Raw genomic sequence first — 56,578 nt, forward strand, 5'->3', positions numbered from 1 at the left:
TCGCGGAGAAGGAAGGGCTCAAGCTCGACGTGCGGAAGTTCAACGACTACGTCGTGCCGAACACCGCCACCGAGAGCGGCGAGGTCGACGCCAACTTCTTCCAGCACAAGCCGTACCTGGACGACTTCAACGAGAAGAAGGACACGCACATCGTCCCCGTCGTCAACGTCGAGGTCGAACCGCTGGGGCTCTACTCGAAGAAGATCAAGAGCCTCAAGGGCCTGACCTCCGGCAAGACCGTCGCGGTGCCCAACGACAGCACCAACGAGGGCCGCGCGCTCCACCTCCTCGCCGACCACGACGTGATCGAGCTGAAGTCCGGCGCGGGCCCCGAGGCGACCCTCGGGGACATCACGGACACCAAGGGCCTGAAGTTCAAGGAGCTGGAGGCCGCCTCGGTCCCGCGCGCCTTCGACGACGTGGACGCCGCCGTCATCAACGGCAACTACGCGGTGGACACCGGGCTCAACCCCTCCAAGGACGCGCTGGCCGCCGAGAAGGTCAAGGGCAACCCCTACGCCAACTTCCTCGCGGTCAAGGACGGCAACCAGGACGACCCGAGGATCAAGAAGCTCGCCAGGCTGCTCAACTCCGACGAGGTCGAGAGGTTCATCGAGGACAAGTACAAGGGGGGCATCGCTCCGCTCTTCGGGGCTGTGCGAGGCTGAACACTCGCTGACCCCGGGGCAAGTCCCCGTATCGACAAGTCTCTTCTCAGCGCCGGATCCCCGTTCGCACGGGGGTCCGGCGCTGCACATCACGGTGCCGATGCTGCATGCTGTGCACCCCGACCTGTATGGAGCGGCGCATGACTTCGACCTTCCCGGACATCTCGATCAGCACGGACCGCCTCGTGCTGCGCCCGTTCGAGGAAGCGGACATCCCGGCGCTCGTCGAGATGGTGACCGACGACCAGGTCATCGCCTGGACCACGTACCCCGTCCCGTACACCGAGGCGGAGGCGCGCGCGTACGTCTCCCGCGAGGCACCCGCCGTACGGACCGGGGGCGACGGCATCGTCTTCGCCGTCACCGAGTTCCTCACCCAGCGCCTCGTCGGCGTCGTCGAACTGCGCCGCACCGACTGGCGCGTCCTCTCGGCCCAGGTCTCCTACATCACCGCGTCCTGGGCCCGGGGCGAGGGATACGCCTCCGAGTCGGTGCTCGCCCTGGCCCAGTGGCTCTTCCAGGACCAGAAGTTCGAGCGCCTCGAACTGCGTACGGGCGCCGACAACACCGCGGCCCAGCAGGTCGCGCAGAAGCTCGGCTGCATCAGCGAGGGCGTGCTGCGCAACGCGTGGATAGCGCGCAGCCGCACCGAGGACGGCGGCTGGACCGACATCAGGACCGACCTCATCGTGTGGAGCCTCCTCCCCGAGGACCTCGACGGCGCCTTCGAGGAGCAGGCCGACACCAGCGGCCTGGCGCCGTACCCGTACGCTCCGTGACCGTCCCGCTTCCACGGGTGCGGTAGGGCCGCGACCGCCGAACGGGGGTACTCTCAGTGGGCCCTCGGCCTGCGATCAGCACGGACGGGCAGCACAGACGAGCCCACAGCCCAGGAGAAACGCACCCATGGCCGACCGCGTCACCGTGATCGGATGGGACGGTTCGCCGTTGACCGACGCCGCGCGCTCGGCCCTCGGCGCGGCCACCCTCGTCGCCGGAGCCGGCCACCACCTGGCCCTGTCCGAGGTCCCGCCGCACGCCGAACGCATCCGGCTCGGCAGCGCGTCCCTCGCGGCGCGGCGCATCGCGCGGCACCGGGGCTCCGCCGTGGTCCTCGCCGACGGCGACCCCGGGTTCTTCGGCGTCGTGCGCACCCTGCGCGCCCCCGAACACGGCCTGGAGGTCGAGGTCGTCCCCGCGGTCTCCTCCGTCGCCACCGCCTTCGCACGCGCCGGGATGCCCTGGGACGACGCCCGTATCGTCGTCGCGCACACCCGCACCCTGCGCCGCGCGGTCAACGTCTGCCGGGCCCACCCCAAGGTCGCCGTCTTCACCTCGCCGGGCGCGGGCCCGGCCGAACTCGCGCTGCTCCTGGCCGGGGTGCACCGCACCTTCGTGATCTGCGAGGCGCTGGGCACCGAGCGCGAGGAGGTCTCGGTCCTGACCTCCGACAAGGTCGCCGACCACACCTGGCGCGACCCCAACGTGGTCATCGTCGTCGGCGGCCCGCAGACCGAGAGCTCCGGCGACGGCTGGCTCGCGGGCCAGCACACCGGCTACCCCCCGGCCGTACGCGGCTGGGCGCTGCCCGTCACCGAGTACGCGGGCGAGACCGCGGTCGCCAGGGACAGCGAGACCACGCAGCTCCGCGCCGCCCAACTGGCCCGGCTGGGCCCGCGCGTGGGCGACCTCGTCTGGGACATCGGCGCGGGCAGCGGCGCGTTCGCCGTCGAGGCCGCCCGGTTCGGCGCCGCCGTCCTCGCCGTCGACGCGGACGCCGACGCCTGCGCCCGTACGCACGCCGCGGCCCGGCGCTTCGGCGTCCAGGTCGAGACGGTGCACGGCACGGCCCCGCACATCCTGGAGGACCTGCCCGAACCCGACGTCGTACGGGTCGGGGGCGGGGGAGTGCCCACGCTCGCCGCGGTCGCCGAACGGCGCCCGGCGCGCGTCGTCACGCACGCGGCGACCCGGGACGAGGCGGAGGCGCGGGGACGGGCGCTGGCCGAGGGCGGATACGCCGTGGAGTGCGCGCTGCTCCAGTCGGTCGACCTGGACACGGGGGAGTGGGCGGAAAGTGAACGCGCGGTTGTGTTCCTGCTGTCCGGTGTCCGTATCTGAATTTCTGCGATCCGGTGCGTGACGAACCCCGACGAAGTGCTGTTTCTCTCCCACCTATGGCCAGCGGGGCACTCAGTGCCGGGTAGGCTGATGGATCGTTGTGCCACTGTTCGGGGTTGACGCTTCGTCCGTCATTGTCCGAATGGTGTAGGCGAAGACACGTGCCGCACCGCGTGCGGGCTCGTTCTTTCTCTACGGGGCGTGGCGGTCATCCGCCGGGTTGGAAGGAGCACTAGCGATGGGCGAGGGGAACGCATGACTGACACCGGCCAGGTCCCAGGAGAGGGGCTGCCGGAGAACGCAGGCGGGCAGCCGGAAGGACAGCCGGGCAACCCGGCCCCCGGCACCTACACCTTCGCGGACCCGGCCGACGGCCTCGGTACCCCCGTGGCCGAGGAGGAGGACCTGCTGCTCATGCCGCCGGCCCCCGGCGCGTGGAGCGAGGCCCCCGGCAGCCACGGCCAGGTGCCGCACCAGGTGAACAGCCAGACGCACGGGCAGGTGAACGGACAGGCGAACGGGCAGCAGCCCGCGCAGCCGCAGCAGGGCTCTCAGATGCCGCAGCCGGGCCAGCCGCAGGCCGCCGCCGCCCAGCCCCAGGCGGCCCCGCAGCAGCCGCAGCCCCAGCAGCCGCACGCCCAGCAGGGCATGCCCCAGCAGGGGTTGCCGCAGCAGTCCCAGCCCCAGAACCAGGCTCCGGCCCCGGCCTCGCCCCAGGCCCAGCAGCCGTCCCAGGGGGGCCAGGCGCTCACGCCGGAGCAGCAGTCGCAGCAGGCCGCCGCCTCCGCGGCGACGCACGTCTCCCAGGCCCAGGCCCAGGCCCAAGCCCAGGCCCAGGCCCAGGTCCCCGGTCAGACGCAGGGCCAGCAGCCGCCGCACTCCGCGCAGCCCGTCCAGCCGGTGCAGGCGGTCCAGCCCGTCCAGGCCGTACACCCGGTCCAGCCCGGCGAACAGCCGTCCGGGGACCCGGCGTCCGCGGCACAGGCCGAAGCGGACGCGCAGGCCCAGGCGCAGGCCGCTGTCCAGGGGCAGGCCCCGGCCCCGGTTCCCGGCCAGGTCCAGCCGCAGCCCGTGGAACAGGGCCAGGCCCAGGCTCAGCCTCAGCAGACCCAGCAGCCCGAGCACGACGGGCAGTTCCCGCAGGACCAGAACCAGGGCCAGAGCCAGGAGCTGCCGGACGCCGTCCCGGTATCCGCGCCCGGCCCGCACGAGGCCGACGGCCGTGACTCCGGTTCCATCGACCTCGGCGCGGTCCGCGAGCAGCAGGCCTCCGCCGCGTCCGCGTCCGCCCCCGCCGCGCCCTCCTCCGGCGCCAACGGCCGTCGTCCGCTCCACCTCGGCCCGCCCGTGCCCGAGCAGTCCGGCGCCGTGCGCCCGCTCTCCGACCGGGGCGCCGCCCCGGCGCCCGGCCAGCAGGGGCCCGTTCCGACTCCGGCCCAGGGCGCCCCCGTTGCCCCCGGCACCCCCGCGCACGGCACGCCGGTCCAGCCCTCCGTACCGGCGCAGGCCACGCAGGAGCCGCAGCCCGTCGCCCAGGACGGCGCGGACGAGCAGCAGGCGCAGGCGCAGGCCGCCGCGCAGGCGCAGGTGCCCGCGCCGCCCGTGCAGCACGGGACGCCGCCGCACGCGACGCCCGTACGGGAGCAGGGCCCGCCGACCATCGGCCCCGAGTACCTCGACGTCGCGCACCAGGAGGGCGAGGCCCTGCCCGGTCCGCAGCTCGGCGAGTTCCCGGCCCAGCTCGACGCGTGGGCCGCGGGGAACACGCAGTCCGCCGCCACGCCCGCCCCTGCCCCCGCCGAAGCCGCCTCCGCAGAAACGGTCGGCCGCGAAGCGGAGGCGACAGATTCCGGCCAAGTTCCGGACGCGCCCGAGCAGCAGCAGGCGGAGCAGGCGAGCACCCCCGCCGAGGGCACACCGGCGGCGGAGTCGCCGGAGCAGGCGGAGTCCGCCGAGGCGGCGGGCCTGGCCGAGTCCGCGGAATCCCCCGAGCAGGCCCCGGCCGCCGAAGAGCCCGCGCAGAACGGGCCGATCGCGGTGTCGTCCTCCGGCGAGGCCGTACCGCAGGGCGTCCCCGCCGAGGGCGGCGAGCCCGAGGACCCCGCCGCGGCCTCGATAAACCAGGACGGCCCGGCGGCCGAAGCCGCGCCGTCCTCCGACGGCGAAGACGGCACGCCCGCCGCCGAGGCGACCGGGGCGGAGACGCCCGCCGCCGGAGCCGCGGCCCCCGAGGCCGTTCCCGAAGCCGAGCCCGCCTCCGACGCCGCCCCCGAAGCGGAGGCCGACGCCGCCGCCGAGGCCGAACCGGCCACCGCCGAAGGCCCCGAGACCGCCGCGACCGCCGAGACGACCGAAGCCACCGAGACCACCGAGGCCCCTGAAGCCGCCGACAGCGCGGAGGCGGCGGAAGCCCCGGAGGACGCGCAGGCCATGCAGGCCGCAGAGGACACGCAGCCCGCAGAGGCCACAGAAGCCACCGAGCCCACCGAGGGCACGGACGACGCGGAGGACGCGAGTGACGCCCCCGTGGGCGAGCCCGCGCCCGGTTTCGCCGAGGCCGAGCGCGAGGCCGTGCACCGGCTGATGCGCGAGCGCCGCGACATCCGCAACGGCTTCCGTTCCGACCCCATCCCGCACGAGGTGCTGCTCCGCGTCCTCGAAGCGGCCCACACGGCTCCCAGCGTCGGGCACTCGCAGCCCTGGGACTTCGTGGTGATCCGCTCCGAGGAGACCCGGCGGACCATGCACGAGATGGCGCAGCGCCAGCGCGACGCGTACGCCAAGTCGCTCCCCAAGGCGCGCGCGAAGCAGTTCAAGGAACTGAAGATCGAGGCCATCCTCGACACCCCGGTGAACATCGTCGTCACCGCCGACCCGACGCGCGGCGGGCGCCACACCCTCGGCCGTCACACGCAGCCGCAGATGGCGCCGTACTCCTCCGCGCTCGCCGTCGAGAACCTCTGGCTCGCCGCGCGCGCCGAGGGCCTCGGCGTCGGCTGGGTCAGCTTCTTCGACGAGCGCGAGATGGTCCGCGCCCTCGAACTCCCGGAGCACCTGGAGGTCGTGGCGTACCTGTGCGTGGGGTACGTCGACGAGTTCCCGGACGAGCCCGAGCTGGCCCAGGCGGGCTGGTCCAAGCGCCGCCCGCTCTCCTGGGTCGTCCACGAGGAGTCGTACGGCCGCCGGGCGCTGCCCGGTGCCGAGCCGCACGATCTGCTCGCCGAGACGCTCGACGCGATCCGCCCGCTCGACGCCAAGGCGCTCGGTGAGGCGTGGGAGCGGCAGAAGCGGATGACGAAGCCCTCGGGCGCGCTCGGCATGCTGGAGATCATCTCCGCGCAGCTCTGCGGGCTGTCCCGGAAGTGCCCGCCCCCGATCCCGGAGCCCGCCGCCGTCGCGGTCTTCGCGGGCGACCACGGGGTGCACGCCCAGGGCGTGACCCCCTGGCCGCAGGAGGTCACCGGCCAGATGGTGGCCAACTTCCTGGGCGGCGGCGCGGTCTGCAACGCCTTCGCGAACCAGGTCGGCGCCGAGGTCTGCGTCGTCGACGTGGGCGTGGCCGGTGAACTGCCCGCCACCCCCGGCCTGCTGCCCCGCAAGGTGCGCTACGGCACCTCGGACATGACGACCGGCCCGGCCCTCACCCGCGACGAGGTCGCACGGGCGATCGAGGTCGGCATCGAGACCGCCCGCGACCTGGTGGCCGCGGGCAACAAGGCGCTGCTCACCGGCGAGATGGGCATCGCCAACACCACGGCCTCCGCCGCGCTGATCTCCGTGTGCACGGGCACCGACCCCGCCGAGGTCACCGGGCGCGGTACGGGCATCAACGACGAGACGCACGCCCGCAAGGTCGAGGTCGTCCGCCGCGCCCTGGACCTGCACAAGCCCGACCCGGCCGACCCGATCGGCCTGCTCTCCGCCGTCGGCGGCCTGGAGCATGCCGCGATGGTCGGCCTGATCCTCGGCGGCGCCTCGCTGCGTACGCCCGTGATCCTGGACGGCGTCAGCGCGGGCGCGTCGGCGCTCGTCGCGCGCGCCCTCGCGCCGGAGGCGCTGGCCGCCTGCATCGCGGGCCACCGCAGCGCCGAGCCCGGCCATGTCGCGGCCCTCACCAAGCTGAGCCTGCGCCCGCTGGTCGATCTCGACCTGCGGCTGGGCGAGGGCACGGGCGCGCTGCTGGCCCTCCCGATGGTCCAGAGCGCGGCCCGCACCATGCACGAGGTCGCGACCTTCGACTCGGCGGGAGTCACCGAGAAGAGCTGACCCCGTCGGCCGTCCCTCCCCGACCGGCCCTGTCCCACGCGTACGAGCGCGGGGCGGGGCCGGTCGGACGCCATACGGCGCCGCTCGTTCCGCCCGTTACGCCCGTCCGGAGTCACGCGCCGTGACCTGCGGTACAGCCCCGTCCCCGCGCCCGGCATAGGCTTGCCGCACACCCGCCGCTCCGACGCCGCAGCGGCCGCGCCCGTCCCACGCCGCACGTCCCACGTCGCCCGTCTCGGCCGCCCCCGGCCGTACAGCCGCGCCGTCCCGCCGCCCCGCCGTCCCCGAGGAGCCCGTCCCATGCCCGCCACGCCCGAGCCCACCCCCGCCACCCCCGCGTACCCGGTCGGCCTCCGTCTCGCCGGCCGCCGTGTCCTCGTGGTCGGCGGCGGCACCGTCGTCCAGCGGCGGCTGCCCGGCCTCCTCGCGGCGGGCGCCGACGTCGTGCTCGTCTCCCCGGAGGTCACGCCCTCCGTCGAGGCCATGGCGCAGGCGGGCGAGCTGACCTGGCACCGCCGCCCGTACGAGGACGGCGACATGGACGGCGCCTGGTACGCACTCGTGTCCACCGACGACCCCGAGGTCAACACGGCCGCGGCGGCCGAGGCCGAGTCCCGCCGCGTGTGGTGCGTACGGACGGACGACGCGGACGCGGCGACCGCGTGGACCCCGGCGACCGGGCGCGCGGCGGGCGTCACCGTCGCCGTCCTCACCAGCGGCACCGGCGACGCGCCCCGCGACCCGCGCCGCACGGCCGCCATCCGCGACGCGGTCGTCGCCGGACTCGGCGACGGCAGCCTCGCTGTGCCGGGGCACCGGGCGCGGACCTCCGGCGTCGCCCTCGTCGGCGGCGGGCCCGGCGACCCCGACCTGATCACGGTGCGCGGCCGCCGCCTGCTCGCCGAGGCCGACGTCGTCGTCGCCGACCGGCTCGGCCCCCGCGACCTGCTCGACGAACTCCCGCCGCACGTCGAGGTGATCGACGCCGCGAAGATCCCGTACGGCCGCGCCATGGCCCAGGACGCCATCAACCAGGCGCTCGTGGACCACGCCAAGGCGGGCCGCTCCGTCGTCCGCCTCAAGGGCGGCGACCCGTACGTCTTCGGCCGCGGCATGGAGGAGGTCGAGCGGCTCACCGCCGAGGGCATCCCCGTCACCGTCGTCCCCGGCATCTCCAGCTCGATCAGCGTGCCGGGCGCCGCCGGGATCCCGGTCACGCACCGGGGCGTGGCGCACGAGTTCACGGTCGTCAGCGGGCACGTCGCGCCCGACGACCCGCGCTCGCTCGTCGACTGGCCCGCGCTCGCCCGGCTGCGCGGCACCCTCGTGCTGATGATGGCCGTCGAGAACATCGGCGCCATCGCCGCCGCGCTCGTCGCCCACGGCCGCGACCCGGAGACGCCCGTCGCCCTGGTCCAGGAGGGCACGATGGCGACCGAGCGCCGCGTCGACGCCACCCTCGCGACGGTGGGGGAGCGGGCGAGGGCCGAGGGCGTACGGCCGCCCGCGGTCATCGTGATCGGAGAGGTCGTCGCCGTCGGTACGCGGCAGTAGCATCGACGCGTGTCCGAACTCATCACCGTCGAGGACCCCGACGACCCCCGGCTGGGCGACTACACCGGGCTGACGGACGTCGAGCTGCGCCGCCGACGCGAGCCCGCCGAGGGACTCTTCATCGCCGAGGGCGAGAAGGTCATCCGCCGCGCCCGCCACGCCGGTTACGAGATGCGCTCGATGCTGCTCTCCGCGAAGTGGCTCGACGTCATGCGGGACGTCATCGACGAGGTCCCCGCGCCCGTCTACGCCGTCAGCCCCGAGCTGGCCGAGCGCGTCACCGGCTACCACGTGCACCGTGGCGCGCTCGCCTCCATGCAGCGCAAGCCGCTGCCCACGCCGGAGGACGTGCTCGCCACGGCCCGCCGGGTCGTCGTCATGGAGTCCGTCAACGACCACACCAACATCGGCGCGATCTTCCGCAGCGCCGCCGCGCTCGGCATCGACGCCGTCCTGCTCTCCCCGGACTGCGCCGACCCGCTCTACCGGCGCTCCGTGAAGGTCTCCATGGGCGCCGTCTTCGCCGTGCCGTACGCGCGACTGGAATCCTGGCCGCACAGCCTGGAGGCCGTGCGCGACGCGGGCTTCCCGCTGCTCGCCCTCACTCCGGACGCGAAGGCCGTGCCGATCGACTCGCTCGGCCCCGACCGGATGGAGAGGGTCGCGCTGATGCTCGGCGCGGAGGGCGACGGACTCTCGGCCCGCGCCCTGCGCGCCGCCGACGAATGGGTGCGCATCCCGATGTCCCACGGCGTCGACTCCCTCAACGTCGGCGCGGCGGCGGCCGTCGCGTTCTACGCCGTCACGCGCTGACCGGCGCCCCGTCGCCCCGCGGGTCCCCGAACGCCCGCGCCGCGGCGGCGGCCTGGACGGTGACGCCGGGCACGCTCGCCGTCAGGAACGGCCCGCCGCCCGTCAGGTCCCCGACCACCTGGACGCGCGGGTCGGCGGGGAGCAGTCCGCCGGACGGGTGCACGGTGGCGAGCCCGGCGACCGCCAGCGCCCTGACCAGCTCCCGGGCGGCGGCCGGGACCGTCTGCGGCGGCGGGTTCACGGCGTTGACGACGCTCCCCGCCGCCCGCGTACCCCCACCGTGCCGTATCCGGAACCGGCCGCTCACCGGCTCGATCCCCCGCACCCCGGGAACGACCGTGAGCTGACCGGAGTCCAGCAGCCGCAGCAGCACGGCCGCGTTGCCCGGCACCATGGGCGAGGCCACGCTGACGGCCGTACGGGCATGGCGGCGCAGCCGCGCGCGGTCCGCCCCGGGCAGCAGCCGCCAGGCGACGGGCCCGACGGTGTGCGCGGCGGCCTGCACCACGCGGCGCCCGATCCGCGGATCATCCACGGCCGCGAGCTGGGCGCGCAGCCGCCGTACGGGATCCTCGTGCCCCGTGGCCAGCAGCCCGGCCGCGAGCGCGTCGAAGTCCTCGCCCTCCTCGGCGAGTTCCGCGCGGAGCAGCCCGACGAGGTCGTCCAGCGCGAGCCCGCCCCGTGCCGCGTGCAGCTCCGCGACCCGCTCGGGCGTCAGATGCCGGGGGCGCCGCCCGTCGGGGCGCTGCCAGACATGGGGGAGCACCCCGCTGCGCGAGAGCAGCGCGACCGGCCCGGTGTGGCCGCGCGCGGCGAGCGCCACGACGACGTCCACGGCGGTCAGCCCGCTCCCGATGACGGCGACCTCGTCCCCGTACGGCACCTCGCGCAGCCCGCGGGCCAGCGGGTACGGGTCGGCGACGAACCCCGGGGCCCCGGCGAGGCCGTACGGGTCCGGGGGCGTGCCGCCGCCCACGCACAGCGCGAGCCGGTCGGCCTCGAACTCCCGCCCGCCGCCCGTATGGAGCGTGAGCCGTCCCCGGGGCCCCGCGCCCGCGACTCCGGTCACCCGTTCCGGCACCACGTGGACCGTCCGGCCCTGTTCGGCGAGCGCCGCCATGGCCTTCTCCGCGGTGTGCTCCAGATACGTGCCGTAGAGCGCGCGGGGGACCAGGGGCTGGCCGAACAGCGGATCGACGTGACGCGCGGCCAGGCCGTCGCCGAGCCAGTCCGCGTAGTGCCCGAAGTCGCCGTGCCTGACCGACATGAGGGCGGGCGGCGCGTTCACCCGCACCGCGTCCAGGTCCGGGCCGTAGGGCCGCCCGCGCCACAGCCGCGGCGAGGGCTCGAAGACGGTGACCGTCCCGCCCGCGGCTCCCCCGTCCCGCGCGGTGGCGAGCGCGTCCAGCAGCGCGACGGCCGCCGCGCCCCCTCCGATGATGGCGATGTCCATGAACCCTCCCAGGTCGTGTGCCCCGACCCTCGCCCCCGCCGCCAGGCCCGCCCCATCCCGCACGCGGGGGCCGCCCACGGGAACACCCCCCTCAATCGGGGGGTTGGTGCGGTACGAAGAGCCGGGCAGGGTGGGCGGTGGGAGGTACGGGGATGACGGAGGCACGCCGGGCGGTGCTGTCGGCCGCCGAACGGGCGCCCGACGCGTACGAGTTGTTCAGCCGGGCCTCCGCCCGGCTGCGGCGGCATGTGCCGTTCCAGGCGGCCGTATGGACGGCGGCCGACCCGGAGACGGGACTGATCACGGCGCCGATGCTGGTGGAGAACCTCGGCTCGGGCGAGGGCTGCGCCGCCTACTGGGAGAGCGAGATCCTGGAGGAGAACGTCGTGCCCTTCCGTGAACTCGCCCGCGCGTCCGTACCGGCGGCCGGGCTGCGGGAGGCCACCGGCGGCCTGCCCTGCCGCAGCGCGCGCTTCCGGCGCCTGCTGCGCGGCCAGGGCGTGCACGACGAACTGCGCGCCGTGCTCCGCGTCGGCGACCGGCCCTGGGGCCTGGTCAGCCTGTTCCGCGCCGACGACGCGTTCCGCGCGGAGGAGATCGCGCTGCTCGCCGGGGTGTCCGGCCCGCTCGCCGCGCGCCTGCGCGGCTTCGCCCGGCCGTCCGGAGCCGTGCCGTCCGGGGCGCTGCCGTCCGGGGCCGCGCACGCCGCCCGTACCGACCCGCCCGCGCCGGGCCTGATCCTCTTCGACGGTACGGGCGAGGCCATGTCGGTCAACGACGAGGCGCGCCACCACCTCGCCCTGCTGCCCGACGGGCCGTCCTTCCTCTCACCGCTGGGGCTCCGGCTCCCGATCTGGGTGATCGGAACGGCCCTCCAGGCCCGCGCCGTCGCCGACGGGCGGGAGCACGGCAACGCCCGGGTGCGCCTCCGTACCACCGAGGGCCACTGGCTGGTCTGCCACGCCTCCTGCCTCACCGGACCCGGCGGCAGCCCCGGGCCCGTGGCCCTCGTCATCGAGCCCGCGGCCCCCGCAGACCTCGCGGTCCTGGTCGCCGAGGCGTACGGACTGACCGCGCGGGAGCTGGAGATCACCCAGCTCGTCGCCCGCGGGATCGCCACCGCCGGGATCGCCAAGACGCTGGTCATCTCCCCGCACACGGTCCGCGACCATCTCAAGGCGCTCTTCGCCAAGATGGGAGTCTCCAGCCGCGGCGAACTGGTCGCCCGGCTCTTCACCGAGCACTACTGGCCCGCGATGCCCGAACCGGTCCGCGTCCGGCGCCCCGACGGCACCACGGCCCGGGCCCGGCGGAGCTGAGCGCGGCGCTCAGCGCCCGCCGTCGCCCTGCTGCTGCCCCGACGAGGAGGACGAGGGGGAGGACAAGGACGAGGGCGACACCGAGGTCGGGGAGGAGGACGGCACCTTCTCGCGCGGACCGCCCAGACCCCGGTCCGGCCCCTGGCAGCCCTGGGCCGCCGCGATGCCGAGCGCCACGAGCAGCGTCACGGTGACGAAGACGATGAGCCGCTGCCGCATCATCCGCCGACGGGGCCCCAGGCCCGGCCGGCGCCCGGCGCCCGTGCCGGGCCGCGAGCCGTTCGGCCGGCTGGTCCCGTTGCGCCCGGTGCCGCTGCCCGTACGCGGTGCGCCCGTACGCCCGCCCGCGATGCGCCCGCCCGCGCGCTGCGGGGCCGGGGTGCGGCGCGTGGTGCGCCCGGCGTCGGAGCGGGGGCCGCTCCCGTCGCGCGGGGTGCGGGGCGTCGAGGCGCGCGGTGCGCTCGCCGGGCCCTCGCGGTCCCGCTCGGTGCGCTGCTGCGCGTACTCCCGCGCCCGCCGTCCGGCCGACGCGGGGCCGCCGTGCCCGGCGCCCGCGCCGCTGCCGCCGGACGCGGCCTCCCCGCCGTCGGACAGCCCGCGCGCCTCGCGGGTGGCGATCTCCTTGAGCCGCAGCGAGAGTTGCAGTGTGCTGGGGCGCTCCTCGGGCGACTTCACCAGGCACGCCTGGACGAGCGGCGCCAGCGCCGCGTGCACGCCCCGCAGGTGCGGCTCCTCGTGCACCACGCGGTACAGCATCACTTCCGAACTGCCCTGCCCGAAGGGCGAGTCGCCCGTCGCCGCGTACGCCAGCGTGGCGCCCAGCGCGAACACGTCCGTCGCGGGCGTCACGGCGGCGCCCCGGACCTGCTCGGGCGCCAGGAAGCCGGGGGAGCCGACCGCCGTGCCCACGTGCGTGAGGGTGCTCGCGCCGGTCGCCCAGGCGATGCCGAAGTCGATGATGCGGGGGCCCTTGGGCGACAGCAGGATGTTCGACGGCTTCAGGTCGCGGTGGACGACGCCCGCCTCGTGCACGGCGACCAGGCCCTCGGCCAACGCGGCGCCGATCGAGGCCACCTGCGCGGCGGGCAGCGGCCCGCCCTCGTTCACCTTGTCGTGCAGGGAGGGGCCCGGGACGTACTGCGTCGCGAACCAGGGGCGGTCCGCGTCCAGATCGGCCGCCACGAGCCGCGCCGTGCAGCCGCCGCGGATGCGCCGGGCCGCCGACACCTCGCGCGCGAAGCGCGAGCGGAACTCCTGGTCCTCGGCGAGGTCCGGCCGGATCACCTTCAGCGCGACGCGCTGCCCGCGCCGGTCCGAGCCGAGATAGACGACGCCCATCCCGCCGGCCCCCAGGCGCCGGTGGAGCCTGAACGAGCCGACGACTCGCGGGTCCTCGCGTCGGAGCCGCATCATCGCCATGTCCGTTCCCCTACCTCCGGTGTCCGATGGGAGATCCCACCCCGCTGACCGGTCCGTCCGACGAGCACAGCTTACGGACTGCCGCCGCGTGGCGCCGAGAGGCCGCGCACGCGGCGCCGGACGGATTGTCAGAGCCGGGTGGGAGCCTGGAAACAGGGACGCCAGGGCGGCGACGGCGGCCCCCGGTCCGCCGGCGCGGATCCAAGGTGCCGTCGAGGAAGGGGGATTGACGGAGTGAAGGGTGACTGGGTGGAAGTGGTGATAGACGCCGGTGACTCCACGAGGACGTACGAGATGACGGCTTCCCGCGCGGGCCGCAGGGTGGAGACCCAGGTCCGCAGGGGAGTGGTCGAAGTGAGCGAAGTCACCAGGAGCGGAAGCGTGGTGCGGACGGCGCGCTTCATGGCCAACCGGGTGCTGGCGCTCGTCGAGCACCCCGTTCCCCGGCAGGACGCGACGGAAGATCCCCGCCCCGTCTGAGCCCCGGAGGCGCCCCCGCTGACCTGCGGGGAAGGCCAACCCCCGGGGTACCCCTGGGGGATTCCCCCGGGAAAGAGGAGCCCGCCTCCACCCAGGGGAGTATCCGAAGGCCCGTCTCCTCATCCTGCGGGAGGCCCCGGAGTCGATACGCGCGCATGACGCCGCCGACCTCCCGCTTGCCTAATGTTGTCGTCAAGCGGCGGACGCAGCACTCGTCCCCCGAGGTCAGACGTCCGCCGCCCCAGACCACGACAGGAGTGGACCATGGCGCACACGGCAGGGCGGACCACGCCCCGAGGACAGGGAAGGCTGGCAGCGGTCGCGGCCCTCGGCACCCGTCCGGGAGGCCGTCGCCATCCACTGGTGGCGGCAGCGATCGTGCTGCCCGCCGCCCTCCTGCTCGGCCTCGTGTCCGGGTGGGTGCAGGTGGTCATGACACAGGCGTCGTCCGTGGCCGGAATGCTGGGGTCCTGAGCGACCCCGGGCCTGGTGGAGCGGACCAGGTCGGGGACTTCCGGCCTTCAGCCCCGTGGGGACGGGGGTGCGGCGGACGGCAGGAGTGCCCGGGTAGCTGGGGAGCTGCCCGGGCACTCGCGCGTCCGGGACCGGGTGGAGACACCCGGTCCCGGACGTACGCGCGCCGCCGCCCGTAGGATCGCCCGGAACCGAACCGCAGGCCGGAGGTCCCGTGCGCACCCTTTCCGCCCCGGCCCCACGGGCGTACGAGCCCTCCAGGGGCGCGGCCGATAGCGCCTCCGACGCGGGCCTTCCGAGCCCTCCGGGCGTTCCGGGCCTCGCGGAACCGTCCGGGGAACCGCATGACGGGCCAGACCCCACCCCGCCGCCGAGCCGTGCGACCGCCCCGGCGCGGTCCGCCCCCGCCGCTCCCGGACCGGCCGGCCCGCACCGCCGTTGCCGCGCACGGCAGTTCACCGCCCCGGGGAGCGGGGGCCGTACGCGATGACCCGCGCCCTCGTCCCCGAGCTGTACGCCCTGGCGGGCGGCGACCCCGCGCACCCGGACGGCGCCGTGCTGGCCCGGCGCCCCGACGGCGTCGTCGTACGGCACACGGGCACCGTCGCCAAGGCCCACGACCCGGAGGCCGACCCGGCGGCGCTCGGCGCGCGCCTCGCCCTCGCGGCCCTCCCGGAGTGCGCCGGAATCCTGCTGCCCCCGTCCGACGGCGGGCGCCTCGTCCCGCTGGCGGACTCCGGCCGCCTCGCCAGCCTCTGGCCGTACGGCACACCCGTCGACCCCGAAGCGCCCGAGCACGCCCCCTGGGAGGCGGCGGGGAACCTCCTCGCCCGCCTCCACGCCGTGGACGCCGACGCGGCCGCCCACCGGCTCGGCACGCCCCTTCCGCCGACGCGCGGCCCCGCGAAGGCGGCCCGCGCCCTCGCCCGTATGCGCGCCGCCGCGCCGCCGCCCGGCCCCCAGGCCCGCGCCGCCGCGGCCGTCGAACGGGCCTGGGCCACCCTGCCCCCCTGGTGCCGCGACGAGGCCCCGCCACCCCGCGCCACCACCGTCTGCCACGGCGACTTCCACCTCGGACAGCTCGTCAGGCACCCGTCCCCGCAAGGCCCCTGGCACCTCATCGACGTCGACGACCTCGGTCTCGGCGACCCGCACTGGGACCTCGCGCGCCCCGCCGCCTGGTACGCCACCGGCCTGCTCGCGCCCGCCGACTGGCACCGCTTCCTCGGCGCGTACGCCCCCGCACCCGACCTCTGGAGCCGTCTCGACGCGCCCGCCCGCGCGCTCACCGTCCAGACCGCGGCCCTCGCCGTGGCGAAGGCGGTCCCCGCGGGCCGCGCGCTCGACGAGGCCGAGAGGGCGTGCGTGGACGCCTGCGCCCGCATCGCGGGCCTCTCCGTCGCTCCCGAAGTGCCCGCTCCCCGGGCGCCGTAGGCTGATCGCGACACGACATGAGAGGAAGCCGACGATGATGCAGTGTCCCAAGTGCGGTGCGCCGATGCAGACGTTCAACCGCAACGGTGTCCAGATAGAGCAGTGCGGAGGCTGTCGGGGGATCTTCCTCGACTACGGCGAGCTGGAGGCCCTCACCAGGATGGAGTCCCAGTGGTCGCAGCCCGCACCGCCGCCCGCACCCGGCGGCCCGCAGGCCTACCCGTCGGGCCCGGCGTGGGGCGCCCCGCACCACGGCCAGCACGGCCAGCACGGGCACTACGGCCACCACGGACACGGCCACCACGGCCACAAGCGCGGCTTCGGCCACATGCTCTTCTCGTCCTGACCCGAAACAAGATGTTCATGGGCGGCCCCCCGAAAACCATGCCGGGGGCCGTCACAGCCCCCGCGTGACTTCTCAGGTCACCCGGCGAAGGGGGGTGCGGGTGGGCGAAGCCCCCCGCAACGCGCGGCGAAGCCGCGCAAAAACAACGAGGGCGAGACGGTCCGCGCCTTCCGCGGACACACCTCGCCCTCGCCATCGTGGACGATACTGGGATTGAACCAGTGACCTCTTCCGTGTCAGGGAAGCGCTCTCCCGCTGAGCTAATCGTCCATGCGGTGATACTGCGTGCGCGGTACTGGGATTGAACCAGTGACCTCTTCCGTGTCAGGGAAGCGCTCTCCCGCTGAGCTAACCGCGCCGGGAGGGTCCGTGTGACGGACCCGGTGGACGATACTGGGATTGAACCAGTGACCTCTTCCGTGTCAGGGAAGCGCTCTCCCGCTGAGCTAATCGTCCTTGGAGGTGGAGACGGGATTTGAACCCGTGTAGACGGCTTTGCAGGCCGTTGCCTCGCCTCTCGGCCACTCCACCAGGAGCGTGGGGGCTCGGGAAGATCCCCCTCGATCGAGCGGACGACCAGGTTCGAACTGGCGACCTCAACCTTGGCAAGGTTGCGCTCTACCAACTGAGCTACGTCCGCGTGTCCTCCGGTCGGCTTCCGCGTCCCGGCGACGTGTTGAACTTTAGCGGATTCCTGGGCCAGCTCAAATTCCGTTTCCGCAGCGTGGCCGCGCAGTGCCCCGCCATAGACTCGAAGATGTGTCCGACCTGACCCCCCTCGCCCGCTTCGGCGGGCTCCTCGCCACCGATCTCCGCGACGTCACCAGCGACCCCGAGGCCCTGGACTCGACGGGCTGGTGGGCCGTCGTGGCGGACTTCGAGGGCGGCCTGCGCTGCGCCCGCTTCGGCGATGTGCGCCGCGCGCCCGTGCCCGCTCCCGAGCCCGGGCGCTGGCGAGGGCCCGCGCCCGGGGCCTGGGTCAGCTCCCTGGACCGCGCCGCCTACACCGAGGGCGTCCGCCGCATCCGCGAGCGGATAGCCGCCGGAGACGTCTATCAGGCCAATCTCTGCCGCGTGCTCTCCGCGCCGCTGCCCGACCCCGACCCGGCCGCCTCCGACATCGACCAGCTCACCGCCCTGCTGGCCCGGGGCAACCCCGCGCCGTACGCGGGCACCGTCCGGCTCCCCGCGCACGGCGTGGAGATCGCCACGGCCTCGCCCGAGCTGTACCTGCGGCGCGTCGGCCGCACCGTCGAGTCCGGGCCCATCAAGGGCACGGGGCGCACGGAGGCCGACCTCCAGGAGAAGGACCACGCCGAGAACGTGATGATCACGGACCTGGTCCGCAACGACCTGGGCCGGGTCTGCGTCCCCGGCTCCATCACCGTCCCCGCCCTCTGCGCCGTCGAGCCCCACCCGGGCCTGGTCCACCTCGTCTCCACCGTGCGCGGCACCCTCGGTGACATCCCGCTCACGGACGGCGCTCCGAAGGGCTGGGCCCGGCTGCTGGACGGCACCTTCCCGCCCGGCTCGGTCACCGGCGCGCCCAAGTCGAGCGCCCTGCGGATCATCCAGGAGCTGGAGACCGCGCCGCGCGGCCCGTACTGCGGCGGCGTCGGCTGGGTCGACGCCGACCGGGGGACGGGCGAGCTGGCCGTCGGGATCCGGACGTTCTGGATCGAGCGCGGCGGCGTCGCGCCACGCCTGTGCTTCGGCGCCGGGGCCGGGATCACCTGGGGCTCCGACCCCGAGGGCGAATGGGCGGAGACCGAACTCAAGGCGGCACGGCTTCTCGCGGTAGCGTCGGGCACGTACGACACGTACGACTCGTACGAGACGAGCACCCCCGGCCGCTGCGAGCGACGCACGGCCCCGCGAGGACGGTGAGAACGGCTTGAAGATCTGGCTCGACGGCGGTCTGCGCGACGCCCACAGCGCACATGTCTCCGTGCTCGACCACGGGCTCACGGTCGGCGACGGCGTCTTCGAGACCGTGAAGACCACCCACGGCACGCCCTTCGCCCTCACCCGCCACCTGGACCGCCTCGCCACCTCCGCGCGCGGCCTCGGCCTGCCCGAGCCCGACCTCGACGAGGTGCGCCGCGCCTGCGCCGCCGTCACCGAGGCCAACCCCGTCGAGCGCGGGCGGCTGCGCATCACCTACACCGGCGGCCTCTCGCCCCTCGGCTCCGACCGGGGTGAGGCCGTGCCCACGCTCGTCGTCGCCCTCGGCGAGGCGGCGCGCAGGCCCGACAGCACCGCCGTGATCACCGTCCCCTGGACCCGGAACGAGCGCGGAGCGCTCACCGGCCTCAAGACGACCTCGTACGCCGAGAACGTCGTGGCCCTCGCCCGCGCCCGCCAGCAGGCCGCCACCGAGTCGCTGTTCGCCAACACCCACGGCCAGCTCTGCGAGGGCACGGGGTCGAACGTCTTCGTCGTCCTCCGCGGCGAGCTGTACACCCCGCCGCTCAGCTCCGGCTGCCTCGCGGGCATCACCCGCGCCCTGACCGTCGAATGGACCGGCGCGCAGGAGACCGAGCTGCCGCTCGACGTGCTGGACCGGGCCGACGAGGTCTTCCTGACATCCACGCTCCGCGACGTCCAGGCCGCCAGCAAGATCGACGGCCGTACGCTGCCCGGCGTCCCCGGGCCCGTCACCGCCAAGGCCATGCGCGTCTTCGAGGAGCGCTCGGCGGCCGAAGTCGACCCGTGATCCACCCTTCCCCGGCCGAACTCGTCGGTATCCGGGTGACGGAACGGGCGCTCAGCGGGTAGAAAACGGTCGATGACCACAACGCTGCGCCCGACCGGGCCCGAGAACCGCACCGCCGACGGCGGACGTACGCGGGCGTACGACATCTGCGTCAACTCCCGCCCCGTGGGCGCCGTTCACCTCGCCGCCGAGGACCAGGGCGGCCCCCTCGTCGGGCGCATAGCCCGGCTCGTCGTGCAGGAGCGCGAGCGCCGCCGGGGGAGGGGGACCACCGCCGCGCTCGCCGCCGAGGAGGTGCTGCGCGGCTGGGGCTGCGCCCGCGTCGAGATCAGCGCCCCCGTGCCCGCCGAGGCGGGCCAGCGGGCCGCGGCCCCCGCCATGCTGGAGGCGCTCGGCTACCGCGAGCGCAACCGGTACATGATCAAGGAGCTGGACGGGCCGCCCGCCCTCCCCGAGGGCAGCGTCGGACGGCCCATGACGGACGAGGAGTTCCCCGCCTGGTGGGAGCGCGGCAAGGAGGGCTATCTGACGGCCCAGACCGACGCCGGCGTCCCCCGGGAGACCGCCGAGAAACGGCTGGAGGCCACCCGCAGCAGCCAGCTCCCCGCGGGCCCCGCGAGCCCGAACACCCTGCTGCGCGTCCTCACCCACCGCGGCACGGACGTCGGCACGGTCTGGGTCAGCCTGGACGTGCCCTTCCGTGAGGACGCGGACGCCTGGGTCTTCGACGTCGTGGTAGACGAGCAGTACCGGGGCAAGGGCCACGGCCGCTCCCTGATGCTCTTCGCCGAGCACGAATGCCTCGCCGTCGGCGCACCCCGCCTCGGCCTCAACGTCAACGCGGGCAACGAGGCGGCCCGGCACCTCTACGAGTCGCTGGGATACCGGGCCGTCGAGCTGTTCTACGGCAAGCCGCTGGCCTAGGGGGTTCAGCGCCCGAGCAGCCGGTCAGCGATCTCCTCGATGCGCTCGCGCAGACCCTCCTGGCTCTTGCCGCCGTCGAGCCGCTGCCCGTCGATCCCGTACGTCGGGGTGCCCGTCACCCCGATCGCCTTGCCCTCTGCCTGGTCGGCGTCGACGGCCAGCAGATGACGCCCGTCGATCAGCGCCGTCTCGAACTCCCCGGCGTCCAGCCCCAGCTCGTTCGCGACCTCCAGCAGCAGCTCCTCGCCGCGCGCGCCCAGCTCCTCCGTCCGCGCCAGTACGGCCGCCACGTACGCGTCGCCCTGGCCCTGCGCGTACGCCTCCTCGGCCGCCTGCGCCGCCGCGTACGCGTGCTTGTGCTTCTCCAGCGGGAAGTGCCGCAGCCGCACCTCCAGCGCGTCGCCGTACCGCTCGCGCAGCGCGCGGACGTCGTCCTGCGCCCGGTGGCAGTCGGGGCACTGGAGCTCGCACCACAGGTCGAGCACCACGGGGGAGGAGGAAGTCTCGTTCATGAGGGCAGTCTCTCAGCCCTGGGGAGGGCCCCCGACCCCGAGATCTCCCTGAACCGGGCGTCCGGGCATGGCACGGAACCCCCCGGGCGGTGCACGATGGAGACATGCTCACCACGACCGTCTGCGCCGCACTCTCCGCGGCCGGCCTGGCCGTCGCGTTCCTGACGGCCTGGCGGCGCCGCTTCGTGGCGGCGACGCGCATCGCCGCCTTCGCCCTGGTCCCCGTCGGGCTGGCGATGTCCGGTCTGGTCGGACTCGGCGGCAAGGTCGGCAAGGCGTTCGGCACCTGGGCCGCCGACCTGGTGATGAAGCCCAGCGTCTGGGCGGGCTTCGGCGTCCTCGCCGTGGCCGTCGTGCTCTACGTGATCGCGCGCTTCGCCGGGGGCCGCGCCGCCGCCTCCGGCGGCTCCAGCCGTAAGGAGCGCAAGGCCGCGCGCGCCGCCTCCCGGCCCGAGGCGACCGCGCCGGGCGCGAGCGCCCCGTCCCTCGGCCCCGCCGCGTCCTCCGCGCCCGCGCCCGCGACGAAGGCCAAGTCGAAGTCCCCCGCCACCAAGAGCGGCGACAGCGAGGACTTCAGCGACATCGAGGCGATCCTGAAGAAGCACGGCATCTGACGCGCGGGGGTCACGGGCCCCAGCACGCCGGGGTCCATTACGTGCCGGTTTCCGCGAACTCCACGCGAAAAGACGCGTGTTACCGGGCGAAGGTGCCTCACGCTGCGACATGATCGCCGCGAGATGGACATGACGCCGAACCCCGCGATCGAGCTCGCCGAACCTCCGAGCTCTCCGAGCACCGGGTGCCTCCAGGCACCGCACGCACCCGACGCCGCCCCTCCCTCGGCGCCTCCGGCGCTCACCGAGCCCAAGGGGTGTCTCTACGCCCTGTCCCAACCGCCGCTGATGCTCTTCCTCGCGGTGATCGCGATCCTGCTCGCCCTCACGGGCGCGCACGACCTCCTGCTGCTCTGACCCGTCGGCCCCGCCCGGAACGCCCGGAACGCCCGGAACGCCCGGCCCGCCCGGGCCGTCAGCTCCGGACGGCCTCGGCCTCGGCGGACTCCCGCTGCCGTGCCCGGTACGCGGCGACGTGCAGCCGGTTCCCGCACGTACGGCTGTCGCAGTAGCGCCGGGAGCGATTCCTCGACAGATCGACAAAGGCACGTCGGCAGTCCGGCGCGCAGCAGCGCCGCAGCCGGTCGCGCTCGCCGGAGACGATGATGAACGCGAGTGCCATGCCGCCGTCGGCCGCGAGGTGCTGGGCGACGGAGGCGCCGGGCGCGAAGTAGTGGACGTGCCAGTCGTAGCCGTCGTGGTCGGTGAGCTGCGGCGTCGTACCGGCCTCGGCGACGAGCGCGTTCACCAGCCCGGCCGCGGTGCGGGTCTCCTCGGCCGCGAACACCTGGGCGAAGCGCTCCCGCACGGCCCGTACGGCCGCGAGGTCGGCCTCCCCCAGGGAGCCGACGTCGCTCACGTCGTTGCGCTCGACGTACGCCCGCAGGTCGTCGACGGAGACCAGGGAGTCGGGGGTCTCGCCGTCGGCGGCCGTGTTGAGGAGGTCGACCACGTCGTCGAGTGCGCACCGGGTGTCGTGATTGATCTGCACGGGTCGCTCCTGCCGTGTGGGGAGGATCAGCGGTCAGCGGTTCTCTCCGATGCGGAAAGAGCCTAGTCGCTCCCGTGCGCAGCGACGCCGCCGCCGCGTACGTGTGGTGCTCGTACGCGGCGGCGGCGTCGCCGTGTGCCGGTGACGTGGTGCTGCCTAGGGCACAGGGCTGCCGGGCCCCACGGCCGTCGCCCCGAGTCGGACGACCGCGGTGACCTGGCGGTCTCAGCTCTCGGCGAGGATGTGCGAGAGCTCCGTGTCGAGGTCGAAGTGACGGTGCTCGGTGCCCGGCGGCACGGCGGCGTCGGTCCGCTTGAGGAAGGATTCCAGCGCCCGCGCGGGGGCTTCGAGCAGTGCTTCGCCCTCCGGGGAGCTCAGGGCGATGCAGGCGACGGACTGTCCATGGCTCCGGGAGGGCCACACCCGGACGTCTCCGGTGCCCGTGGGCCGGTGGAGACCTTCGGCCAGGAGATCGCGGGCGAAGACCCACTCCACGGTCTCCTCGGCACCGGTGTGGAAGGTGGCGTGCACGGCATAGGGATCGGCCGTGTCGTACCGCAGGCCCGCGGGTACAGGCAGTGAGGACTCGCTCGAAACAACGAGGCGCAGGTGCAGCTCACAGCTCACCGTTGTGTTCATAAGCGCCAGGGCCTTTCGCTCAGTGTGCGCTCGGGGATTCGCACGTCGGCGAAATCGACATGCCACCTACGGGCCGGTTGTAAACCCCTCTGCCCGATTTGTACGGAATCAGGCCCTCCGTATGGCCTAGGGGTGATTTACCCACTCGGCCATTACGGTGAACCAACAGACGGTCCGGTACCTTGTCCCCATGAGTGCGGAGAGTGACGAGAGGCCGTTCGGCTCGCGGGCCCCCGCCTTCGTGCAGGCGTCGCGTCCGCTCCACCTGAGCTGGCGGGCGGGGATCTTCCTCGTCGGCCTCGCCGTCGTCGTGGCCGGCGTCATCATGCTGCCGCTGCCCGGCCCCGGGTGGCTGGTGATCTTCGCGGGCATGGCGGTGTGGGGCACCGAGTTCGTCTGGGCCCAGCATGTGCTCCGCTGGACGAAGCGGAAGGTCCGCGAGGGCACGGAGTGGATGAAGGAGCGCAGGCGCCTGCGCAAGGAGCGGAAGGCCGGGCGCCGAGGGGCACGGAGCACCCTCTGACATGCGGTAATGTTGTGCCCGCCGAACGGCCCGAGGGCCGACGGGCGATTAGCTCAGCGGGAGAGCGCTTCGTTCACACCGAAGAGGTCACTGGTTCGAACCCAGTATCGCCCACGATGGCGAGGGTGAAGTGTGTCTGCGGAAAGAGCAGACTGCTTCACCCTCGTTGTTTTCGCGCGGAGGTGGCTCCATGAGCTGGAACCGTTATCGCTTCCGGAGTGTCTGGGAGCTGCCCGAGGCGCCGGAGCGGGTGTACGCGGTGCTGGAGCGGGCCGAGGAGTATCCGGAGTGGTGGCCGCAGGTGCGGTCCGTGGCCCGGGTCGACGAGAGTTCCGGTACCGCCCGGTTCCGTTCCCTCTTGCCGTACGAGCTGGAGATCGGCGCGCGGATGACGCGGCGGGACCCCGAGGCGCGGGTGCTGGAGATCCGGATGAGCGGGGACCTGGAGGGCTTCGCGCGCTGGACCGTACGGGCGCGGGGGAGCGGGACGTCGGCGCTGTACGAGCAGGAGGTCGTCGTGCGGAAACCGCTGATGAGACTGCTCGCACTGCCAGGGCGGCCCTTCTTCCTCATCAACCACGCGCTGATGATGCGCGGCGGGCGGCGCGGGCTGCTGCTCCGGCTGAGAAGCGGTTTGGATGAACCGTGAGCCGCACTGTATGGTTCTGCTCGTGCCGACGGGCGATTAGCTCAGTGGGAGAGCGCTTCGTTCACACCGAAGAGGTCACTGGTTCGAACCCAGTATCGCCCACCCGTAAGCACAGAGCCGTTCCGTCAACCGACGGGACGGCTCTTCGCGTTGGGGCCGGATCAGGCGACGGCCGGTGGGGATTCCGGGCGGAGGGGCCAGGCCGGATCGACCTGGCGGTCCGTGCGGCGGGAGGCGAACCACGGAGCCGTGCCGCGTACTTGGGCGGCGTACCAGACGGCCTGGAGCGTGTGCAGCTCCGCGGCCGAGAGGCACGACAGGCGCGGCGCGTAGCGCCGGCCCAGCGCGCGGACGACCGCCAGGGCCGCCCGCGCAGCGGACTCCGCGTCGCCGTCGGGCGGCGGGGGCGGCACGCCGTAGTGCGCGCACAGATCGGGCAGGGCCCGGCGGCCTCCGCGCGCACGGTCCAGGTGCTTGTCCAGCACCAGAGGGTCCAGGACGCACAGCGAGGTGCGGCCGAGATGGTCCGCGAGGCGGGTGCCGCGCAGCCGCCGTAACTCGCGGTCCAGGAGCGTCAGGTCGTACGGCGCGTTCATCACCACCAGCGGCGTGCCCGCCACCTCCTGGGCCGCCAGCGCGCGGGCCTGCTCCTCCACCGACCAGGCCGGGACCGGTGCGGACTCCACCTGCCAGCGGCGTGCCGCCTCGGGGGTGCCGGGGGCGAGCTGGGTGACCAGCGCGGCGGCGGTCGCGCGGTCGTTCTCCGCGTCGGAGGGGAGGCGGGAGAGCGGGGTGCGCGTCGCGCGCAGGGCGAACGCGGCGAGCGGCGCCTCGTACCAGAACGTCATGGGCATCGCTCCCGCTCCCGCTCCCGTGGTGACGGCCGCTCTCTCCCGAGCAGGTGATACCGCAGCCCGTGCCCGGTCAACCACGGCAGTTTGCGCCCCTGTTCACCCGGTGAGGAGAGCGGAAGGGGGACGGCGCGGAGACGGAGTCCTGATGCGAGGCGGCGCCGGAGACGGCGATGAGATCCACTGGCGGCGCGAACTGCCGCAGAGCAACCGCGCCGCGTCCTGGCGCGCGCGGCAGAAGCTGGGCGGCACCGCCCGCGCGATGCTGCGCGCGGGCGCGCTGGCCGCCCGCGAGAGGGCGGGCTACTACGGGCTGCGCTTCGAACGGCACGCGGACGCGTACGCCGAGCGCGCGGCCTGGGACGACGGCAACGGCGAGGAGCAGGGCGGGCGGCGGCTGACCGCGCGCCTCCCCGTGGGGGACGAGACCGCACGTCGGCCTCTGGTCACGCTCGCCCGTGCCCTGCGGGCCACGGCCGACGCCGTACGGCACTACCGCGCGACCGGTGGCATGGAGGGTTTCGACGCGGCCGTACGGCGCGGGGTGTGCCAGGAACTCACGGAAGCCGTCCACCAGATGGTGCGCGGTACCGAGGGCGTGCGGATATGGGTGGCCTGGTCGGACGCCGCGGGGACGCCGGAGGGCTGTCCCGAGCGGCCCGTGGTCTTCACCCCCGGCGATCTCCCGGCCCTGGAACAGGCCGGGCAGCGATACGTACGGGAGGAGCCCTCCGTCCCCGTACGGGTGACGGGCACCGTCGTACGGCTGCGCCGCCCCGGCCCCGGCGGCCCCGGCTCCGTGCGGCTGCGGGTCCTCGCCGGGGCCGAGGTCGCGCAGATACGGGCCCGGCTCGACGAGGAGGCGTACCGCACCGCCGTCCACGCGCACCTCGCGGGGCTGCCGCTGCGGCTGTCGGGCGTACTGGAGAGCCGGGGCGGCTTCCGGCGGGTCTCCGGGGCGCACGGCGTCGCGCCCGTGGCCGTGCCCGAGGCGGAGCGTGAGCGGCTCCTGAAGGGCCTGCGGGACGGGCTCGACGGGTTCGGCCGGGGGATGGCCGGCCCGGGCCGCTGAGCGGCGGCGGACCGTTTCGCGGTCGGAGGGCCCGGCTCGGTACGATTCGACGCGCGCGGCGATCGTCCGCGCGGCCCAGACAAGAGTCAGGAGAGACCGGTGGCAGATGTCCGTGTGACCATCCAACGCGATTCCGAGCGGGAAGAGCGCGTGGTGACGACGGGCACGACGGCCGCCGCTCTCTTCGAGGGCGAGCGCTCCGTCGTCGCGGCCCGCGTCGGGGGCGAGCTGAGGGATCTGACCCACGAGCTGGCCGAGGGCGACGAGGTCGAGCCCGTCGAGATCACCAGCGACGACGGCCTCGCCATCCTCCGGCACTCGACCGCGCACGTGATGGCCCAGGCCGTGCAGGAGCTGTTCCCCGAGGCCAAGCTCGGCATCGGCCCGCCGATCAAGGACGGGTTCTACTACGACTTCGACGTCGCCGAGCCCTTCACCCCCGAGGACCTGAAGCGCATCGAGAAGAAGATGCAGCAGATCCAGAAGCAGGGCCAGCGCTTCTCCCGCCGCGTCACCACCGACGAGGACGCCCGCGAGGAGCTGGCCGCCGAGCCGTACAAGCTGGAGCTGATCGGCCTCAAGGGGAACGCGGCGGACGCGGCGGAGGGCGCCTCCGCCGAGGTCGGCGGCGGCGAGCTGACCATCTACGACAACCTCGACCCGAAGACCGGCGACCTGTGCTGGAAGGACCTCTGCCGGGGCCCGCACCTGCCCAGCACCCGCATGATCCCGGTCTTCAAGCTGATGCGCTCGGCCGCCGCGTACTGGCGGGGCAGCGAGAAGAACCCGCAGCTCCAGCGGATCTACGGCACCGCGTGGCCGTCCAAGGACGAGTTGAAGGCGTACCTGGAGTTCCTCGCCGAGGCCGAGAAGCGCGACCACCGCAAGCTCGGTGCCGAGCTGGACCTCTTCTCCTTCCCCGAGGAGGTCGGGCCCGGGCTCGCCGTCTTCCACCCCAAGGGCGGCGTCGTCCGCAAGGTCATGGAGGACTACTCCCGCCGCCGCCACGAGGACGGGGGCTACGAGTTCGTGAACACCCCGCACATCTCGAAGGAGAAGCTCTTCGAGACCTCGGGCCACCTCCCGAGCTACGGCGAGAACATGTTCCCGCCCCTGGAGTTCGACGAGCAGAACTACCGCCTCAAGGCGATGAACTGCCCGATGCACAACCTCATCTTCAAGGCGCGCGGCCGCTCGTACCGCGAACTGCCCCTGCGGCTCTTCGAGTTCGGGACGGTCTACCGCTACGAGAAGTCCGGCGTCGTGCACGGCCTGACCCGCTCCCGCGGCTTCACCCAGGACGACTCGCACATCTACTGCACCAAGGAGCAGATGCCGGACGAGCTGGACAACCTGCTCACCTTCGTCCTCGACCTGCTGCGCGACTACGGCCTGACGGACTTCGAGCTGGAGCTGTCCACCCGCGAGGCCGGCTCGGACAAGTTCATCGGCTCGGACGAGGTCTGGGAGGAGGCCACCGAGGCCCTGCGCCAGGCCGCCGAGAAGCAAGGGCTGCCGCTGGTCCCGGACCCGGGCGGCGCCGCGTTCTACGGGCCGAAGATCTCCGTGCAGGCCAAGGACGCGATCGGCCGCTCGTGGCAGATGTCCACGATCCAGGTCGACTTCAACCAGCCCGCGCGCTTCGGCCTGGAGTACACGGCGGCCGACGGCTCCCGGCAGCAGCCGGTGATGCTGCACCGCGCGCTGTTCGGCTCGATCGAGCGGTTCTTCGCGGTGCTGCTGGAGCACTACGCGGGCGCGTTCCCGGCGTGGCTGGCCCCGGTCCAGGCGGTCGGCATCCCGATCGGCGACGACCACGTGCCGTACCTGGAGGAGTTCGCGGGCGCGGCGAAGGCGGCCGGGCTGCGGATGGAGGTCGACTCGTCCTCGGACCGGATGCAGAAGAAGATCAGGAACGCGCAGAAGTCCAAGGTGCCGTTCATGATCATTGCCGGTGACGAGGACGTCGCCGCCGGTGCGGTCTCCTTCCGCTACCGGGACGGGACGCAGAAGAACGGCATTCCGCAGAGCGACGCCATCGCCGAGATCCGGGACGTCGTGGAGCGCCGTATCCAGGTGTGAGCGGCGCGCGCGTACGGCACAGGGGCGGTCCGGGAGCGGGCCGCCCCTCGTCGTGTCCCCCGTGCCGCGCCGCATAGGCTGGGCCGCATGACGAGTGAGCCGGAGCAGCAGATCGGAGTGGGGACGCCGGACGCGTTCCAGCGCCTGTGGACCCCGCACCGTATGGCGTACATCCAGGGGGAGAACAAGCCGAGCGGTCCCGGCTCCGAGGAGGGCTGCCCGTTCTGCTCGATCCCGGCGAAATCCGATGAGGACGGGCTGATCATCGCGCGGGGCGAGCAGGTCTACGCGGTGCTCAACCTCTACCCGTACAACGGCGGCCATCTCATGGCCGTGCCGTTCCGGCACGTCGCGGACTACACCGAGCTGACCGGGGCCGAGACGGCCGAGCTGGCGGAGTTCACCAAGCGGGCGATGAAGGTGCTGCGCAAGGTGTCCGGCGCCCACGGGTTCAACATCGGGATGAACCAGGGCACCGTCGCGGGTGCCGGTATCGCCGCCCATCTGCATCAGCACGTCGTGCCGCGCTGGGGCGGCGACACCAACTTCATGCCCGTCATCGGCCACACCAAGGTGCTGCCGCAGCTTCTGGCCGACACCCGGACGATGCTGGCCGAGGCCTGGTGACCCGCGGGGCCTACGCGTCGTAGACGTCCGCCTTCGCGGGGGTCGCGCCCTGGACCTGGCCGCTGAGGGCGAGGGAGCGGCTGCCGAACTGCGCGACGTCGCAGCCGTTCTCCTTCAGCACCCGGATCGCGGCCGAGTGGACCACGCGCAGCACCGGCGTCGCGGCGCGCAGCGCGTCGTCCGCCATGAACCGGTGCCGCCAGGGCTTGTCCGCCCACGCGTGGCGCAGCCCGAAGGGCTCGGGCAGGGTGAGCTTGCCGCCCAGGAAGTCCAGCACCGGCGGGAACCAGGTGAAGGGGGCGCGGGCGGTGAGCCGGACGACCTCCTTGGCCTCGACGAGCGGCAGACTGACCGACTTGGTCTCCCAGAACTTCACACTCTTGGACACGGTCTTGGTCTTGGCCTTGGGGCCGCTGGTGAAGAGCGGGTGGACGGGCCCGAGCGCGTGCCCGGTGACCTCGATGCGCAGCGTGTGGTGCAGGACGGTCACGGTGATGAGCAGGGTGATGACCAACTGGCCGTCCCAGAGGACGAACTGCACGCCCAGGTAGTGCCGGTTGCCCGCGCCGAACTGCTGCTCGTTGCAGATGCGCTCTATCTCGAACTGCTTGATGCGGTATCCCTCGACCTCCTGGCCGTCGGGGCGCTTGACCTCCTTGGCGCCCTCGCCGACAGGAGAAACGATCCAGTGCCTTATCGACATGGAGTGCGCGGGGAAGCCGCCCGTGTGCAGGGGGCCGCGCTCCAGCATGCGGAGCTGGTCGTGGATGGCGCGGACGACGTCCCAGCTACGGAACGGATAGATCTCGTCGTCGCCCTTGGCCGGGACCAGCTCCTCGGCGAGCTGCCAGCTTCCCCAGCGGGTGCCCATGCCCAGTATCCCCTTGGGTCCCGCGTAGTAGACCAGGTTGCTCGCCTGCTCGGCGGCGACCTTGGCCAGGCCGAGCCGGATGCGCTCGGCGCCCGCGTCGCCCGGGTCCTGGGGGACGGCCTCGGGGATCTTGGCGCCGACCCCGGCGCCGCCGAGCATGCCGGACCAGCGGCCGCGCAGGTCCTTCGCGTACTTCTCGCAGATCTGCTTGGCCCACAGCCAGCCGATGACGGGTGCCACGAGCATCGCCCGCAGATAGACCGCCCAGAAGCCGCCGAAGGGCAGCTTGATCGCGAAGAGCACGATCAGGCCGCCGAAGGCGACCAGCGCGACCGTGCCGAAGGCCCCGGCGCGCTTGTCCTTGGCGCCCGCGAGCGTACGGCGGAGCTGGAAGGCGCCGAGCCACAGCAGCACGCCGGGCAGGAAGAGCAGCCCGAAGACGACCATCACCACGGTCAGCCGCGAGTCGCGCTGCTTGCGCACGCGGGTGGCGGCGAGGCAGTGCTCGACGACGGCCTGCGGCTCGATGCCGAACGACTGGATCAGCGGCTTGCGGGCGCCGCCCAGGAGCCGCACCTGGATGGCGCGGGAGAACGCCTCGCCCAGGTTCGGCTCGAAGAGCGAGAGTCTGGGCTTCTTGACGCTCGCCTCCGGGTTGGCGTCCAGCAGCTTCGTCACCTCGTCGTCGCGGTACGCGGCGGAGGCGAGGGCCTGGGTGGCCGCCGTCTGCCCTCCCGCGCCGGAGAGCGGGATCTGCGCGCCGGGGGTGAAATCGGATGCCGCTTCCGTGTTGCTGCTGAGATCGTCGAATCCGGCCACTGGGCCCCCACTTCAGGCTGTGCTCACGCGTGCACGTGTGTGCTGCCGACCACGGACCGCTTCCCAACTGCCGTGGTCGGCACACATCTTGTCCCAGCGTAATGGCGCCCGGCGGGCCCCGTCTCCAGGGTATTCAGCGGTCTCCGTTCTTCTCGGCCTCCAGGATCCTGGTCGCCTGCTGCTGCGGCATCGGTTCGTGCCGGGCGTAGGCGCGGGAGAAGCGGCCGGTGCCGTGGGACATGGACCGCAGGTCGACCGCGTACCGGCTGATCTCGATCTCGGGGATCTGGGCCCGTACGAGCGTGCTGCCGTCCGAGACCTGTTCCGTGCCGAGCACCCGGCCGCGGCGCCCTGACAGGTCGCTCATCACGGCCCCGACGTACTCGTCGGCGACGACGACCTCCAGCTCGGCGACCGGTTCCAGCAGGTGGATCCTGGCCTGGGAGGCGCACTCGCGCAGGGCCAGCGCGCCGGCTGTCTGGAACGCGGCGTCGGAGGAGTCGACGGAGTGCGCCTTGCCGTCGTGCAGCGTCACCCGTACGTCCACCAGCGGGTAGCCGGCGGCGACGCCCTTCACGGCCTGGGCGCGGACGCCTTTCTCGACGGACGGGATGAACTGGCGGGGCACGGCGCCGCCCACGACCTTGTCGACGAACTCGATGCCGGATCCGCCGGGGAGCGGCTCGACCGTGATCTCGCAGATCGCGTACTGCCCGTGGCCGCCGGACTGCTTGACGTGCCGGCCGCGCCCGGAGGCGGCGGAGGCGAAGGTCTCGCGCAGCGACACCTTGTGCGGCACGGAGTCGACCTGCACGCCGTAGCGGGTGCGCAGCCGCTCCAGGGCCACGTCCATATGGGCCTCGCCCAGGCACCAGAGCACGAGCTGATGGGTGTCCTGGTTCTGTTCGAGGCGCATGGTCGGGTCCTCGGCGACGAGCCGGGACAGGCCCTGCGAGAGCTTGTCCTCGTCCGCCTTGCTGTGCGCCTGGATGGCGACGGGCAGCAGCGGGTCCGGCATCACCCACGGCTCCATGAGCAGCGGGTCGTCCTTGGCGGAGAGGGTGTCGCCGGTCTCGGCGCGGCCCAGCTTGGCCACGCAGGCGAGGTCGCCCGCGATGGCGCGGTCCAGGGCGCGCTGCTGCTTGCCGAACGGCGCGGACAGGGCGCCCACGCGCTCGTCCACGTCGTGGTCCTCGTGGCCCCTGCTCTCCAGCCCGTGCCCGGAGACGTGCACGGTCTCGTCGGGCCGGAGGGTGCCGGAGAAGACCCGGACGAGGGAGATACGGCCGACGTACGGGTCGGAGGAGGTCTTGACCACCTCGGCGGCGAGCGGGCCCGCCGGGTCGCAGGTCAGCGCGGGGCGCGGCTTTCCCTGGGGGGTCGTGACCGGGGGGACGTCGCGTTCCTCGGGGGTCGGGAAGCCGCCGGTGATCAGCTCCAGCAGCTCGACCGTGCCGAGGCCCTGCTTGCCGCCCTCGGGGGCGGGCGCGGCGGCCAGCACCGGGTGGAAGACGCCGCGCGCGACGGCCTTCTCCAGGTCCTGGATGAGGGTCTTGACGTCGCACTCCTCGCCGCCGAGGTAGCGCTCCATCAGGGTCTCGTCCTCGCTCTCCGCGATGATGCCCTCGATGAGGCGGTTCCTGGCCTCCTCGATGAGCGGCAGGTGCTCGGGGCCGGGGTCGCGCTCGGCGCGCGCGCCCGAGGAGTAGTCGAAGAGGCGCTGGGAGAGGAGCCCGATGAGGCCCGCGACCGGCGCGTTCCCGTCGGCGGCCGGTTCGCCGTGGAGGGGGAGGTAGAGCGGGATGACCGCGTCCTGGTCGTCCCCGCCGAAGACGCGCTGGCAGGTGGTGACCATGTCGCCGAAGTCCGCGCGGGCCGCGTCGAGGTGCGTGACGACGATCGCCCGGGGCATGCCCACGGCGGCGCACTCCTCCCAGACGAGGCGGGTCGCGCCGTCCACGCCGTCGGCGGCGGAGACGATGAAGAGGGCCGCGTCGGCCGCGCGCAGTCCGGCGCGCAGCTCCCCGACGAAGTCGGCGTAGCCGGGGGTGTCGAGGATGTTGATCTTGATGCCGTTCCATTCGATCGGCACGAGGGAGAGCTGTACGGAGCGTTGCTGGCGGTGCTCGATCTCGTCGTAGTCGGACAGCGAGCCGCCGTCCTCGACCTTGCCCGCCCGGTTCACCGCACCGGAGGTGAGGGCGAGCGATTCGACCAGGGTCGTCTTTCCGGCTCCGCTGTGGCCGACCAGCACCACGTTCCGTATCGACGCGGGGCGGTCGGCCGCCACTGCCCTGCCGGCGGCTCCGGGGTGTGCGTTCGCTTTGTCGCCCATGGGTCCCGCCTTCCGGTTGACACCTGGTGGACCGCGCTGCGTGGCGCGCTGTTGGGACGAGGGTCGCGAAGACCGCGGTTCATTCGAGCTTTCCACCGCTGTCCGGAGCCGTCCATACATCACACAGCGGCCATCGCACAGCGGCCACAGCGATCCGTTCGCGGCGCCGCGGGAGGGCGTGGCTACGATGGGCCAGCCGGTGGCCGCATCGCCACCCGGCTCGCTCACGACCTTCCGGGACGGCCATGCTGAACAAGTACGCGCGTGCTTTCTTCACGCGTGTCCTCACTCCCTTCGCCGCACTGCTGCTGCGCCTGGGGGTGAGCCCGGACGCGGTCACGCTGGTCGGTACCGGCGGCGTGATGGCCGGAGCGCTGGTCTTCTATCCCCAGGGTGAATTCTTCTGGGGGACGGTCGTCATCACCCTGTTCGTCTTCTCCGACCTGGTCGACGGCAACATGGCGCGGCAGCTCGGCCGTTCGAGCCGCTGGGGCGCGTTCCTGGACTCGACGCTGGACCGGGTCGCGGACGCGGCCGTCTTCGGCGGCATCGCGCTCTGGTACGCGGGCCGCGGCGACGACCTCGTGCTGTGCGCCGTCACGCTCTTCTGCCTGGCCAGCGGCCAGGTCGTCTCGTACACGAAGGCCCGCGGCGAGAGCATCGGCCTGCCCGTGAACGTCAACGGGCTGGTGGAGCGCGCGGAGCGGCTGGTGATCACGCTGGTGCTCGCCGGGCTCTCCGGCTTCGAGCGGACCTTCGGCGTGCCGCACATCGGGCTGCTGCTGCCGCTCGCGCTGTGGGTGGTCGCCGTGGGCAGCGCGGTGACGCTGGGCCAGCGCGTGGTGACCGTGCGGCGCGAGGCCGCCGAGGCGGACGCGGAGGCGGCGGCGGAGCCCGCGGCGGAGCCCGCGCCGGACGCCGGGGAGGAAGCCTCCAAGGCCGAGGGGAGGACCGCTTGAGCCCGGCCAGGGAGCGCCTCACCGACTCGCTCTACCAGCTCGGCTGGGCCGGCGTGAAGAAGCTGCCCGCGCCCGCCGCCGCGCGGCTGGGGCGCCGCATCGCGGACGTCGCCTGGAAGCGGCGCGGCAAGGGCGTCAGCCGCCTGGAGGCGAACCTGGCGCGCGTGGTGCCCGACGCCTCCGAGGCGTACCTGCGGCGGCTCTCGCGGGCCGGGATGCGCTCGTACATGCGCTACTGGATGGAGTCCTTCCGGCTGCCCGCCTACAGCAGGCGGCAGCTCCTGGACTCCGTCGAGATCGAGAACATGGACCAGCTCAGGGCCGGGCTCGCCTCCGACCGGGGCGTGCTGCTCGCGCTGCCGCACATGGGCAACTGGGACCTCGCGGGCGCGTGGGTCGTCACCGAGACGGAGACGCCGTTCACGACCGTCGTGGAGCGGCTGAAGCCCGAGTCGCTCTACGACCGCTTCGTGGCCTACCGCGAGGGCCTGGGCATGGAGGTGCTGCCGCACGCGGGCGGCTCCGCGTTCGGCACGCTGGCCCGGAGGCTGCGCTCCGGGGGCTTCGTCTGCCTGGTCGCCGACCGCGATCTGTCCTCGTCCGGGCTCGACGTGAAGTTCTTCGGCGAGACCGCGCGGATGCCCGCGGGGCCCGCGATGCTGGCCCAGCAGACAGGGGCGCTGCTCATGCCGGTCACGCTGTGGTACGACGGGTCGCCCGTCATGAAGGGGCGGGTGCACGAGCCGGTCGAGGTGCCCGCGCACGGCACCCGCAGGGAGAAGTCCGCGGCCATGACGCAGACCATGGCGGACGTCTTCGCCGCGGGCATCGCCGAGCATCCGGAGGACTGGCACATGCTCCAGCGGTTCTGGCTGTCCGACCTGGAGCCTCGGGAGGGGACCGGATGAGGATCGGCATCGTCTGCCCGTACTCGTGGGACGTGCCGGGCGGCGTCCAGTTCCATGTCCGCGATCTGGCCGAGCACCTGATCCGGCTCGGGCACGAGGTCTCCGTCCTCGCCCCGTCGGACGACGAGACCCCTCTTCCGCCGTACGTCGTCTCGGCCGGACGTGCCGTTCCCGTGCCGTACAACGGCTCGGTCGCGCGGCTCAACTTCGGCTTCCTGTCGGCCGCGCGCGTACGCCGCTGGGTGCACGAGGGCGACTTCCACGTGCTGCACATCCACGAGCCCGCGACGCCGTCCCTCGCGCTGCTGGCGTGCTGGAGCGCGCAGGGGCCGATCGTCGCGACGTTCCACACGTCCAACCCGCGCTCGCGGATCATGATCGCGGCCTATCCGATCCTCCAGCCCGCGCTGGAGAAGATCAGCGCCCGTATCGCGGTCAGCGAGTACGCCCGCCGCACGTTCGTCGAGCACCTGGGCGGCGACGCGGTCGTCATCCCCAACGGCGTGGACGTCGGCTTCTTCGCGGACGCCGAGCCCAAGCCGGAGTGGCAGGGCGGGCCCGAGGGCCGCACGATCGGCTTCATCGGCCGGATCGACGAGCCCCGCAAGGGCCTGCCCGTCCTGATGAGGGCGCTGCCCGGGATCCTGGAGAAGGCGCCCGGGACGCGGCTGCTGGTCGCGGGCCGGGGTGACGAGGAGGAGGCGGTCGCCTCGCTGCCCGAGGGCATGCGGGAGAGCGTCGAGTTCCTCGGCATGGTCAGCGACGAGGACAAGGCGCGGCTGCTGCGCAGCGTGGACCTGTACGTGGCGCCCAACACGGGCGGCGAGAGCTTCGGCATCATCCTCGTCGAGGCGATGTCGGCGGGCGCGCCGGTCCTCGCCTCCGACCTGGACGCCTTCGAGCAGGTGCTGGACGGGGGAGCGGCGGGCGAGCTGTTCACCAACGAGAGCGCCGACGCGCTGGCGGCCTCCGCCGTGCGCCTCCTCGCCGACCCCGAGCGCCGCGCCGAGCTGCGCGCGCTGGGCACGCGCCATGTGCGCCGCTTCGACTGGTCCACGGTCGGCGCGGACATCCTCGCCGTCTACGAGACGGTGACCGACGGCGCCGCCTCCGTCGCGCCGGACGAACGTACGGGGCTGCGGGCCCGGCTCGGCCTGGCCCGCGACTGACGGGCCTCCGACCGGGCGGCCCGTGACCGACGACGAGACCCGAGAGCCACGATGCCCACCGTCACCACACTGATCTGGATCGCCGCCGTCCTGCTGGTGATCGGCGTCTATCTGAGCTGGACCGCGGGCCGCCTGGACCGGCTGCACGCGCGGATCGACGCCGCGAAGGCGGCCCTCGACGCGCAGCTCCTGCGCCGGGCCTCCATCGCGCAGGAGCTGGCGACGGCGGGCGTACTGGACCCCGCCGCGTCGATCGTGCTCTACCAGGCGGCGCACGACGCCCGGCAGGCCGAGGAGGACCAGCGGGAGGTCGCCGAGAGCGAGCTGAGCCAGGCGCTGCGGGCGGTCTTCGCGGACAGCGCGCAGGTCGAGGCCGTACGCGCGGCGCCCGGGGGCGACGAGACGGCGCGCGAGCTGGGCGCGGCGGTGCGGCGTGTGCCGATGGCCCGGCGGTTCCACAACGACTCGGTGCGCGCGGCGCGGGCGCTGCGGCGGCACCGCACGGTGCGCTGGTTCCGGCTCGCGGGGCACGCGCCCTCGCCGCAGGCGTTCGAGATGGACGACGAGCCGCCGCCGGTGCTCGCGGACCGGGGCCAGTAGCGGCGGGGCGGGGCCGCCGGTGGTGCCCCAAGGAGCCACAGCACATCGATTGGCCCTTTTCCCGGCCTCGCCCCATCGGCGACGGTGACGGTGACGGACCCGGAGGGTCCCGTCCCCTTCACCCTGTCGAGATCCCGTCGAGCGAGGTCAAACCGTGTCTTCTCCGTCCACCGCCACAGGCACCGCCGCTGCTCCGACCCCCGAGACCGGCACCGCGCGCGTCAAGCGCGGCATGGCCGAGCAGCTCAAGGGCGGCGTGATCATGGACGTCGTCACGCCGGAGGAGGCGAAGATCGCCGAGGACGCGGGCGCCGTCGCCGTCATGGCCCTGGAGCGCGTCCCCGCCGACATCCGCAAGGACGGCGGCGTGGCCCGGATGTCCGACCCGGACATGATCGACGGCATCATCGAGGCCGTCTCGATCCCGGTCATGGCCAAGTCCCGTATCGGCCACGTCGTCGAGGCGCAGATCCTCCAGGCGCTCGGCGTCGACTACATCGACGAGTCCGAGGTCCTCACCCCCGCCGACGAGGTCAACCACAGCGACAAGTTCGCCTTCACGACCCCGTTCGTGTGCGGCGCGACCAACCTGGGCGAGGCCCTGCGCCGGATCGCCGAGGGCGCCGCGATGATCCGTTCCAAGGGCGAGGCCGGCACGGGCAACGTGGTCGAGGCCGTCCGCCACATGCGCCAGATCAAGAACGAGATCGGCAAGCTGACCGTCCTCGACAACAACGAGCTGTACGCCGCGGCCAAGGAGCTGCGCGCCCCGTACGAGCTGGTCAAGGAGGTCGCCGAGGCCGGCAAGCTCCCCGTGGTCCTCTTCTCCGCGGGCGGCGTCGCGACCCCGGCCGACGCGGCGCTGATGCGCCAGCTCGGCGCCGAGGGCGTCTTCGTCGGCTCCGGCATCTTCAAGTCCGGCGACCCGGCCAAGCGCGCGGCGGCGATCGTGAAGGCCACCACCTTCTACGACGACCCGAAGGTCATCGCCGACGTCTCGCGCGGCCTCGGCGAGGCCATGGTCGGCATCAACTGCGACACGCTCCCCGAGGGCGAGCGCTACGCGAACAGGGGCTGGTGACGGGTGACCCCGCGCACCACCGCCGCGCCCGCCGTCGGCGTCCTCGCCCTCCAGGGCGACACCCGGGAGCACCTCGCGGCCCTGGAGGCCGCGGGGGCCCGGGCCGTCTCCGTACGCCGCGCCGAGGAGCTGGAGGCGGTCGACGGCCTCGTCATCCCCGGCGGGGAGTCCACCACGATCTCCAAGCTCGCGGTCGCGTTCGGCCTGATGGAGCCGCTGCGCGAGCGGATACGGGCGGGCATGCCCGCCTACGGCTCGTGCGCCGGAATGATCATGCTGGCCGACAAGATCCTGGACCCGCGCTCCGGCCAGGAGACGATCGGCGGCATCGACATGATCGTCCGCCGTAACGCCTTCGGGCGGCAGAACGAGTCCTTCGAGGCATCCCTCATCATGGAGGGTGTGGACGGCGGCCCCGTCGAGGGCGTCTTCATCCGCGCCCCCTGGGTGGAGTCCACCGGCGCGGAGACGACGACACTGGCCTCGTACGACGGGCATGCCGTCGCCGTGCGGCAGGGGAACCTGCTCGCGACGTCCTTCCACCCGGAGCTCACGGGCGACCACCGGGTGCACGGACTGTTCACGGAGATGGTGCGGTCAGCACGCTGAGTCGCTGACTGTAGGATCTCCGCGTTGATTCTGTTGGTGACTTTGAAGGAGCGAGGCTGTGTCCGGCCACTCTAAGTGGGCTACCACCAAGCACAAGAAGGCCGTGATCGATGCCAAGCGCGGCAAGCTCTTCGCGAAGCTGATCAAGAACATCGAGGTCGCGGCACGTACGGGCGGCGCCGACCCGGACGGCAACCCGACGCTGTACGACGCCATCCAGAAGGCGAAGAAGCAGTCGGTCCCCAACAAGAACATCGACAGCGCGGTCAAGCGCGGCGCCGGTCTTGAGGCCGGTGGCGCGGACTACGAGACGATCATGTACGAGGGCTACGGGCCCAACGGTGTCGCGGTGCTCATCGAGTGCCTGACCGACAACCGCAACCGCGCCGCGTCCGACGTGCGCGTGGGCATGACCCGCAACGGCGGCTCGATGGCCGACCCGGGCTCCGTCTCGTACCTCTTCAACCGCAAGGGCGTCGTCATCGTCCCGAAGAGCGGCCTGAGCGAGGACGACGTCCTCGGTGCCGTGCTCGACGCGGGCGCCGAGGAGGTCAACGACCTGGGCGAGTCCTTCGAGGTCGTCAGCGAGGCCACCGACCTCGTCGCGGTCCGCACCGCGCTCGTGGACGCCGGGATCGACTACGACTCGGCGGACTCCAGCTTCCTGCCGACCGTCCAGGTCGAGCTGGACGAGGAGGGCGCGCGGAAGATCTTCAAGCTGATCGACGCGCTGGAGGACAGCGACGACGTCCAGAACGTCTACGCGAACTTCGACGTCTCCGACGAGGTCATGGCGAAGGTCGACGCCTGAGGCGGGTGCCTCGCGCGGATCGGGGCGACGGCCCGGCGGACACGCGTTCCGCCGGGCCGTCGCATTGTCGGTGCCGCCCGATAACCTGCGGGAACAGGTGAAGCGGCAGGGGAGGGAGAACGGCGTTGCGCGTGCTGGGGATCGACCCGGGGCTGACCCGTTGCGGGGTCGGCGTGGTCGACGGCGTCGCGGGGCGCCCGCTCACGATGATCGGCGTGGGCGTCGTGCGCACACCGGCGGAGGCCGAGACCCACGACCGGCTGGTTCTCATCGAGCGCGGCGTCGAGGAGTGGCTGGACGCCCACCGCCCCGAGGCCGTCGCCGTCGAGCGGGTCTTCAGCCAGCACAACGTACGGACGGTGATGGGCACGGCCCAGGCCAGCGCCGTCGCGATGCTCTGCGCCGCGCGCCGCGGCCTGCCCGTCGCGCTGCACACCCCCAGCGAGGTCAAGGCCGCCGTGACCGGCACGGGACGCGCGGAGAAGGCGCAGGTCGGGGCCATGGTCACCCGGCTCCTCCGGCTGGACGCGCCCCCGAAGCCGGCCGACGCGGCCGACGCCCTCGCGCTCGCCATCTGCCACATCTGGCGGGCCCCCGCTCAGAACCGTCTCCAGCAGGCCCACCGGGCCCAGCAGGCCCGGACGGGCCGGCAGGCCCCGCAAGCGACGGCCGCGCAGCGGCTGAAAGGTACGCGTCGATGATCGCCTTCGTCTCGGGCCCCGTGGCGGCCCTCGCCCCCGACAGCGCCGTGATCGAGGTGGGCGGGGTCGGGATGGCCGTGCAGTGCACGCCCGGCACCCTCGCCGAGCTGCGCGTCGGACAGCCCGCCAAGCTCGCCACCTCCCTGGTCGTCCGCGAGGACTCGCTGACGCTCTACGGCTTCGCGGACGACGACGAGCGGCAGACCTTCGAACTGCTCCAGACCGCCAGCGGCGTCGGCCCGCGCCTCGCCCAGGCCATGCTCGCCGTGCACAGCCCCGACGCGCTGCGGTACGCGGTCTCCAGCGGCGACGAGAAGGCCCTCACCGCCGTCCCCGGCATCGGCAAGAAGGGCGCGCAGAAGCTGCTGCTGGAACTGAAGGACCGGCTGGGCGAGCCCCTGGGCACCGGCGCGCACGCCCGCGCGCAGGGCATCGGCACCCCGGCGGCCGCCGGCTGGCGCGAGCAACTCCACGCGGCGCTCGTCGGGTTGGGGTACGCCACCCGGGAGGCCGACGAGGCCGTCTCGGCGGTCGCGCCGCAGGCCGAGGAGATGGCCGACCCGCAGGTCGGCGCTCTGCTCAAGGCCGCGCTCCAGACGCTGAACAGGACCAGGTGAGGCGGGAATGAGCGAGACACCCCCGGGCGGCGCGCCCGCCAACTGGGACGAGCGCCTCGTCGCCGCCGACGCCGACAGCGAGGACCAGGCCGTCGAGGCCGCGCTGCGCCCCAAGGAACTGGGCGAGTTCATCGGCCAGCCCAAGGTCCGCGAGCAGCTCGACCTCGTGCTGCGGGCCGCCCGCGCGCGCGGCGGCACCGCCGACCACGTGCTGCTCTCGGGCGCGCCCGGCCTCGGCAAGACCACGCTCTCGATGATCATCGCGGCCGAGATGGGCGCCCCCATCCGCATCACCAGCGGCCCCGCCATCCAGCACGCGGGCGACCTCGCGGCGATCCTCTCCTCCCTCCAGGAGGGCGAGGTCCTCTTCCTCGACGAGATCCACCGGATGTCGCGCCCCGCCGAGGAGATGCTCTACATGGCGATGGAGGACTTCCGCGTCGACGTCATCGTCGGCAAGGGCCCGGGCGCCACCGCGATCCCGCTCGAACTGCCCCCGTTCACCCTGGTCGGCGCCACCACCCGCGCCGGTCTGCTGCCGCCCCCGCTGCGCGACCGCTTCGGCTTCACCGCGCACATGGAGTTCTACGAGCCGGCGGAGCTGGAGCAGGTCGTCCACCGCTCCGCGGGCCTGCTCGACGTGCGTACGGACGCGGAGGGTGCCGTCGAGATCGCCGGGCGCTCGCGCGGGACGCCCCGTATCGCCAACCGGCTGCTGCGCCGCGTGCGGGACTACGCCCAGGTCAAGGCCGACGGCGTGATCACCCGCGAGATCGCGCACCGCGCCCTGGAGGTGTACGAGGTGGACGAGCGCGGCCTCGACCGGCTCGACCGCGCCGTCCTCGGCTCGCTGCTCAAGCTCTTCGGCGGCGGCCCCGTCGGCCTCTCGACCCTGGCCGTCGCGGTGGGGGAGGAGCGTGAGACCGTCGAGGAGGTCGCCGAGCCCTTCCTCGTACGGGAGGGCCTGCTCGCGCGCACCCCGCGTGGCCGGATCGCGACCCCCGCCGCATGGGCACACCTGGGACTGACCCCACCCCAGCAGAATCCGCCGTCACCCCCGGGCGGATCGGGGCAACAGGGACTGTTCGGAGCGTGACGGCGCGGAGACTCGCCGGGCCAGGAACCCGAGTGCCATGCTTGACGTTGTTCCATCGGCGAGCCCTGACTTAGACTCCGCCGACGCCGCCCCTTGAGGGCGGCATGCCCACCCCGAATACCCAGGCCGCTGAGACGCGGCCGTGCTAAGGAATATCTTCCGCCGTGGACCCTATTGCTCTGCTCCCGTTCATCGTTCTCATCGGGGCCATGTTCCTGATGACGCGTTCTGCCAAGAAGAAGCAGCGCCAGGCTGCCGAGATGCGTGACTCGATGCAGCCCGGCACCGGCGTCCGGACGATCGGGGGCATGTATGCCGTCGTCAAGGAGATCCGCGACGACGCGGTTCTCCTCGAACTCGAACCGGGCGTGCACGCGCTCTTCGCCAAGAACGCCATCGGCGCCGTCCTCCCGGACGACGAGTTCGACCGGATCGTCAACGCGGGGGAGAGCGAGTCCCTCGACGTCGATGTGCCCGACGACGCCTCCGCGCTGACCCGCGACGAGGACGACACGCCCGCCGACGAGAAGATCGAACTCGGCAAGAAGGACGCCGACGACGACTCCGAGGGTGAAGCGGACGCCGCCGAGGACGCCAAGACCGCGAAGGCCGACACGGACTCCAGCGACACCAAGCGCGACGGAGACTCCGGCTCCAAGTAAGGTCGGCGCCGCCGGACCGAGACCGGGTCCGGCGGCGGAGGACGTCCGCACACCACTTTGCGCGCCGCGCGGTCGCCCGGCCGAACGAACTCCGGGGGCGGCAGGGGCGGTTGGACAGGGAGAGACGAGAAGGTGGCAGCACCGAAGAGGGGCCGCAGGACCCCGGGCGCCCAGGGGAAGCCATGGCGCTCCCTCGGGTTGATCCTGCTGGTCATGGCCGGGCTGGTCGGGGGAATGTTCCTCTCCGGCCACAAAGCGCCCCGGCTGGGCATCGACCTCGCGGGCGGCACGAGCATCACGCTCGAGGCCAAGAACCAGCCCGGCAAGCCCAATGCGATCAACCAGACCAACATGGAAACCGCCGTCAGCATCATCGAGCGGCGTGTGAACGGTCTGGGTGTGCAGGAGGCCGAGGTCCAGACCCAGGGTGACAAGCACATCATCGTCAACATCCCCAAGGGCACGAACTCCAAGCAGGCCCGCGAGCAGGTGGGCACCACCGCGGAGCTGGGCTTCCGCCCCGTCCTGACCTACGCCCAGGTGGCGCCGAAGCAGCCGGAGAAGCCGCAGCCCTCCGAGTCCACCGGCCCGGAGAAGAAGCAGGACGACCAGAAGGACGGCGAGAAGGACCAGAGCCCGAAGGCGACCCCGAGCAAGGGCACCGACCAGCCTCAGGGCCGCGCGGTCACCGACGGGCTCAAGGCGAAGAACGAGCCGAGCCCGAAGGCCACCGAGACCAAGAGCCCGAAGGAGAGCCAGCAGCCCTCGCTTCCGCCGCAGCAGCCCCAGCAGCCGTCGCTGCCCCGGGGTCTGGACAAGAAGCTCCAGACGCTGGACTGCTCCACCAAGGAGGCCAAGGCCAAGGCGAGCGAGAAGGCCGCGGCGGCCAAGCCCGAGGACCCGATCGTCGCCTGCGACGCGCAGGAGAAGGTCAAGTACGCACTGGGCCCGGTCGCCGTCGCGGGCAAGAACGTCAGCAAGGCCAAGGCCGTTCTCGACCAGCAGCGCGGCCAGTGGATCGTCCAGATGTCGTTCGACGACAAGGGCTCGGACCAGTTCGGCGACATCACCGGCAAGCTCGCGCAGAAGCAGCAGCCGCAGAACCAGTTCGCCATCGCCCTCGACGGCGAGGTCCAGTCGGCCCCCAGCGTCCGCGAGCGGCTGACCAGCAACGCGGAGATCTCCGGCAGCTTCACCCAGGAGTCCGCCGAGGACCTGGCCAACATCCTCTCCTTCGGCGCGCTCCCGCTCTCCTTCGAGGAGTCGGACGTCACGACCGTCACCGCCGCGCTCGGCAGCGACCAGCTCCAGGCGGGCCTGATCGCGGGCGCGATCGGCCTGGCGCTCGTGATCATCTACCTCGTCGCCTACTACCGGGGCCTGTCGCTCATCGCGATCCTCAGCCTCCTGGTCTCCGCGATCCTCACGTACACGATCATGACGTTGCTGGGACCGGCCATCGGCTTCGCGCTCAACCTACCGGCAGTCTGCGGCGCGATCGTCGCGATCGGTATCACCGCGGACTCCTTCATCGTCTACTTCGAACGCATCAGAGACGAGGTGCGTGAGGGGCGTACGCTGCGGCCCGCCGTGGAGCGTGCCTGGCCGCGCGCCCGGCGCACCATCCTCGTCTCGGACTTCGTGTCCTTCCTCGCCGCCGCGGTCCTCTTCATCGTCACCGTCGGCAAGGTCCAGGGCTTCGCGTTCACGCTGGGTCTGACCACCGCGCTGGACGTCGTCGTGGTCTTCTTCTTCACCAAGCCGATCATGACGCTCCTGGCGCGCAAGCCGTTCTTCTCCGAGGGGCACTCCTGGTCCGGGCTCGACCCGAAGCGGCTCGGCGCGAAACCGCCCCTGCGGCGTGGCCGCCGCCAGTCCGCCGTCAGCACCGACACGAAGGAGGCGTGAGATGTCCCGTCTCGGCAATCTCGGCGCCCGGCTCTACCGCGGTGAGGTCGGCTACGACTTCGTCGGTCACCGCAAGTTCTGGTACGGCCTCTCGGTCCTGATCACCATCACCGCCATCGTCGGAGTCGTCGTCCGCGGGCTCAACATGGGCATCGAGTTCGAGGGCGGCGCTGTCTTCACCACGCCCAAGACGAGCGCCTCCGTGGAGCACACCACCGAGGCGGCCGAGCAGATCTCCGGCCACCAGGCGATCGTCCAGGAGCTCGGCAGCGGCGGTATGCGCGTCCAGATCGCGGGCGTGGAGACCGACACCTCGACCGAGGTCAAGGAGAAGCTCGCCGAGGAGCTGAAGGTCAACTCCGAGGACATCGACGCCCAGTTGGTCGGCCCGAGCTGGGGCGAGCAGATCGCCAACAAGGCCTGGCAGGGCCTGGGCATCTTCATGGTCCTCGTCGTGATCTATCTGGCCATCGCCTTCGAGTGGCGCATGGCCCTGGCGGCCCTGGTCGCCCTGATCCACGACCTCACGATCACCGTCGGTGTGTACTCGCTGGTGGGCTTCGAAGTCACACCGGGCACGGTGATCGGTCTGCTGACCATTCTCGGCTATTCGCTGTACGACACGGTCGTCGTCTTCGACGGGCTGAGAGAGGGCAGCAAGGGCGTCACCAAGCAGACCAAGTTCACGTACAGCGAGATCGCCAACCGCAGCATCAACGGCACCCTGGTCCGCTCCATCAACACCACGGTGGTGGCGCTGCTCCCGGTCGCCGGTCTGCTCTTCATCGGCGGCGGCCTCCTCGGCGGCGGCATGCTGAACGACATCGCACTCTCGCTGTTCGTCGGCCTCGCCGCCGGTGCGTACTCCTCGATCTTCATCGCGACGCCGCTCGTCGCGGACCTCAAGGAGCGCGAGCCGCAGATGAAGGCGCTCCGCAAGCGGGTGCTCGCCAAGCGCGCCAAGGCGGAGGAGCGCGAGGGCCGCGACGTGTACGGCGACGAGGACGACGGCCCGCAGGACGCGCCGCCCGCCGGGGTCACCGGGCAGCGGGACGCCGAGCCGCACGCGGCGTCGGCCGCCTCGGGCCAGCGCCGCGAGCGGCCCTCGCCGCAGCGCGGCGGCCGGGGCAAGGGCCGGCCCTCGGGCAGGCGCCGGTAGCCGGTAGCCCGTGGCCCCGTGGCCCTGGGGTGGGCACGGACGGACGGATAGAGCGCGGCGGCGCCGGAATCCCGGGAGGGGTTCCGGCGCCGCCGCGTTTCCGTGTGCGTTTTCGTGTGCGTTTCCGCCGCCTACGCCCGGCGTCAGAGGGACGGGGCGCGGTGCGTGGGGCGGCCGTCGACGACGGTGAGCAGTACGGGCAGCCCGGCCAGGTCGGTCGCGGGGACGGCGAGCGGGTCGTCGGCGAGGACGGTGAGGTCGGCGCGGTGGCCGACGGCGAGGCGCCCGGCCTCGTGCTCCTCGCCCGCCGCGTACGCGGGGGCGACCGTCATCGCGCGGAGCGCCTCGGCCGCGGTGAGCGCCTGCCCGGGCCCGTGCGGCGGCTGCGCGAGGTCGCGGCTCGGGCGGCGGTGCCGGGCACCGGCCATCACGGTGAGCGGCGGGAAGGGCGCGATCGGCCAGTCGGAGCCGAGGACGACGGTGGCGCCCGCGTCCCACAGGTCGCGGCAGCGCCAGGCGCGCGAGGCGCGCTCCTCGCCGAGGCGGCGGGACCAGTTGTCGGTGTGGTCGGCGCGGGTGAAGTCGCAGCAGTGGGTGGGCTGCATGGAGGCGACGACGCCCAGCTCGGCGAAGCGGGGGAGGGCGTCGTCGGGGACGGTCTCGATGTGCTCGATCCGGTGCCGGACCGCCGCGCGATCCCCGGCCGTGCCGCTCGCGCGGGCCTTCCCGACGGCGTCGAGCGCGTGCCGTACGGCCGCGTCGCCGATGGCGTGGGTCGCGGTGGGCACCCCGGCGCGGTGCAGCTCGCCGATGACGGCGGTGTACGCCTCGGGGTCGGGCCAGAAGGCGTGGGTGGACTCGCCGTGGCAGTCGGGGCGTTCGAGCCAGGCGGTGCCGTTGTCGATGGTGCCGTCCATGAAGAGCTTGACGCCCGCGACGTGCCAGAGAGCGCCGCCCGTGCCCTGCTGGGCGACGAGGGCGCGCAGCCCCTCGGCGTCGGTGCCGGGCCGGCACCAGGGCGCGACGCGCAGCCGCAGCGGCAGCTCGCCGTCTTCGTCGAGCGCGGAGAGGAGCGCGAGGCTCTCGCCGTTCGCGTCCATGGCGTGGCCGCCGGTCAGGCCGCTCGCGGCCATCCGGCGCAGCGCGGCGGCGAGCAGGGCGCGGTGCTCGTCGCGGGTGGGCTGCGGGGCGGCGCGCTCGACGAGTTCGCAGGCGCCCTCCTCCAGGAGGAGCCCGGTGGGGCGCCCGGTCTCGTCGCAGACGACCTCGGCGGCCTGCGCGAACGTGCGGGGCCCGTCCACCCCCGCCAGCTCCAGGGCGCGGGCGCTGGCCAGCGCCGAGTGGGCGTCGAAGAGCTGGAGGAAGGCGGGGATTCCGTCCAGCACGGGGGAGAGGGCGGCGGCCTCGACGGGCCGGTCGCCGAAGACGTTCGGGTCCAGGCCCCAGCCCCGCAGCCACGCGCCCGGCGCGAGCGTACGGGCCTCGCGGGCGAGGGCCGTACGCACGGCGTCGAGGTCGGCGCAGCCCGACAGGTCGAGGCCCTGGGTGAGTTCGGCGCCGGAGACGGGGTGGAGGTGGCCGTCGACGAGGCCGGGGATGACCACGGCGCCCTTCAGGTCGATCACGGTCGTCGAGGCGTCGGCGAGGGCGCGGATCTCGCGGTCGTCGCCCAGCGCGGTGATGCGCCCTCCGGACGCGGCGAGGGCGGTCTCCGGGAGGGCCTGTCCGGTGACGGGGTCGAGGAGGCGGGCGGAGAGCAGGACGAGACGGGGGCGCACGGCGGCTCCTAGGGGGCGGTTCGGTTCACGGACGCGCGGGGGTCACTGGGCGGGGATGTCGTCGGGGACGGAGGCGTCTTCGGGGGCGAGGCTGTCGTCGGAGGCAGGGGCTTCTTCGGAAACGGCGGCTTCTTCGGCGGGGCGGCTCAGGGTGCCCTCGGGCAGGCCGAGTTCGCGTTCGGCCGTCGCGACGGCCATGCGCGTCACCTCGGGCGGGTGGCTGAGGGTGCTGGTGTTGGCGTGGGCGGCGAGGCCGTCGATGACGACCAGGATCCGAATGGCCGTCAGATACGGGTCGTCGGTACGGAATTCGTCGCGCCCGACGCCTTCGCGCAGAAGCCCCGAGAGGCGCTCGCGCCAGGCGCGCTCCTGCTCGGCCACGCGCTCGCGCAGCACGGGGCGGTAGCGGCTGAGATGGCGGGCGTTGATCCACAGGCGGCTGATGTCGTCGTACGCCTCGCCCATCGCGTGGGAGAAGAAACGCGCGAGGTGGAGCCTGGGGGTCCCCCCGGGGCGGTCCTCGGGGAGGAGGCCGTCCAGCTCGGCGCTGACGGCGCTGCCGAACGCCTCGGCGACGAGATCCTCGACGGCCGGGAAATAGTGGCTGATCAAGCCGGGACGTACGTCGAGCGCCTCCGCGATCCGCCGGAGAGTGATGCACTCCAGACCTTCGGATAGAGCGACTTCTGCGGCGGATTCAACGATTTCCGCACGTCTATCGGCGGCAGACTTTCGAATTCGCTTGCGCGGAACGCTTGACGACATACGGCGGATGCTATTGAGTGACCGACCAATAAGCAAGCAGGTGGGTTACGACCGGCACCCGGAGGGGTCCATGGCTTCCACGATTCCCGACCCGCACCCCGACATACCGGCCGCCTCCGGCGCGCAGGCGGCGACGCCGCCCTCGGACCGCGCGGGCCGCGTCGAGGCCCACGGCATCGACCACATCCCCGAGGACGAACGCCACGGCAGGCCCCGCGAGCTGTTCGCCGTCTGGGCCGCGGCGAACGTCAACTATCTGAGCCTCGTCGTCGGCGGCGCGCTCGTCCTCATGGGCCTCAGCCTCGCGCAGGCCCTCGCGGTGATCGTGGTCGGCAATCTGTTCTGGCTGCTCACCGGCCTGCTGGCGGTCTCGGGCCCCGCCGCGGGCGCCCCCAGCGAGGTGATCACCAGGGCGATCTACGGCGTCCGCGGCAATCGCGTCAACAACGCCGTCGTCGGCTGGATGATCTCCGTCTGCTACTTCGCGCTGAACCTCGCCGCCGCCGCGACCGCCGCGTTCGCCCTCGTCGAGCGGTGCGGGATCCCGGCCACCACCGGCGTGAAGATCGTGGTCGTCCTGGTCATCGCCGCCCTCACCCTCACCATCGGCGTCTACGGCCACGGCCTGATCATGAAGCTCTACCTTCCGATCACCCTGGCCCTGACCGCCGCCTTCGCCGTCGTCGCGTACAGCGTGGTCCGCAGCGCCGACCTCTCCTACGCCCCCGCCGAGCCGCTGACCGGCACGGGACTGTGGGCCGCGCTCCTCGGCGGGGTCACCCTCATCGCCGCGGGTCCGCTCTCGTACACCACCAGCGCGGACTTCTCCCGCTACCTGCCCCGTACGACGTCGCCCGCCGCGGTCGTCGCCTGGACGGCCTCCGGCGCCTTCCTGCCCAGCGTCGCCGTCTGCTCCCTCGGCGCGCTCGCGGCCACCGTGGTCGACATGACCGACCCCCAGACGGCGCTGGAGAAGATCCTGCCCGGCTGGTTCACGCCCGTCTTCCTGCTCGCCCTGGTCCTCGGCACGATCGCCATCAACGCGCTGACCGCCTACAGCGCCGGGCTCGCCCTCCAGGCCGTCGGCCTCCGTGTCCGGCGCTCCCTCAGCGTCCTGCTCGACGGTGCCGCGGCCGTCTCCCTGACGCTCTACGCGCTGCTCGTCTCCAACTTCCTGGACACGGTCAACGACGTCCTCCAGCTCACCGTCGTCCTCCTCGGCCCCAGCATGGCGATCTACGCGACGGACATCCTGCTGCGCCGCAACCGCTACGACGGCCCCGCGCTGACCGACGAGTCGCGGGGCAGCGCCTTCTGGTTCACCGGCGGCGTCAACCTGGCGGGCGCACTCGCGCTCACCGCGGGCACGACGAGCGCCGCGCTGTGCGTGAACACGCTCTACACCGGACCCGTGGCCCACGCCCTGCACGGCGTGGACCTCGCCCTGCCCGTCGGTATCGGGGTCGCGTCGGCGGTCTACGCGCTGACCGCGCGGCGCACCCTCGCGCGCCCGGCCTGACCTCGCCCGCACCACCCGCACTACCCGCACTGCCTGTACCACCCGCACCACCCGCACCACGGAAGGACCTCTCATGAACTGGCGGATGCCCCCGGAGACCGCGCCGCAGGAGCGCGTCTGGATGGCGTTTCCCCCCGGCACCACGTACGGCGACGAGGCGCGCCGGGCCTGGTCACAGGTCGCGCTCGCCGTCGCGGAGTTCGCGCCGGTCACCATGCTGGTCGACCCCGCCGACGCCGACCGGGCCCGGCACCTGCTGCACGGCGCCGTCGAGCTGGCCGAGGCGCCGCTGGACGACGCCTGGATGCGCGACATCGGCCCGACGTTCGTCCTCGACGAGCGCGGCCGGCTCGGCGCCGTCGACTGGGTGTTCAACGGCTGGGGGCAGCAGGAGTGGGCCAGTTGGGAGCGCGACGCCCGGATCGGTGCCACCGTGGGCGGCCTCGCGGGCGCCGTGCCCGTGCCCTCCCCGCTCGTGAACGAGGGCGGCGGCATCCACGTCGACGGGCTCGGCACCGTCCTCGTGACGGAGACCGTGCAGCTCGACCCGTACCGCAACCCAGGCCTCGACAAGGCCGCCGTGGAGGCCGAACTCGCCCGTACGATCGGCGCCGAGCACGTCGTCTGGCTGCCGCGCGGGCTGACCAGGGACGCCCAGCGGCTCGGCACCCGCGGCCATGTGGACCTGCTGGCCACCGTCCCGGCGCCGGGCCGCCTCCTCGTCCACGTGCAGAACGATCCCGCGCACCCCGACCACGCCGTCACCCGCGAACTCCTCGACGTCCTGCGCGCCTCCACCGACGCCAAGGGCCAGGAGTGGGAGATCACCGAGGTGCCCGCGCCGGAGGTGCTGCGCGACGCCGAGGGCTGGGTGGACTACAGCTACATCAACCACCTCGTCGTCAACGACGGCGTGATCGCCTGCGGTTTCGACGACCCGGGCGACGCGCGGGCCCGCGCGCTGCTCGCCGAGGCGTACCCGGGGCGGCGGGTCGTCACCGTCGACGCCCGTCCCGTCTTCGCGGCGGGCGGCGGCATCCACTGCATCACCCAGCAGCAGCCCATGGGGGCGCCGTGCGACTGACACCGAGCGAGCACGACCGGCTGCTCCTGTTCACCACCGCCGAACTCGCCCGCGCCCGCCGGGGACGGGGCCTGCGCCTGAACGTCCCCGAGGCCACCGCCCTCATCGCCGACACCGTCTGCGAGCGCGCCCGCGACGGGGCCCGGCTCACCGAGGCGCTGGAGGCCGGGCGCGCGGTCCTCGGCCCCGACGACGTGCTGCCGGGCGTCGCCGACGTCGTCACCGCCGTCGAGGTCGAGGCCGTCTTCGACGACGGCACCCGGCTCGTCGTCGTCACCGACCCCGTCGGCGGCGGCCACCGGGGCGACGAGGCACCGGGCGCGGTGCTGCCGGGGCCGGTCCCGGACGCGCCCGCCGACGGGCCGGGCGGGACGGTCACCGTGACCGTGACCAACACCGCGACCGTCCCCGTCAGCGTCACCTCGCACTTCCACTTCTTCGAGGTCAACCCCCGCCTCCGCTTCGACCGCGCCGCGGCGTACGGCTTCCGGGCCGACCTCCCCGCGGGCTCCGCGCTCCGCTTCGACCCGGGCCAGACCCGTACGGTCCCGCTCGTGCCGTTCGGCGGGGAGCGGGTCGTCATCGGCTTCGCCGGGCTGGTCGACGGCCCGCTGGACGCCCCCGGCGCCCGCGAGCAGGCCCTCGAACGGGCGCGCGCCTGCGGCTACCTGGACACCACCGAAGAAGCCGAAGAAACCGAAGGGGAGGCCCCGGCATGACTCTCGACCCCCACCGCTACGCCGCCGCCTACGGGCCGCGCGCCGGGGACCGGGTGCGCCTCGGCGACACCGGGCTCGTCGTCGAGGTCGAGCACGACGCCTCGCGGCCCGGCGAGGAGTTCCTCGTCGGCTTCGGCAAGACCGCGCGCGACGGCATGCACCTGCGGGCCGCGCCCGTACGCGAGACGTGCGACGTCGTCATCAGCAACGTCCTCGTCCTCGACGCCGTCCTCGGCGTCCGCAAGGTCTCGATCGGCATCCGCGAGGGCCGTATCGCCGCCGTCGGGCGCGCCGGGAACCCGGACACCCTCGACGGGGTGGACGTCGTGGTCGGCACCGGCACCGCGATCGTCCCCGGCGAGGGGCTGATCGCCACGGCCGGAGCCGTCGACACCCATGTCCATGTGCTGTCGCCGCGCGTCATGGAGGCCTCGCTCGCCTCCGGCGTGACGACGATCATCGGCCAGGAGTTCGGGCCCGTGTGGGGCGTGGGCGTCAACTCGCCCTGGGCGCTGCGGCACGCGTTCAACGCGTTCGACGCCTGGCCCGTCAACATCGGCTTCCTGGCGCGCGGTTCGTCGTCCGACGCGGGACCGCTCACCGAGGCGCTCGTGGAGGGCGGGGCCAGCGGCTTCAAGGTCCACGAGGACCTGGGCGCGCACACCCGCGCCCTCGACACCGCGCTGCGCGTCGCCGAGGAGCACGACGTCCAGGTCGCCCTGCACACGGACGGGCTGAACGAGTGCCTCTCCGTCGAGGACACCCTCGCGGCGCTGGAGGGCCGCACCATCCACGCCTTCCACATCGAGGGCTGCGGCGGCGGTCACGTGCCGAACGTGCTGCGCCTCGCCGGCGAGGCCAACATCATCGGCTCCTCGACGAACCCGACCCTGCCCTTCGGCCGGGACGCCGCGGCCGAACACCTCAACATGATCATGGCGGTCCACCATCTCGACCCCGACCGCCCCGGCGACTCGGCGATGGCCCACGACCGTATCCGCGAGGGCACGATGGGCGCCGAGGGCGTCCTGCACGACCTCGGGGTCATCCCCATCACCTCGTCCGACGCGCAGGGCATGGGCAGGGCGGGGGAGACGGTCCGCAGGACGTTCGCCATGGCGGGCCGGATGAAGGCCCAGTTCGGCGCCGTGGACCCGCGCCACGACAACGACCGCGCGCTGCGGTACGTCGCCAAGCTCACCCTCAATCCGGCCCTGGCCCACGGCCTCGCCCACGAGGTCGGCTCGCTGGAGCCCGGCAAGATGGCGGACATCGTGCTGTGGCGCCCCGACCGCTTCGGGGCCAAGCCGGAACTCGTCCTGAAGTCGGGCTTCCCCGCGTACGGCGTCACGGGCGACCCCAACGCCTCCGTGGAGACCGCGCAGCCCCTCGTCCTCGGCCCCCAGATGGGCGCGCACGGGCCGACGGCCGCCGACCTGTCCGTCGCGTTCGTGAGCCGGGCGGCGGCCGAGGACGGCAACGACTCCATGACGACCCGGCGCCGCCGCTCCGGCGTGCGCGGCACCCGCGGCCTCGGTCCCGCCGACATGGTCCTCAACGACCGCACCGCCGAGGTCCGCGTCGCCCCGGAGACCGGCCGGGTGACGCTCGACGGCGAGCCGGTCACCTCCGAGCCCGCCGAGGAGGTGCCGCTCAACCGCCTGTACTTCCTGTGACGGAAGGTGACAAGCGGTGCCCGTCCCGGGCGCGGCACCGCGGTCCCGTCGCTCTCCGCACAGGTGAGAGACTGACCGTCATGACTGACAGGAGCGCCGCCGCCGTCGCCGTGCCCGACGGGGTCCGGGAAATGCTGGCCAGCCGGATCCATGACGTGCCCGACTATCCGAAGCCGGGTGTCATGTTCAAGGACATCACGCCGCTGCTCGCCGATCCCGAGGCGTTCTCGGCCCTCACCGACGTGCTCGCCGACATCTGCGCCGCCTACGGGGCGACCAAGGTCGTCGGCCTGGAGGCGCGGGGCTTCATCCTCGCCGCCCCCGCGGCCGTACGGGCGGGGGTCGGCTTCGTGCCCGTACGCAAGGCGGGCAAGCTCCCCGGCGCCACCCTCAGCCAGGCCTACGACCTGGAGTACGGCAGCGCCGAGATCGAGGTCCACGCCGAGGACCTCACCGGATCCGACCGTGTCCTGGTGATAGACGACGTGCTGGCCACCGGCGGCACGGCCGAGGCCTCGCTGCGGCTCATCCGCCGCGCGGGCGCCGAGATCGCGGGCGTCGCGATGCTGCTGGAGCTGGGATTCCTCGGCGGCAGGAAGCGGCTGGAGAGCGCGCTGGACGGCGCCCCGATGGAGTCGCTGGTCACGGTCTGACCACAACCGCAGCGGCATAAGGCGGCCACCCGATACGTTCACCTGGTGAGGGGCGGCCGCCTCCGCCGTGCCCGGCGCCGCCCGGCCGCGCGTCCGGCCGCGCGTCCGTGGACAGGAGGCGCCCCGGCCATGGTGGCTACCATGGCAGTCCGACCTGGGGTCGATCGAGGAGTGCTCTTGCCAGACGAGGCCCAGCAGCTCACCGCCGCACAGCGCCAGGAGACCGAGAAGAACGGGACCGGTGCCGCGGTGGCCGGCGGCCTGCACGAGAAGAACCGCGACGGCTCGCGCGAGCCCCGCGCCGCGGAGTCCCGCACCGCCGAGCCCACGGCCTCCGGCACGGGCACGGGCACGGCCGATGGCGCCACGGCGGCCTCCGCCCAGGCAGCGCCGTCCGCCGGAGCCGTCTCGCGTGACCGCGTGGCTCCGGCTCGTGCCGTCTCCGGCGTCTCGGGCCGCTCCGGGTCCTCCAACCGCGTACGGGCGAGGCTCGCCCGCCTCGGCGTCCAGCGCTCCAGCCCGTTCAACCCCGTCCTGGAGCCCCTGCTGCGCATCGTGCGGGGCAACGATCCGAAGATCGAGTCCTCCACCCTCCGCCAGATCGAGCGGGCCTACCAGGTCGCCGAGCGCTGGCACCGCGGCCAGAAGCGCAAGAGCGGCGACCCGTACATCACGCATCCCCTCGCCGTCACCACCATCCTCGCCGAACTGGGCATGGACCCGGCCACGCTGATGGCGGGCCTGCTGCACGACACCGTCGAGGACACCGAGTACGGACTCGACACGCTGCGCCGCGACTTCGGCGACCAGGTCGCGCTGCTCGTCGACGGCGTCACCAAGCTCGACAAGGTCAAGTTCGGCGAGGCCGCGCAGGCCGAGACCGTGCGCAAGATGGTCGTGGCGATGGCCAAGGACCCCCGCGTGCTGGTCATCAAGCTCGCCGACCGGCTGCACAACATGCGCACGATGCGCTATCTCAAGCGCAGCAAGCAGGAGCAGAAGGCCCGCGAGACGCTGGAGATCTTCGCCCCGCTCGCCCACCGGCTGGGCATGAACACCATCAAGTGGGAGCTGGAGGACCTGGCGTTCGCCATCCTCTACCCCAAGATGTACGACGAGATCGTGCGCCTCGTGGCCGAACGGGCCCCCAAGCGCGACGAGTACCTCGCGGTCGTCACCGACGAGGTCCAGGCCGACCTGCGCGCGGCCCGTATCAAGGCCACCGTCACGGGACGCCCGAAGCACTACTACAGCGTCTACCAGAAGATGATCGTCCGCGGCCGCGACTTCGCGGAGATCTACGACCTGGTGGGCATCCGCGTCCTGGTCGACACCGTCCGCGACTGCTACGCGGCGCTGGGCACGGTCCACGCGCGCTGGAACCCGGTTCCGGGGCGCTTCAAGGACTACATCGCGATGCCCAAGTTCAACATGTACCAGTCGCTGCACACGACGGTCATAGGGCCCGGCGGCAAGCCCGTGGAGCTGCAGATCCGCACGTTCGACATGCACCGCCGCGCCGAGTACGGCATCGCGGCGCACTGGAAGTACAAGCAGCAGGCCGTCGCCGGCGCCTCCAAGGTGCGCACGGACGTGCCCAAGGGCGGCAAGGACAAGGACCATGTCAACGACATGTCCTGGCTGCGGCAGTTGCTCGACTGGCAGAAGGAGACCGAGGACCCCGGCGAGTTCCTGGAGTCCCTCCGCTTCGACCTCTCGCGCAACGAGACGTTCGTGTTCACGCCGAAGGGCGACGTCATAGCGCTCCCGGCCGGAGCCACGCCCGTCGACTTCGCGTACGCCGTGCATACGGAGGTCGGCCACCGCACCATCGGCGCCCGCGTCAACGGCCGTCTGGTGCCGCTCGAATCGACGCTCGACAACGGCGACACGGTCGAGGTCTTCACCTCCAAGGCCTCCGGCGCTGGCCCGTCCCGCGACTGGCTGGGCTTCGTCAAGTCGCCCCGTGCGCGCAACAAGATCCGCGCCTGGTTCACCAAGGAGCGCCGCGACGAGGCCATCGAGCAGGGCAAGGACGCCATAGCGCGGGCGATGCGCAAGCAGAACCTGCCGATCCAGCGCATCCTCACCGGCGACTCGCTCGTCACCCTCGCCCACGAGATGCGCTACCCGGACATCTCCGCGCTCTACGCCGCGATCGGCGAGGGCCACGTGTCCGCGCAGAGCGTCTGCCAGAAGCTCGTCCAGGCCCTCGGCGGCGAGGACGAGGCGAAGGAGGACATCGCCGAGACCGCGCCCCCGATGCCGACCCGCACCAAGCGGCGCTCGACGGCCGACCCGGGCGTGGTCGTCAAGGGCGTCGACGACGTGTGGGTCAAGCTCGCCCGCTGCTGCACCCCGGTGCCGGGCGACCCCATCATCGGCTTCGTCACTCGCGGCAACGGCGTCTCGGTTCACCGCGCCGACTGCGTCAACGTCGACTCGCTCTCCCGCGAGCCCGAGCGGATCCTGGAGGTCGAGTGGGCGCCGACCCAGTCCTCGGTCTTCCTCGTCGCCATCCAGGTCGAGGCCCTGGACCGCTCCCGCCTCCTGTCGGATGTCACGCGGGTCCTGTCGGACCAGCACGTGAACATCCTCTCGGCCGCCGTCCAGACCTCCCGCGACCGCGTGGCCACCTCCCGCTTCACCTTCGAAATGGGCGACCCGAAGCACCTCGGCCACGTCCTGAAGGCCGTACGCGGCGTGGAGGGTGTCTATGACGTCTATCGGGTGACGTCGGCGCGCAGGCAGTAGGACGGCACACAGCGCGTACGAGAGGGGCTCCGGTACGTCCGTACCGGAGCCCCTGTCGTACGCGCGGAACGGAAGCGGTCAGCCGCCGAACTCCTCCAGGCCCTTGAGGGCCTGGTCCAGGAGCATCTGGCGGCCCGCCAGTTCCTGCTCCAGCTTCTCGGCCTTCGCGGTGTTGCCCGCCGCACGGGCCTTCTCGATCTGGCCGCGGAGCTTGTCGACCGCGTCCTGGAGCTGGCCGGTCAGGCCCGCGGCACGGGCCCGCGCCTCCGGGTTGGTGCGGCGCCACTCGGCCTCCTCGGCCTCCTGGATCGCCCGCTCCACCGCGTGCATCCGGCCCTCGATCTTCGGGCGGGCCTCACGCGGGACGTGACCGATCGCGTCCCAGCGCTCGTTGAGCGCCCGGAACCCGGCGCGGGCCGCCTTCAGATCGGTGATCGGCAGGAGCTTCTCGGCCTCGGCCGCCAGCTCCTCCTTCTGCGTCAGGTTCTCCCGCTGCTCGCTGTCGCGCTCGGCGAAGACCTCGCTGCGGGCCTGGAAGAAGACGTCCTGCGCGCCCCGGAAGCGGCTCCACAGATCGTCCTCGTACTCCCGCTGGGCGCGGCCCGCGGCCTTCCACTCCTGCATCAGCTCGCGGTACTTGGCGGCGGTCGGCCCCCAGTCCTGCGAGCCGGAGAGCGCCTCGGCCTCGGCGACCAGCTTCTCCTTGCGCTGGCGGGCCTCCTCGCGCTGCGCGTCGAGCTGCGCGAAGTGGGCCTTGCGGCGCTTGGAGAACGCGGAG

50 protein-coding genes, 7 tRNA genes and 2 pseudogenes (2 of these 59 only partly in view) are annotated in these 56,578 nt (G+C 73.1%); 42 read left to right on the forward strand and 17 right to left on the reverse strand.

Going from position 1 to position 56,578, the window contains the following annotated elements; translation table 11 throughout:
- The 6 genes from ABD343_RS38295 to ABD343_RS38320 all read left to right on the forward strand — a co-directional run.
- Nucleotides 1-668, forward strand: partial view of a MetQ/NlpA family ABC transporter substrate-binding protein gene (locus tag ABD343_RS38295; RefSeq protein ID WP_344535463.1) — the 3' portion only. It extends 106 nt beyond the left edge of the window; the window shows 668 of its 774 coding nt (coding positions 107-774); its start codon lies off the left edge, out of view; its stop codon occupies nt 666-668.
- Nucleotides 669-808: 140 nt separating this feature from the next.
- Nucleotides 809-1,447, forward strand: a complete 639-nt coding sequence (locus ABD343_RS38300; protein WP_344535211.1) for a GNAT family N-acetyltransferase — start codon at nt 809-811, stop codon at nt 1,445-1,447.
- Nucleotides 1,448-1,574: 127 nt separating this feature from the next.
- The gene (cbiE, locus tag ABD343_RS38305) at nt 1,575-2,789 is read left to right on the forward strand and encodes a precorrin-6y C5,15-methyltransferase (decarboxylating) subunit CbiE (protein ID WP_344535213.1); all 1,215 of its coding nucleotides are present in this window, start codon (nt 1,575-1,577) and stop codon (nt 2,787-2,789) included.
- Nucleotides 2,790-3,044: 255 nt separating this feature from the next.
- Complete coding sequence (gene cobT / locus ABD343_RS38310; protein ID WP_344535215.1) at nt 3,045-7,055, forward strand: nicotinate-nucleotide--dimethylbenzimidazole phosphoribosyltransferase; 4,011 nt, start codon at nt 3,045-3,047, stop codon at nt 7,053-7,055.
- 300 nt (nt 7,056-7,355) lie between these two features.
- On the forward strand, nt 7,356-8,609 hold the full coding sequence (gene cobA, locus ABD343_RS38315) for a uroporphyrinogen-III C-methyltransferase (protein WP_344535217.1): 1,254 nt from the start codon (nt 7,356-7,358) through the stop codon (nt 8,607-8,609).
- 9 nt (nt 8,610-8,618) lie between these two features.
- Entirely contained in the window at nt 8,619-9,422 is an 804-nt protein-coding gene (locus tag ABD343_RS38320; protein WP_344535219.1) for a TrmH family RNA methyltransferase, read from the forward strand.
- Here the strand turns inward: ABD343_RS38320 and ABD343_RS38325 are convergent.
- Nucleotides 9,412-10,875, reverse strand: a complete 1,464-nt coding sequence (locus ABD343_RS38325; protein WP_344535221.1) for an FAD/NAD(P)-binding protein — start codon at nt 10,873-10,875, stop codon at nt 9,412-9,414. The genes ABD343_RS38320 and ABD343_RS38325 overlap by 11 nt on opposite strands.
- A gap of 152 nt (nt 10,876-11,027) precedes the next feature.
- Here ABD343_RS38325 and ABD343_RS38330 point away from each other — a divergent pair, with 152 nt between their 5' ends.
- Nucleotides 11,028-12,194 carry a helix-turn-helix domain-containing protein gene (locus ABD343_RS38330; RefSeq protein ID WP_344535223.1) on the forward strand — a complete coding sequence of 389 codons (1,167 nt, stop codon included), beginning with the start codon at nt 11,028-11,030 and terminating at the stop codon, nt 12,192-12,194.
- A gap of 9 nt (nt 12,195-12,203) precedes the next feature.
- On the opposite strand, the gene ABD343_RS38335 is transcribed toward ABD343_RS38330, so the two are convergent.
- Nucleotides 12,204-13,613, reverse strand: a complete 1,410-nt coding sequence (locus tag ABD343_RS38335) for a serine/threonine-protein kinase (RefSeq protein WP_344535225.1) — start codon at nt 13,611-13,613, stop codon at nt 12,204-12,206.
- Between the two features lie 234 nt (nt 13,614-13,847).
- On the opposite strand from ABD343_RS38335, the gene ABD343_RS38340 reads away from it, so the two are divergent.
- The 4 genes from ABD343_RS38340 (at nt 13,848) to ABD343_RS38355 (ending at nt 16,347) form a co-directional block, all read left to right on the forward strand.
- Nucleotides 13,848-14,093: a hypothetical protein gene (locus ABD343_RS38340; RefSeq protein ID WP_344535227.1), complete on the forward strand. Its 246-nt coding sequence runs from the start codon at nt 13,848-13,850 to the stop codon at nt 14,091-14,093.
- Between the two features lie 264 nt (nt 14,094-14,357).
- On the forward strand, nt 14,358-14,567 hold the full coding sequence (locus ABD343_RS38345) for a hypothetical protein (protein WP_344535229.1): 210 nt from the start codon (nt 14,358-14,360) through the stop codon (nt 14,565-14,567).
- A 486-nt stretch (nt 14,568-15,053) separates the two neighbouring features.
- A complete protein-coding gene (locus tag ABD343_RS38350; protein ID WP_344535231.1) occupies nt 15,054-16,001 on the forward strand; it encodes a phosphotransferase in 948 nt (315 codons plus the stop codon).
- A gap of 37 nt (nt 16,002-16,038) precedes the next feature.
- Nucleotides 16,039-16,347 carry a TFIIB-type zinc ribbon-containing protein gene (locus ABD343_RS38355; protein WP_344535465.1) on the forward strand — a complete coding sequence of 103 codons (309 nt, stop codon included), beginning with the start codon at nt 16,039-16,041 and terminating at the stop codon, nt 16,345-16,347.
- A 198-nt stretch (nt 16,348-16,545) separates the two neighbouring features.
- On the opposite strand, the gene ABD343_RS38360 is transcribed toward ABD343_RS38355, so the two are convergent.
- The 5 genes from ABD343_RS38360 to ABD343_RS38380 form a co-directional block, all read right to left on the reverse strand.
- A tRNA-Val gene (locus ABD343_RS38360) sits at nt 16,546-16,617 on the reverse strand.
- Nucleotides 16,618-16,633: 16 nt separating this feature from the next.
- A tRNA-Val gene (locus tag ABD343_RS38365) sits at nt 16,634-16,705 on the reverse strand.
- 26 nt (nt 16,706-16,731) lie between these two features.
- Nucleotides 16,732-16,803, reverse strand: a tRNA-Val gene (locus ABD343_RS38370).
- A 1-nt stretch (nt 16,804) separates the two neighbouring features.
- Nucleotides 16,805-16,878, reverse strand: a tRNA-Cys gene (locus tag ABD343_RS38375).
- A gap of 36 nt (nt 16,879-16,914) precedes the next feature.
- Nucleotides 16,915-16,987 (reverse strand) — tRNA-Gly (locus ABD343_RS38380).
- 119 nt (nt 16,988-17,106) lie between these two features.
- Between ABD343_RS38380 and ABD343_RS38385 the strand changes: the two genes are divergently transcribed.
- The 3 genes from ABD343_RS38385 to ABD343_RS38395 all read left to right on the forward strand — a co-directional run bounded on the left by ABD343_RS38385 (nt 17,107) and on the right by ABD343_RS38395 (nt 19,987).
- Nucleotides 17,107-18,234: a chorismate-binding protein gene (locus ABD343_RS38385; protein WP_344535233.1), complete on the forward strand. Its 1,128-nt coding sequence runs from the start codon at nt 17,107-17,109 to the stop codon at nt 18,232-18,234.
- Nucleotides 18,235-18,241: 7 nt separating this feature from the next.
- On the forward strand, nt 18,242-19,063 hold the full coding sequence (locus tag ABD343_RS38390; protein ID WP_344535234.1) for an aminotransferase class IV: 822 nt from the start codon (nt 18,242-18,244) through the stop codon (nt 19,061-19,063).
- Between the two features lie 72 nt (nt 19,064-19,135).
- Entirely contained in the window at nt 19,136-19,987 is an 852-nt protein-coding gene (locus tag ABD343_RS38395; protein ID WP_344535236.1) for a GNAT family N-acetyltransferase, read from the forward strand.
- A 5-nt stretch (nt 19,988-19,992) separates the two neighbouring features.
- Here the strand turns inward: ABD343_RS38395 and ABD343_RS38400 are convergent, their stop codons facing one another.
- Nucleotides 19,993-20,499, reverse strand: coding sequence for a DsbA family protein (locus ABD343_RS38400; protein ID WP_344535238.1), 507 nt, complete (start codon nt 20,497-20,499; stop codon nt 19,993-19,995).
- Between the two features lie 104 nt (nt 20,500-20,603).
- Here ABD343_RS38400 and ABD343_RS38405 point away from each other — a divergent pair, with 104 nt between their 5' ends.
- Together ABD343_RS38405 and ABD343_RS38410 are read left to right on the forward strand one after the other, a co-directional pair.
- The gene (locus ABD343_RS38405) at nt 20,604-21,113 is read left to right on the forward strand and encodes a hypothetical protein (protein WP_344535240.1); all 510 of its coding nucleotides are present in this window, start codon (nt 20,604-20,606) and stop codon (nt 21,111-21,113) included.
- Between the two features lie 123 nt (nt 21,114-21,236).
- The gene (locus tag ABD343_RS38410) at nt 21,237-21,470 is read left to right on the forward strand and encodes a hypothetical protein (RefSeq protein ID WP_344535473.1); all 234 of its coding nucleotides are present in this window, start codon (nt 21,237-21,239) and stop codon (nt 21,468-21,470) included.
- 58 nt (nt 21,471-21,528) lie between these two features.
- On the opposite strand, the gene ABD343_RS38415 is transcribed toward ABD343_RS38410, so the two are convergent.
- Both ABD343_RS38415 and ABD343_RS38420 read right to left on the reverse strand, forming a co-directional pair.
- Complete coding sequence (locus ABD343_RS38415; protein ID WP_344535242.1) at nt 21,529-22,104, reverse strand: CGNR zinc finger domain-containing protein; 576 nt, start codon at nt 22,102-22,104, stop codon at nt 21,529-21,531.
- Nucleotides 22,105-22,329: 225 nt separating this feature from the next.
- Nucleotides 22,330-22,743: an SsgA family sporulation/cell division regulator gene (locus ABD343_RS38420; protein WP_026005227.1), complete on the reverse strand. Its 414-nt coding sequence runs from the start codon at nt 22,741-22,743 to the stop codon at nt 22,330-22,332.
- Nucleotides 22,744-22,933: 190 nt separating this feature from the next.
- Here ABD343_RS38420 and ABD343_RS38425 point away from each other — a divergent pair.
- The 4 genes and pseudogenes from ABD343_RS38425 to ABD343_RS38440 form a co-directional block, all read left to right on the forward strand.
- Nucleotides 22,934-23,224: pseudogene (locus tag ABD343_RS38425) on the forward strand (TIGR02611 family protein); the annotation flags it as partial.
- Between the two features lie 84 nt (nt 23,225-23,308).
- A tRNA-Val gene (locus ABD343_RS38430) sits at nt 23,309-23,380 on the forward strand.
- 76 nt (nt 23,381-23,456) lie between these two features.
- A complete protein-coding gene (locus ABD343_RS38435) occupies nt 23,457-23,915 on the forward strand; it encodes an SRPBCC family protein (protein WP_344535246.1) in 459 nt (152 codons plus the stop codon).
- Between the two features lie 30 nt (nt 23,916-23,945).
- Nucleotides 23,946-24,017, forward strand: a tRNA-Val gene (locus ABD343_RS38440).
- A gap of 59 nt (nt 24,018-24,076) precedes the next feature.
- On the opposite strand, the gene ABD343_RS38445 is transcribed toward ABD343_RS38440, so the two are convergent.
- On the reverse strand, nt 24,077-24,763 hold the full coding sequence (locus ABD343_RS38445) for a 3'-5' exonuclease family protein (protein WP_344535248.1): 687 nt from the start codon (nt 24,761-24,763) through the stop codon (nt 24,077-24,079).
- 151 nt (nt 24,764-24,914) lie between these two features.
- On the opposite strand from ABD343_RS38445, the gene ABD343_RS38450 reads away from it, so the two are divergent.
- From ABD343_RS38450 to ABD343_RS38460, 3 genes are all read left to right on the forward strand, one after another.
- A complete protein-coding gene (locus ABD343_RS38450; RefSeq protein ID WP_344535250.1) occupies nt 24,915-25,838 on the forward strand; it encodes a hypothetical protein in 924 nt (307 codons plus the stop codon).
- Between the two features lie 99 nt (nt 25,839-25,937).
- A complete protein-coding gene (thrS, locus tag ABD343_RS38455) occupies nt 25,938-27,920 on the forward strand; it encodes a threonine--tRNA ligase (RefSeq protein WP_344535252.1) in 1,983 nt (660 codons plus the stop codon).
- Between the two features lie 87 nt (nt 27,921-28,007).
- Nucleotides 28,008-28,547, forward strand: a complete 540-nt coding sequence (locus tag ABD343_RS38460; RefSeq protein ID WP_344535254.1) for an HIT family protein — start codon at nt 28,008-28,010, stop codon at nt 28,545-28,547.
- 10 nt (nt 28,548-28,557) lie between these two features.
- Here ABD343_RS38460 and ABD343_RS38465 read toward each other — a convergent pair whose 3' ends face one another.
- On the reverse strand, nt 28,558-30,237 hold the full coding sequence (locus tag ABD343_RS38465; RefSeq protein WP_344535256.1) for a hypothetical protein: 1,680 nt from the start codon (nt 30,235-30,237) through the stop codon (nt 28,558-28,560).
- 133 nt (nt 30,238-30,370) lie between these two features.
- Nucleotides 30,371-32,572 (reverse strand): elongation factor G-like protein EF-G2, encoded by a 2,202-nt coding sequence (locus ABD343_RS38470; RefSeq protein ID WP_344535258.1) that lies wholly within the window; start codon nt 32,570-32,572, stop codon nt 30,371-30,373.
- Nucleotides 32,573-32,817: 245 nt separating this feature from the next.
- Here ABD343_RS38470 and pgsA point away from each other — a divergent pair, with 245 nt between their 5' ends.
- From pgsA to secF, 13 genes are all read left to right on the forward strand, one after another.
- Nucleotides 32,818-33,531 (forward strand): phosphatidylinositol phosphate synthase, encoded by a 714-nt coding sequence (pgsA, locus tag ABD343_RS38475; protein ID WP_344535260.1) that lies wholly within the window; start codon nt 32,818-32,820, stop codon nt 33,529-33,531.
- A complete protein-coding gene (locus ABD343_RS38480) occupies nt 33,528-34,439 on the forward strand; it encodes a phosphatidylinositol mannoside acyltransferase (RefSeq protein WP_344535262.1) in 912 nt (303 codons plus the stop codon). The genes pgsA and ABD343_RS38480 overlap by 4 nt, the downstream gene beginning before the upstream one ends.
- Complete coding sequence (locus tag ABD343_RS38485; protein ID WP_344535264.1) at nt 34,436-35,608, forward strand: glycosyltransferase family 4 protein; 1,173 nt, start codon at nt 34,436-34,438, stop codon at nt 35,606-35,608. The genes ABD343_RS38480 and ABD343_RS38485 overlap by 4 nt, the downstream gene beginning before the upstream one ends.
- 51 nt (nt 35,609-35,659) lie before the next feature.
- On the forward strand, nt 35,660-36,208 hold the full coding sequence (locus ABD343_RS38490; protein WP_344535266.1) for a hypothetical protein: 549 nt from the start codon (nt 35,660-35,662) through the stop codon (nt 36,206-36,208).
- A 232-nt stretch (nt 36,209-36,440) separates the two neighbouring features.
- Entirely contained in the window at nt 36,441-37,289 is an 849-nt protein-coding gene (gene pdxS / locus ABD343_RS38495; protein WP_425578373.1) for a pyridoxal 5'-phosphate synthase lyase subunit PdxS, read from the forward strand.
- A 3-nt stretch (nt 37,290-37,292) separates the two neighbouring features.
- The gene (gene pdxT, locus ABD343_RS38500; protein WP_344535270.1) at nt 37,293-37,898 is read left to right on the forward strand and encodes a pyridoxal 5'-phosphate synthase glutaminase subunit PdxT; all 606 of its coding nucleotides are present in this window, start codon (nt 37,293-37,295) and stop codon (nt 37,896-37,898) included.
- Between the two features lie 58 nt (nt 37,899-37,956).
- Nucleotides 37,957-38,709, forward strand: coding sequence for a YebC/PmpR family DNA-binding transcriptional regulator (locus ABD343_RS38505; RefSeq protein ID WP_344535272.1), 753 nt, complete (start codon nt 37,957-37,959; stop codon nt 38,707-38,709).
- A gap of 125 nt (nt 38,710-38,834) precedes the next feature.
- On the forward strand, nt 38,835-39,410 hold the full coding sequence (gene ruvC / locus ABD343_RS38510) for a crossover junction endodeoxyribonuclease RuvC (protein ID WP_344535274.1): 576 nt from the start codon (nt 38,835-38,837) through the stop codon (nt 39,408-39,410).
- Nucleotides 39,407-40,027 carry a Holliday junction branch migration protein RuvA gene (gene ruvA / locus ABD343_RS38515; protein WP_344535276.1) on the forward strand — a complete coding sequence of 207 codons (621 nt, stop codon included), beginning with the start codon at nt 39,407-39,409 and terminating at the stop codon, nt 40,025-40,027. The genes ruvC and ruvA overlap by 4 nt, the downstream gene beginning before the upstream one ends.
- A gap of 7 nt (nt 40,028-40,034) precedes the next feature.
- Nucleotides 40,035-41,123, forward strand: a complete 1,089-nt coding sequence (gene ruvB, locus ABD343_RS38520; RefSeq protein WP_344535278.1) for a Holliday junction branch migration DNA helicase RuvB — start codon at nt 40,035-40,037, stop codon at nt 41,121-41,123.
- Between the two features lie 164 nt (nt 41,124-41,287).
- Entirely contained in the window at nt 41,288-41,785 is a 498-nt protein-coding gene (gene yajC / locus ABD343_RS38525; RefSeq protein ID WP_344535280.1) for a preprotein translocase subunit YajC, read from the forward strand.
- 132 nt (nt 41,786-41,917) lie between these two features.
- Entirely contained in the window at nt 41,918-43,693 is a 1,776-nt protein-coding gene (secD, locus tag ABD343_RS38530) for a protein translocase subunit SecD (RefSeq protein WP_344535282.1), read from the forward strand.
- Nucleotide 43,694: 1 nt separating this feature from the next.
- Nucleotides 43,695-44,852 carry a protein translocase subunit SecF gene (gene secF / locus ABD343_RS38535; RefSeq protein WP_344535284.1) on the forward strand — a complete coding sequence of 386 codons (1,158 nt, stop codon included), beginning with the start codon at nt 43,695-43,697 and terminating at the stop codon, nt 44,850-44,852.
- A gap of 143 nt (nt 44,853-44,995) precedes the next feature.
- Here secF and ABD343_RS38540 read toward each other — a convergent pair whose 3' ends face one another.
- From ABD343_RS38540 to ABD343_RS41085, 3 genes and pseudogenes are all read right to left on the reverse strand, one after another.
- Complete coding sequence (locus tag ABD343_RS38540; protein ID WP_344535286.1) at nt 44,996-46,630, reverse strand: amidohydrolase; 1,635 nt, start codon at nt 46,628-46,630, stop codon at nt 44,996-44,998.
- Nucleotides 46,631-46,672: 42 nt separating this feature from the next.
- Nucleotides 46,673-47,242: a TetR/AcrR family transcriptional regulator gene (locus tag ABD343_RS38545; RefSeq protein WP_425578374.1), complete on the reverse strand. Its 570-nt coding sequence runs from the start codon at nt 47,240-47,242 to the stop codon at nt 46,673-46,675.
- 12 nt (nt 47,243-47,254) lie between these two features.
- Nucleotides 47,255-47,395: pseudogene (locus tag ABD343_RS41085) on the reverse strand (TetR family transcriptional regulator); the annotation flags it as partial.
- Between the two features lie 70 nt (nt 47,396-47,465).
- On the opposite strand from ABD343_RS41085, the gene ABD343_RS38550 reads away from it, so the two are divergent.
- The 6 genes from ABD343_RS38550 (at nt 47,466) to ABD343_RS38575 (ending at nt 55,800) form a co-directional block, all read left to right on the forward strand.
- Nucleotides 47,466-48,914, forward strand: coding sequence for a purine-cytosine permease family protein (locus ABD343_RS38550; protein ID WP_344535290.1), 1,449 nt, complete (start codon nt 47,466-47,468; stop codon nt 48,912-48,914).
- Between the two features lie 73 nt (nt 48,915-48,987).
- Complete coding sequence (locus ABD343_RS38555) at nt 48,988-49,998, forward strand: agmatine deiminase family protein (protein WP_344535292.1); 1,011 nt, start codon at nt 48,988-48,990, stop codon at nt 49,996-49,998.
- Nucleotides 49,989-50,717, forward strand: coding sequence for an urease subunit gamma (ureA, locus tag ABD343_RS38560; protein ID WP_344535294.1), 729 nt, complete (start codon nt 49,989-49,991; stop codon nt 50,715-50,717). The genes ABD343_RS38555 and ureA overlap by 10 nt, the downstream gene beginning before the upstream one ends.
- Complete coding sequence (locus ABD343_RS38565) at nt 50,714-52,393, forward strand: urease subunit alpha (protein ID WP_344535296.1); 1,680 nt, start codon at nt 50,714-50,716, stop codon at nt 52,391-52,393. Before ureA ends, ABD343_RS38565 begins: the two co-directional genes overlap by 4 nt.
- An 80-nt stretch (nt 52,394-52,473) precedes the next feature.
- Nucleotides 52,474-53,046, forward strand: a complete 573-nt coding sequence (locus ABD343_RS38570; RefSeq protein WP_344535298.1) for an adenine phosphoribosyltransferase — start codon at nt 52,474-52,476, stop codon at nt 53,044-53,046.
- Nucleotides 53,047-53,223: 177 nt separating this feature from the next.
- Entirely contained in the window at nt 53,224-55,800 is a 2,577-nt protein-coding gene (locus ABD343_RS38575; protein ID WP_344535299.1) for a RelA/SpoT family protein, read from the forward strand.
- Nucleotides 55,801-55,878: 78 nt separating this feature from the next.
- Here the strand turns inward: ABD343_RS38575 and ABD343_RS38580 are convergent, their stop codons facing one another.
- Nucleotides 55,879-56,578, reverse strand: partial view of a DUF349 domain-containing protein gene (locus ABD343_RS38580; RefSeq protein WP_344535301.1) — the 3' portion only. The gene runs 530 nt beyond the window's last position; the window shows 700 of its 1,230 coding nt (coding positions 531-1,230); its start codon lies beyond the right edge, outside the window; it ends in the stop codon at nt 55,879-55,881.

Source organism: Streptomyces albiaxialis (genome assembly GCF_039530985.1).
GTDB lineage: Bacteria > Actinomycetota > Actinomycetes > Streptomycetales > Streptomycetaceae > Streptomyces > Streptomyces albiaxialis.

Bases quoted from the DNA above. Each gene is read 5' to 3' on its own strand.
- ABD343_RS38300 (WP_344535211.1), top strand. From the start codon at position 809: ATGACTTCGACCTTCCCGGACATCTCGATCAGCACGGACCGCCTCGTG.
- cbiE (WP_344535213.1), top strand. From the start codon at position 1,575: ATGGCCGACCGCGTCACCGTGATCGGATGGGACGGTTCGCCGTTGACC.
- cobT (WP_344535215.1), top strand. From the start codon at position 3,045: ATGACTGACACCGGCCAGGTCCCAGGAGAGGGGCTGCCGGAGAACGCA.
- cobA (WP_344535217.1), top strand. From the start codon at position 7,356: ATGCCCGCCACGCCCGAGCCCACCCCCGCCACCCCCGCGTACCCGGTC.
- ABD343_RS38325 (WP_344535221.1), bottom strand. From the start codon at position 10,875: ATGGACATCGCCATCATCGGAGGGGGCGCGGCGGCCGTCGCGCTGCTG.
- ABD343_RS38330 (WP_344535223.1), top strand. From the start codon at position 11,028: ATGACGGAGGCACGCCGGGCGGTGCTGTCGGCCGCCGAACGGGCGCCC.
- ABD343_RS38335 (WP_344535225.1), bottom strand. From the start codon at position 13,613: ATGGCGATGATGCGGCTCCGACGCGAGGACCCGCGAGTCGTCGGCTCG.
- ABD343_RS38345 (WP_344535229.1), top strand. From the start codon at position 14,358: ATGGCGCACACGGCAGGGCGGACCACGCCCCGAGGACAGGGAAGGCTG.
- ABD343_RS38350 (WP_344535231.1), top strand. From the start codon at position 15,054: ATGACCCGCGCCCTCGTCCCCGAGCTGTACGCCCTGGCGGGCGGCGAC.
- ABD343_RS38355 (WP_344535465.1), top strand. From the start codon at position 16,039: ATGCAGTGTCCCAAGTGCGGTGCGCCGATGCAGACGTTCAACCGCAAC.
- ABD343_RS38395 (WP_344535236.1), top strand. From the start codon at position 19,136: ATGACCACAACGCTGCGCCCGACCGGGCCCGAGAACCGCACCGCCGAC.
- ABD343_RS38400 (WP_344535238.1), bottom strand. From the start codon at position 20,499: ATGAACGAGACTTCCTCCTCCCCCGTGGTGCTCGACCTGTGGTGCGAG.
- ABD343_RS38405 (WP_344535240.1), top strand. From the start codon at position 20,604: ATGCTCACCACGACCGTCTGCGCCGCACTCTCCGCGGCCGGCCTGGCC.
- ABD343_RS38410 (WP_344535473.1), top strand. From the start codon at position 21,237: ATGGACATGACGCCGAACCCCGCGATCGAGCTCGCCGAACCTCCGAGC.
- ABD343_RS38420 (WP_026005227.1), bottom strand. From the start codon at position 22,743: ATGAACACAACGGTGAGCTGTGAGCTGCACCTGCGCCTCGTTGTTTCG.
- ABD343_RS38435 (WP_344535246.1), top strand. From the start codon at position 23,457: ATGAGCTGGAACCGTTATCGCTTCCGGAGTGTCTGGGAGCTGCCCGAG.
- ABD343_RS38445 (WP_344535248.1), bottom strand. From the start codon at position 24,763: ATGACGTTCTGGTACGAGGCGCCGCTCGCCGCGTTCGCCCTGCGCGCG.
- ABD343_RS38450 (WP_344535250.1), top strand. From the start codon at position 24,915: ATGCGAGGCGGCGCCGGAGACGGCGATGAGATCCACTGGCGGCGCGAA.
- ABD343_RS38460 (WP_344535254.1), top strand. From the start codon at position 28,008: ATGACGAGTGAGCCGGAGCAGCAGATCGGAGTGGGGACGCCGGACGCG.
- ABD343_RS38470 (WP_344535258.1), bottom strand. From the start codon at position 32,572: ATGGGCGACAAAGCGAACGCACACCCCGGAGCCGCCGGCAGGGCAGTG.
- pgsA (WP_344535260.1), top strand. From the start codon at position 32,818: ATGCTGAACAAGTACGCGCGTGCTTTCTTCACGCGTGTCCTCACTCCC.
- ABD343_RS38485 (WP_344535264.1), top strand. From the start codon at position 34,436: ATGAGGATCGGCATCGTCTGCCCGTACTCGTGGGACGTGCCGGGCGGC.
- ABD343_RS38490 (WP_344535266.1), top strand. From the start codon at position 35,660: ATGCCCACCGTCACCACACTGATCTGGATCGCCGCCGTCCTGCTGGTG.
- pdxS (WP_425578373.1), top strand. From the start codon at position 36,441: ATGGCCGAGCAGCTCAAGGGCGGCGTGATCATGGACGTCGTCACGCCG.
- ruvA (WP_344535276.1), top strand. From the start codon at position 39,407: ATGATCGCCTTCGTCTCGGGCCCCGTGGCGGCCCTCGCCCCCGACAGC.
- ruvB (WP_344535278.1), top strand. From the start codon at position 40,035: ATGAGCGAGACACCCCCGGGCGGCGCGCCCGCCAACTGGGACGAGCGC.
- secF (WP_344535284.1), top strand. From the start codon at position 43,695: ATGTCCCGTCTCGGCAATCTCGGCGCCCGGCTCTACCGCGGTGAGGTC.
- ABD343_RS38550 (WP_344535290.1), top strand. From the start codon at position 47,466: ATGGCTTCCACGATTCCCGACCCGCACCCCGACATACCGGCCGCCTCC.
- ABD343_RS38555 (WP_344535292.1), top strand. From the start codon at position 48,988: ATGAACTGGCGGATGCCCCCGGAGACCGCGCCGCAGGAGCGCGTCTGG.
- ABD343_RS38565 (WP_344535296.1), top strand. From the start codon at position 50,714: ATGACTCTCGACCCCCACCGCTACGCCGCCGCCTACGGGCCGCGCGCC.
- ABD343_RS38570 (WP_344535298.1), top strand. From the start codon at position 52,474: ATGACTGACAGGAGCGCCGCCGCCGTCGCCGTGCCCGACGGGGTCCGG.